The organism is Dermacoccus sp. NHGro5 (assembly GCF_017565385.1).
Taxonomy (GTDB): domain Bacteria; phylum Actinomycetota; class Actinomycetes; order Actinomycetales; family Dermatophilaceae; genus Dermacoccus; species Dermacoccus nishinomiyaensis.
Genome location: NZ_JAGEKQ010000013.1, coordinates 1 through 56,756, shown reverse-complemented (window position 1 = coordinate 56,756; position 56,756 = coordinate 1). Strand labels below are relative to the sequence as shown.

Annotated in this window: 56 protein-coding genes (1 of these 56 running past the window's edge); 19 read left to right on the top strand and 37 right to left on the bottom strand. The window is 68.3% G+C overall.

What is annotated here, in order from left to right; genetic code table 11:
* From J4Z35_RS06825 to wecC, 8 genes are all read left to right on the top strand, one after another.
* Positions 1-1,161: the 3' portion of a glycosyltransferase family 4 protein gene (locus tag J4Z35_RS06825; RefSeq protein WP_131941417.1), read on the top strand. The gene continues 84 nt to the left of window position 1, outside the view; the window shows 1,161 of its 1,245 coding nt (coding positions 85-1,245); its start codon lies beyond the left edge, outside the window; its stop codon occupies positions 1,159-1,161.
* A gap of 910 nt (positions 1,162-2,071) precedes the next feature.
* A complete protein-coding gene (locus J4Z35_RS06815) occupies positions 2,072-3,097 on the top strand; it encodes a polysaccharide biosynthesis protein (protein ID WP_131941422.1) in 1,026 nt (341 codons plus the stop codon).
* Positions 3,094-4,206, top strand: coding sequence for an NAD-dependent epimerase/dehydratase family protein (locus J4Z35_RS06810; protein WP_131941425.1), 1,113 nt, complete (start codon positions 3,094-3,096; stop codon positions 4,204-4,206). The genes J4Z35_RS06815 and J4Z35_RS06810 overlap by 4 nt, the downstream gene beginning before the upstream one ends.
* A 3-nt stretch (positions 4,207-4,209) precedes the next feature.
* Positions 4,210-5,355 carry a UDP-N-acetylglucosamine 2-epimerase (non-hydrolyzing) gene (gene wecB / locus J4Z35_RS06805; RefSeq protein WP_131941428.1) on the top strand — a complete coding sequence of 382 codons (1,146 nt, stop codon included), beginning with the start codon at positions 4,210-4,212 and terminating at the stop codon, positions 5,353-5,355.
* Complete coding sequence (locus J4Z35_RS06800; RefSeq protein ID WP_131941430.1) at positions 5,352-5,906, top strand: acyltransferase; 555 nt, start codon at positions 5,352-5,354, stop codon at positions 5,904-5,906. The genes wecB (J4Z35_RS06805) and J4Z35_RS06800 overlap by 4 nt, the downstream gene beginning before the upstream one ends.
* 68 nt (positions 5,907-5,974) lie before the next feature.
* The gene (locus J4Z35_RS14460) at positions 5,975-8,842 is read left to right on the top strand and encodes a hypothetical protein (protein ID WP_160126231.1); all 2,868 of its coding nucleotides are present in this window, start codon (positions 5,975-5,977) and stop codon (positions 8,840-8,842) included.
* Positions 8,843-9,011: 169 nt separating this feature from the next.
* Entirely contained in the window at positions 9,012-9,890 is an 879-nt protein-coding gene (locus J4Z35_RS06795) for a glycosyltransferase (protein WP_243754922.1), read from the top strand.
* On the top strand, positions 9,887-11,119 hold the full coding sequence (gene wecC, locus J4Z35_RS06790) for a UDP-N-acetyl-D-mannosamine dehydrogenase (RefSeq protein ID WP_200829296.1): 1,233 nt from the start codon (positions 9,887-9,889) through the stop codon (positions 11,117-11,119). The genes J4Z35_RS06795 and wecC overlap by 4 nt, the downstream gene beginning before the upstream one ends.
* Positions 11,120-11,127: 8 nt before the next feature.
* Here the strand turns inward: wecC and wecB (J4Z35_RS06785) are convergent, their stop codons facing one another.
* Positions 11,128-12,273: a UDP-N-acetylglucosamine 2-epimerase (non-hydrolyzing) gene (wecB, locus tag J4Z35_RS06785; RefSeq protein WP_131941439.1), complete on the bottom strand. Its 1,146-nt coding sequence runs from the start codon at positions 12,271-12,273 to the stop codon at positions 11,128-11,130.
* 183 nt (positions 12,274-12,456) lie between these two features.
* Between wecB (J4Z35_RS06785) and J4Z35_RS06780 the strand changes: the two genes are divergently transcribed.
* Genes J4Z35_RS06780 through J4Z35_RS14715 form a run of 3 tightly spaced genes read left to right on the top strand, consistent with a single transcriptional unit; the run spans position 12,457 to position 13,369 of the window.
* Positions 12,457-12,708 (top strand): hypothetical protein, encoded by a 252-nt coding sequence (locus J4Z35_RS06780; RefSeq protein ID WP_131941442.1) that lies wholly within the window; start codon positions 12,457-12,459, stop codon positions 12,706-12,708.
* Entirely contained in the window at positions 12,705-13,247 is a 543-nt protein-coding gene (locus J4Z35_RS06775) for a DUF4276 family protein (RefSeq protein WP_131941444.1), read from the top strand. The genes J4Z35_RS06780 and J4Z35_RS06775 overlap by 4 nt, the downstream gene beginning before the upstream one ends.
* Positions 13,244-13,369: a hypothetical protein gene (locus tag J4Z35_RS14715; protein WP_255569620.1), complete on the top strand. Its 126-nt coding sequence runs from the start codon at positions 13,244-13,246 to the stop codon at positions 13,367-13,369. The genes J4Z35_RS06775 and J4Z35_RS14715 overlap by 4 nt, the downstream gene beginning before the upstream one ends.
* 64 nt (positions 13,370-13,433) lie before the next feature.
* On the opposite strand, the gene J4Z35_RS06770 is transcribed toward J4Z35_RS14715, so the two are convergent.
* From J4Z35_RS06770 to J4Z35_RS06735, 8 genes are all read right to left on the bottom strand, one after another.
* Positions 13,434-14,111 carry a low molecular weight phosphatase family protein gene (locus J4Z35_RS06770; RefSeq protein ID WP_235006198.1) on the bottom strand — a complete coding sequence of 226 codons (678 nt, stop codon included), beginning with the start codon at positions 14,109-14,111 and terminating at the stop codon, positions 13,434-13,436.
* 70 nt (positions 14,112-14,181) lie between these two features.
* A complete protein-coding gene (locus tag J4Z35_RS06765) occupies positions 14,182-14,988 on the bottom strand; it encodes an HAD-IIA family hydrolase (protein ID WP_131941450.1) in 807 nt (268 codons plus the stop codon).
* 30 nt (positions 14,989-15,018) lie between these two features.
* Complete coding sequence (locus J4Z35_RS14455) at positions 15,019-15,840, bottom strand: hypothetical protein (protein WP_160126233.1); 822 nt, start codon at positions 15,838-15,840, stop codon at positions 15,019-15,021.
* 1 nt (position 15,841) lies between these two features.
* Positions 15,842-16,651 (bottom strand): exodeoxyribonuclease III, encoded by an 810-nt coding sequence (locus tag J4Z35_RS06755; RefSeq protein WP_131941455.1) that lies wholly within the window; start codon positions 16,649-16,651, stop codon positions 15,842-15,844.
* A gap of 113 nt (positions 16,652-16,764) precedes the next feature.
* Positions 16,765-18,108 carry a UDP-glucose/GDP-mannose dehydrogenase family protein gene (locus tag J4Z35_RS06750; RefSeq protein WP_131941458.1) on the bottom strand — a complete coding sequence of 448 codons (1,344 nt, stop codon included), beginning with the start codon at positions 18,106-18,108 and terminating at the stop codon, positions 16,765-16,767.
* A gap of 10 nt (positions 18,109-18,118) precedes the next feature.
* Positions 18,119-18,322 carry a hypothetical protein gene (locus J4Z35_RS06745; RefSeq protein WP_131941461.1) on the bottom strand — a complete coding sequence of 68 codons (204 nt, stop codon included), beginning with the start codon at positions 18,320-18,322 and terminating at the stop codon, positions 18,119-18,121.
* 10 nt (positions 18,323-18,332) lie between these two features.
* A complete protein-coding gene (locus J4Z35_RS06740) occupies positions 18,333-18,596 on the bottom strand; it encodes a DUF3017 domain-containing protein (RefSeq protein WP_062257943.1) in 264 nt (87 codons plus the stop codon).
* Complete coding sequence (locus J4Z35_RS06735) at positions 18,593-19,450, bottom strand: bifunctional methylenetetrahydrofolate dehydrogenase/methenyltetrahydrofolate cyclohydrolase (RefSeq protein WP_115297304.1); 858 nt, start codon at positions 19,448-19,450, stop codon at positions 18,593-18,595. The genes J4Z35_RS06740 and J4Z35_RS06735 overlap by 4 nt, the downstream gene beginning before the upstream one ends.
* A gap of 257 nt (positions 19,451-19,707) precedes the next feature.
* Here J4Z35_RS06735 and J4Z35_RS06730 point away from each other — a divergent pair, with 257 nt between their 5' ends.
* Positions 19,708-20,244: an SGNH/GDSL hydrolase family protein gene (locus J4Z35_RS06730; RefSeq protein WP_160126234.1), complete on the top strand. Its 537-nt coding sequence runs from the start codon at positions 19,708-19,710 to the stop codon at positions 20,242-20,244.
* On the opposite strand, the gene J4Z35_RS06725 is transcribed toward J4Z35_RS06730, so the two are convergent.
* From J4Z35_RS06725 to purN, 3 genes are all read right to left on the bottom strand, one after another.
* Positions 20,222-21,193, bottom strand: coding sequence for a DMT family transporter (locus J4Z35_RS06725; RefSeq protein ID WP_131941467.1), 972 nt, complete (start codon positions 21,191-21,193; stop codon positions 20,222-20,224). The two genes, J4Z35_RS06730 and J4Z35_RS06725, sit on opposite strands and share 23 nt — an antisense overlap.
* Before the next feature lie 104 nt (positions 21,194-21,297).
* A complete protein-coding gene (gene purH, locus J4Z35_RS06720; protein ID WP_131941471.1) occupies positions 21,298-22,908 on the bottom strand; it encodes a bifunctional phosphoribosylaminoimidazolecarboxamide formyltransferase/IMP cyclohydrolase in 1,611 nt (536 codons plus the stop codon).
* A complete protein-coding gene (gene purN / locus J4Z35_RS06715; protein ID WP_131941473.1) occupies positions 22,901-23,581 on the bottom strand; it encodes a phosphoribosylglycinamide formyltransferase in 681 nt (226 codons plus the stop codon). Before purN ends, purH begins: the two co-directional genes overlap by 8 nt.
* Before the next feature lie 276 nt (positions 23,582-23,857).
* Here purN and J4Z35_RS06710 point away from each other — a divergent pair, with 276 nt between their 5' ends.
* Positions 23,858-24,181, top strand: a complete 324-nt coding sequence (locus J4Z35_RS06710; protein ID WP_131942063.1) for a type II toxin-antitoxin system PemK/MazF family toxin — start codon at positions 23,858-23,860, stop codon at positions 24,179-24,181.
* A 33-nt stretch (positions 24,182-24,214) separates the two neighbouring features.
* Here the strand turns inward: J4Z35_RS06710 and J4Z35_RS06705 are convergent, their stop codons facing one another.
* The 8 genes from J4Z35_RS06705 to pcrA all read right to left on the bottom strand — a co-directional run bounded on the left by J4Z35_RS06705 (position 24,215) and on the right by pcrA (position 33,316).
* Positions 24,215-24,601 (bottom strand): hypothetical protein, encoded by a 387-nt coding sequence (locus J4Z35_RS06705; RefSeq protein ID WP_074040318.1) that lies wholly within the window; start codon positions 24,599-24,601, stop codon positions 24,215-24,217.
* A 60-nt stretch (positions 24,602-24,661) separates the two neighbouring features.
* The gene (locus tag J4Z35_RS06700; RefSeq protein WP_160126235.1) at positions 24,662-25,738 is read right to left on the bottom strand and encodes a DUF6350 family protein; all 1,077 of its coding nucleotides are present in this window, start codon (positions 25,736-25,738) and stop codon (positions 24,662-24,664) included.
* Positions 25,739-26,222: 484 nt separating this feature from the next.
* Positions 26,223-26,909, bottom strand: a complete 687-nt coding sequence (locus J4Z35_RS06695) for a DUF4352 domain-containing protein (protein ID WP_131941477.1) — start codon at positions 26,907-26,909, stop codon at positions 26,223-26,225.
* Positions 26,910-26,967: 58 nt separating this feature from the next.
* Positions 26,968-27,660 carry a DUF4352 domain-containing protein gene (locus tag J4Z35_RS06690; RefSeq protein WP_131941479.1) on the bottom strand — a complete coding sequence of 231 codons (693 nt, stop codon included), beginning with the start codon at positions 27,658-27,660 and terminating at the stop codon, positions 26,968-26,970.
* Positions 27,661-27,878: 218 nt separating this feature from the next.
* On the bottom strand, positions 27,879-28,778 hold the full coding sequence (gene sucD / locus J4Z35_RS06685; RefSeq protein ID WP_131941481.1) for a succinate--CoA ligase subunit alpha: 900 nt from the start codon (positions 28,776-28,778) through the stop codon (positions 27,879-27,881).
* A 16-nt stretch (positions 28,779-28,794) separates the two neighbouring features.
* Positions 28,795-29,979 carry an ADP-forming succinate--CoA ligase subunit beta gene (gene sucC, locus J4Z35_RS06680; RefSeq protein ID WP_006945596.1) on the bottom strand — a complete coding sequence of 395 codons (1,185 nt, stop codon included), beginning with the start codon at positions 29,977-29,979 and terminating at the stop codon, positions 28,795-28,797.
* Between the two features lie 93 nt (positions 29,980-30,072).
* Positions 30,073-30,540, bottom strand: a complete 468-nt coding sequence (locus J4Z35_RS06675; RefSeq protein WP_006945578.1) for a cobalamin B12-binding domain-containing protein — start codon at positions 30,538-30,540, stop codon at positions 30,073-30,075.
* Positions 30,541-30,622: 82 nt separating this feature from the next.
* Positions 30,623-33,316, bottom strand: a complete 2,694-nt coding sequence (gene pcrA / locus J4Z35_RS06670) for a DNA helicase PcrA (protein WP_006945592.1) — start codon at positions 33,314-33,316, stop codon at positions 30,623-30,625.
* A 133-nt stretch (positions 33,317-33,449) separates the two neighbouring features.
* Between pcrA and J4Z35_RS06665 the strand changes: the two genes are divergently transcribed.
* Positions 33,450-34,127, top strand: a complete 678-nt coding sequence (locus tag J4Z35_RS06665) for a DedA family protein (RefSeq protein WP_006945586.1) — start codon at positions 33,450-33,452, stop codon at positions 34,125-34,127.
* 50 nt (positions 34,128-34,177) lie between these two features.
* Positions 34,178-34,525 carry a hypothetical protein gene (locus J4Z35_RS06660; protein WP_006945590.1) on the top strand — a complete coding sequence of 116 codons (348 nt, stop codon included), beginning with the start codon at positions 34,178-34,180 and terminating at the stop codon, positions 34,523-34,525.
* Positions 34,526-34,650: 125 nt separating this feature from the next.
* Here the strand turns inward: J4Z35_RS06660 and J4Z35_RS06655 are convergent, their stop codons facing one another.
* Complete coding sequence (locus tag J4Z35_RS06655; RefSeq protein ID WP_006945591.1) at positions 34,651-35,364, bottom strand: NUDIX domain-containing protein; 714 nt, start codon at positions 35,362-35,364, stop codon at positions 34,651-34,653.
* Complete coding sequence (locus J4Z35_RS06650) at positions 35,361-36,479, bottom strand: glycosyltransferase family 4 protein (RefSeq protein WP_208065456.1); 1,119 nt, start codon at positions 36,477-36,479, stop codon at positions 35,361-35,363. The genes J4Z35_RS06655 and J4Z35_RS06650 overlap by 4 nt, the downstream gene beginning before the upstream one ends.
* A gap of 24 nt (positions 36,480-36,503) precedes the next feature.
* On the opposite strand from J4Z35_RS06650, the gene J4Z35_RS06645 reads away from it, so the two are divergent.
* Complete coding sequence (locus J4Z35_RS06645) at positions 36,504-37,373, top strand: PIG-L family deacetylase (RefSeq protein ID WP_136788768.1); 870 nt, start codon at positions 36,504-36,506, stop codon at positions 37,371-37,373.
* Between the two features lie 95 nt (positions 37,374-37,468).
* On the top strand, positions 37,469-38,515 hold the full coding sequence (locus tag J4Z35_RS06640) for a lysylphosphatidylglycerol synthase transmembrane domain-containing protein (RefSeq protein WP_235181938.1): 1,047 nt from the start codon (positions 37,469-37,471) through the stop codon (positions 38,513-38,515).
* Between the two features lie 128 nt (positions 38,516-38,643).
* Here J4Z35_RS06640 and J4Z35_RS06635 read toward each other — a convergent pair whose 3' ends face one another.
* From J4Z35_RS06635 to J4Z35_RS06580, 12 genes are all read right to left on the bottom strand, one after another.
* On the bottom strand, positions 38,644-39,564 hold the full coding sequence (locus tag J4Z35_RS06635; protein WP_083603870.1) for a cobalamin biosynthesis protein CobB: 921 nt from the start codon (positions 39,562-39,564) through the stop codon (positions 38,644-38,646).
* Positions 39,561-40,880, bottom strand: a complete 1,320-nt coding sequence (locus J4Z35_RS06630; RefSeq protein ID WP_074040302.1) for a Mur ligase family protein — start codon at positions 40,878-40,880, stop codon at positions 39,561-39,563. Before J4Z35_RS06630 ends, J4Z35_RS06635 begins: the two co-directional genes overlap by 4 nt.
* 9 nt (positions 40,881-40,889) lie before the next feature.
* On the bottom strand, positions 40,890-41,114 hold the full coding sequence (locus J4Z35_RS06625; protein ID WP_208065455.1) for a hypothetical protein: 225 nt from the start codon (positions 41,112-41,114) through the stop codon (positions 40,890-40,892).
* Positions 41,115-41,399: 285 nt separating this feature from the next.
* Complete coding sequence (locus J4Z35_RS06620) at positions 41,400-41,897, bottom strand: hypothetical protein (protein ID WP_208065454.1); 498 nt, start codon at positions 41,895-41,897, stop codon at positions 41,400-41,402.
* Between the two features lie 27 nt (positions 41,898-41,924).
* Positions 41,925-42,794, bottom strand: a complete 870-nt coding sequence (locus J4Z35_RS06615; RefSeq protein WP_144694855.1) for a phosphatase PAP2 family protein — start codon at positions 42,792-42,794, stop codon at positions 41,925-41,927.
* 147 nt (positions 42,795-42,941) lie between these two features.
* The gene (guaA, locus tag J4Z35_RS06610) at positions 42,942-44,528 is read right to left on the bottom strand and encodes a glutamine-hydrolyzing GMP synthase (protein WP_144694857.1); all 1,587 of its coding nucleotides are present in this window, start codon (positions 44,526-44,528) and stop codon (positions 42,942-42,944) included.
* Between the two features lie 57 nt (positions 44,529-44,585).
* Entirely contained in the window at positions 44,586-44,954 is a 369-nt protein-coding gene (locus J4Z35_RS06605; RefSeq protein ID WP_006944851.1) for a DUF3817 domain-containing protein, read from the bottom strand.
* On the bottom strand, positions 44,951-45,877 hold the full coding sequence (locus tag J4Z35_RS06600) for an SURF1 family protein (protein ID WP_144694859.1): 927 nt from the start codon (positions 45,875-45,877) through the stop codon (positions 44,951-44,953). The genes J4Z35_RS06605 and J4Z35_RS06600 overlap by 4 nt, the downstream gene beginning before the upstream one ends.
* A 63-nt stretch (positions 45,878-45,940) precedes the next feature.
* Complete coding sequence (locus J4Z35_RS06595) at positions 45,941-47,707, bottom strand: GMC family oxidoreductase (protein ID WP_144694861.1); 1,767 nt, start codon at positions 47,705-47,707, stop codon at positions 45,941-45,943.
* Entirely contained in the window at positions 47,704-49,284 is a 1,581-nt protein-coding gene (locus J4Z35_RS06590) for a succinic semialdehyde dehydrogenase (protein WP_144694863.1), read from the bottom strand. The genes J4Z35_RS06595 and J4Z35_RS06590 overlap by 4 nt, the downstream gene beginning before the upstream one ends.
* Before the next feature lie 157 nt (positions 49,285-49,441).
* A complete protein-coding gene (locus J4Z35_RS06585) occupies positions 49,442-50,563 on the bottom strand; it encodes a GuaB3 family IMP dehydrogenase-related protein (RefSeq protein WP_062257903.1) in 1,122 nt (373 codons plus the stop codon).
* 9 nt (positions 50,564-50,572) lie between these two features.
* On the bottom strand, positions 50,573-51,562 hold the full coding sequence (locus J4Z35_RS06580; RefSeq protein WP_074046152.1) for a bile acid:sodium symporter family protein: 990 nt from the start codon (positions 51,560-51,562) through the stop codon (positions 50,573-50,575).
* A gap of 72 nt (positions 51,563-51,634) precedes the next feature.
* Here J4Z35_RS06580 and J4Z35_RS06575 point away from each other — a divergent pair, with 72 nt between their 5' ends.
* Entirely contained in the window at positions 51,635-51,973 is a 339-nt protein-coding gene (locus tag J4Z35_RS06575) for a hypothetical protein (RefSeq protein ID WP_074040291.1), read from the top strand.
* 325 nt (positions 51,974-52,298) lie between these two features.
* On the opposite strand, the gene guaB is transcribed toward J4Z35_RS06575, so the two are convergent.
* From guaB to shbA, 3 genes are all read right to left on the bottom strand, one after another.
* On the bottom strand, positions 52,299-53,825 hold the full coding sequence (gene guaB, locus J4Z35_RS06570; protein WP_062257899.1) for an IMP dehydrogenase: 1,527 nt from the start codon (positions 53,823-53,825) through the stop codon (positions 52,299-52,301).
* Positions 53,826-53,964: 139 nt separating this feature from the next.
* On the bottom strand, positions 53,965-55,263 hold the full coding sequence (locus tag J4Z35_RS06565; RefSeq protein ID WP_074040289.1) for a hypothetical protein: 1,299 nt from the start codon (positions 55,261-55,263) through the stop codon (positions 53,965-53,967).
* A complete protein-coding gene (shbA, locus tag J4Z35_RS06560) occupies positions 55,260-55,844 on the bottom strand; it encodes an RNA polymerase sigma factor ShbA (protein ID WP_038569117.1) in 585 nt (194 codons plus the stop codon). Before shbA ends, J4Z35_RS06565 begins: the two co-directional genes overlap by 4 nt.
* Before the next feature lie 321 nt (positions 55,845-56,165).
* Between shbA and J4Z35_RS06555 the strand changes: the two genes are divergently transcribed.
* The gene (locus J4Z35_RS06555; protein WP_006944081.1) at positions 56,166-56,384 is read left to right on the top strand and encodes an RNA-binding S4 domain-containing protein; all 219 of its coding nucleotides are present in this window, start codon (positions 56,166-56,168) and stop codon (positions 56,382-56,384) included.
* Positions 56,385-56,756 lie beyond the last annotated feature (372 nt).

The following is a 56,756-nucleotide window of genomic DNA, read 5'->3' as shown; positions in this document are numbered from 1 at the left end:
GATCGTGGGCACGACGTTCACGTCGTCACGGGGTACCCCATCTACCCCGCCGGGAAGGTGTTCGACGGGTACCGCATCCGCCCGTACCAGCGTGAATGCATGGACGGCGTCACCGTCCATCGTTTCCCTGCCTATCCCAGCCACGACGATCGTGCTGCCCATCGCATGGCGAACTATCTCTCGTTCGCCACGACAGGGTCGATCGGTGCGTTGGCGGTCCTGCGCGATGTCGACGTCGTCTTCGTCTATTCGACACCGGCGACGGTCGGCGCCGCCGGTGTGCTGCTACGGCTCGTGGAACGGAAGCCCTACCTCGTCCAGATCCAGGATCTGTGGCCCGACACCGTCACCTCGTCGGGATTCGTGAACGACGCCGAGCGGGTCGGGACGATGGAAAAGGTCCTGCACCGAGCCTGCAACACGGTCTACCGCTTCGCTTCCCGGGTCGCCGTCACATCGCCCGGGATGGCCGACCTTCTCGTCGAGCGTGGTGTGCCGCGCGGCAAGATCCACTTCGTGCCCAACTGGGCCGAGGAACGAAGTTTTCACCCTGTCCCGGTAGACGCCAGTCTGCGGGATGAGCTCGGCCTGCCTTCGAGCGGTTTCGTCGCCATGTACGCGGGAAATCTCGGTGAACAGCAGTCACTCGAAACCGTGATCGGGGCGGCCGCACTGCTGCGCAATCACTCCGACATCACCTTCGCGTTCGTCGGCGCCGGCGTGGCGGAGGGGCGCCTCCGCCGCCTCGTCCAGGACGAGGGCCTCACCAATGTCGTCTTCTCGGGTGCTCAGCCGTTCTCGCGGATGGCGCAAGTACTCGCACTGGGAGACGTCCAGCTGGTCACGCTCAAGGACGTGCCGCTGTACCGTGCGACCCTGCCGAGCAAGCTGCAGGCCAATCTCGCCTGCGGTCGTCCGACGATCGCCGCGGTTGCCGGCGATGGCGGAGCTCTCATCGAAGCCGCCGGCGGCATCGCGGTCACGCCCGAAAGCCCCGATGAACTCGCGGACGCTGTGGGCGCCATGGCCTCCAGCTCTACTGAGGAGCGCTCGGCGCTCGGCCGCCTCGCGCGTGACTACTACCTGGCCAACTACAGCGAGCAGGTCATCGGTGATCGGCTGAGCGAACTGCTCCTCTCCGTCGCGGAGGGGGCACGATGAGCCGGGTGGCCGTCGTCGGTGCGAGCGGCTTCGTCGGATCGGCTGTTGTCGAGGCCTTGACGCGGCGGGGCCATGAGGTCGTGCCGGTGCGTGCACCGCGCCTCACAGCCGCCTCTGATGCCGAGGAGCAACGGGCCGCCGACGAGCTAGCCCCGTCATTCGCTGGAGTCGACGCCGTCGTGAACGCTGCTGGAATCGCGGAGGCGACGGGGGATGACGCCGCCATGGCTACGGCGAACGGTGTGTTGCCTGCGGCAGTCGCGCGGGCGTCGCGACGCCATGCCGCGAGGTTCGTCCACGTGAGCAGTGCGGCAGTTCAGGGGAACGCCGACCTGCTCGATTCGTCAGAGGCAACGCACCCGTTCTCGCCGTACTCCCGCAGCAAGGCCGACGGTGAGCGGCGAGTGCTCACCGCCCGCCGCGAGGGGCTCGAGGCGGTCGTGTACCGCCCGCCGGGCGTTCACCACCCCTCTCGCCGCGTGACCGGGCGACTCGTCTCGCTCGCGGCCTCACCCGCTTCAAGTGTCGCGGGGGCCGGGAATCGCCCCACGGCGCAGGCTCTACTCGAGAACGTCGCCGATGCCATCGCGTTTCTCGCGACGTGTGAGACGTTGCCCCCGGCCATCGTCCACCACCCCTCGGAAGGCCTGACCACTTCGGGTCTTCTCGAAGCTCTCGGCGGGCGACCACCCCGTCGCCTGCCGACCCCGCTCGCGCGGGGCCTGGTCTCGGCAGGCAAGCGCGCTAATCGGGTGCGGCCGGGACTGGCCGGTCAGGCTAGGCGCCTCGAGATGCTCTGGTTCGGGCAGGCACAAGCACCCTCGTGGCTCACCGCAGCGGGCTGGAGACCTGTCGCCCCCCTCGATCATTGGATGACCCTCGGACGTGCCGTCCGCGAAGGAGAACACGCATGACTGACCTCACCGGCAAGACCATCGCCATCACTGGCGGCACCGGGTCGTTCGGTTCGACGATGGTGCGCCACCTCCTCACGCAGGATGTCGCGCAGGTGCACGTCCTGTCTCGCGACGAGGCGAAGCAGGATGAGATGCGCAAGCGCTTCAACGATGCGCGGCTCAAGCTGTTCCTCGGCGACGTGCGTGACGCACACTCTGTCGAGGACGCTTTCGTCGGCGCCGACTACGTCTTCCACGCGGCAGCCCTCAAGCAGGTGCCGAGCTGCGAGTTCTTCCCCGACCAGGCGGTGCGCACCAACATCGACGGCAGCAACAACGTGCTGCGCGCAGCCAGCCGCGCCGGGGTTCGTTCCGTCGTGTGCCTGTCGACCGACAAGGCGGTCTACCCCGTCAACGCGATGGGCATGACGAAGGCCCTCATGGAGAAGAGCGCGCAGGCGTTCGCTCGCAACAACCCCGGCTCCCCCAGTGTCGTGTCGACGACGCGCTACGGCAACGTCATGTACAGCCGCGGCTCGGTGATCCCCCTGTTCGTCAAGCAGATCATGGACGGCAAGCCGCTCACCCTCACCGAGCCAAGCATGACCCGCTTCCTCATGTCACTCGACGACTCGGTCTCGCTCGTGCTCCACGCGTTTGAGAACGCCGAGCGCGGCGACCTGTTCGTCCGCAAGGCCCCCGGATGCACCGTAGAGACGCTCGCGCGGGCGACGGCCAAGGTGCTCGGCGTCGACGACCCGCAGATCAAGGTCATCGGTGCGCGCCACGGTGAGAAGATGCACGAGACGCTCCTGTCGAGCGAGGAGATGGTGAAGGCCACCGACCAGGGTGACTACTACCGTGTGCCACTCGACGCTCGCTCCCTCGAGTACGAACTGTTTACGTCCGAGGGCGAGGCCGAACTCAAGGACGCGACGGACTACACCTCCGCCAACACCGAGCAGCTCGACGTCGACGGCGCCGTCGACCTGCTCATGACCCTGCCCGAGATCCAACAGATAGTTGAGGCCCGCGCATGAAGATCGTCATCACCGGAGCGCACGGCTTTCTCGGCTGGCACACGCGCGCACGACTGCACACGCTGACCGACCATGACGTCGTCGCCATCGGCCGCGAGAACTGGGACGAACTTCAGGCGCACGTCGCGGACGCCGACGCCGTCATGCATCTGGCCGGCATCAACCGTGCGGAGACGGACGCTGCCGTCGAGCAAGGCAACGTCGACCTCGCACAGGACGTCGCCGACGCCGTGCGCGCAGCCGACAAGCCTGTGCGCATCGTCTACTCGAGTTCCACGCAGGTCGGCAACGGCTCTCCCTACGGCCGCGGCAAGGAGCGCGCGGGCGAGATCCTCGCCGACGCCGCTACCGCGAGCGGCGCCGCCTACGTCGAGGTACGCCTGCCCAACATCTTCGGTGAGCACGCTCGCCCGTACTACAACACGTTCGTCGCGACGTTCATCGACAAGCTGGTCGAGGGCGAGACCCCGACGGTCAACGACAACCCCGTCGAGCTGCTGCATGTGCAGGATGCCGCGGCCTCGCTCATCGAGGCCCTGTCTTCGCGCGACCGCCTCATCCGTCCGCATGGCCACGACACGCGTGTGCCCGAGGTGCTGTCGTTGCTCGAGCAGTTCCACGACGTCTACGGCCGCGGCGAGATCCCGAAGCTGCCGACGCGTTTCCACACGAACCTGTTCAACACCTACCGGGCCGCGACGTTCCCGAACAAGTACCCGTTCTCACTCATGGTCAACGCCGACCAGCGCGGTGAACTGATCGAGACGGTGCGCGCTCATGGCAGCGGCGGCCAGTCGTTCGTGTCGTACACGAAGCCGGGCAAGACACGCGGCGAGCACTACCACCTGAGCAAGATCGAGCGTTTCGTCGTCATCAGCGGCAAGGCGCGCATCTCGCTGCGTAGGGTGCTGACCGACGAGGTCGTCGACTTCGACGTCGACGGCACGAAGCCGGCCGTCATCGACATGCCGACGCTGTGGGTGCACAACATCACGAACACCGGGGATGAGGACGTCATCACGATGTTCTGGGCCGACCAGCTGTTCAACCCGGCTGCTCCCGACACGTACTGGGAACCGGTGCGACGCGCCGAGAGCAAGGAGGCCTGAACGATGAAGGTCATGACCATCGTCGGCACGCGCCCGGAGATCATCCGGCTCGCGCGCGTGATGAACCGGCTGGACAACACGCCGGGCGTCGAGCACGTCATCGTGCACACAGGACAGAACTACGACTACGAGCTGAACGGGGTCTTCTTCGACGACCTCGGCGTGCGCAAGCCCGATCACTTCCTCGCCGTCCATACCTCGAGCCTCGGTGCCGTGCTCGGTGGCACGCTCATCAAGAGCGAGGAGGTGATGCGCGCCGAGCAGCCCGACGCCGTCCTCGTGCTCGGTGACACGAACTCGTGCATCGCCGCCGTCATGGCCAAGCGCCTGCGCATCCCGACGTACCACATGGAGGCTGGCAACCGTTGCTTCGACGAGAACGTGCCGGAAGAGACGAACCGACGCCTCGTCGATCACGTCGCCGACTTCAATCTTGTCTACACCGAGCACGCCCGCCGCAACCTTCTCGCCGAAGGCCTGCACCCGCGCCGCATCATCAAGACGGGCTCGCCCATCCGTGAGGTCGTCGAGGCGTACACCGAGCAGATCAAGACCTCCGACATTCTCGCTCTGCGCGGGCTCGAGGAGGGTAAGTACTTCCTCGTCAGCGCGCACCGCGAGGAGAACGTCGACAATCCCGAGCGACTGCGCGCCCTGCTCGACGGACTGATCGCCGTCCACGACGCCTTCGACATGCCGGTGTTCGTCTCGACGCACCCGCGCACGCGCAAGCGTCTCGAAGCGTTGCCGGGGTGGACGGAGCCGGAGGGCATCACGTTCAGCGAGCCGCTGGGCTTCCACGACTACAACAAGCTGCAGCTCTCCGCCGCGTGCGTGTTGTCGGATTCGGGCACGATCGCCGAGGAGAGTTCCCTCATGGGTTTCCCCGCCGTCACGCTGCGCGACTCGATCGAACGCCCCGAAGCGCTTGACACGGGCGCCATCATCATGACCGGCCTGCACGCCGACGACATGGTGACGGCCGTGCGCATCGCCATGGAATCAGGCTACGAGCGCGACGGCGTCAGCAACATCACCCCGGAGGACTACCTCATCGACAACTGCAGCCAACGAGCGGTGAACTTCATCCTCTCCACCGCACACCGCCACCACCAGTGGGCGGGAATCCGACCAGGAGGATCGCGATGACCGACAAAGATTTGAACTCCTTCCTCACGCGCCTGCGGGTGGCACGCCTCCTCGCCGCGTCGACCAACGACATTCCTGTATGGCGCACAATGCGCCGCAAAGGCCTGGAAAGGCTGCTCGAAGCACCGGGGCTTCGCATGTCGAGCAACGTGCGACTCGACCGCTCTCACCCGGAGCTTGGTGGACGACTAGTCCTCGGGCGAGACGTAGAGATTGGGCCGCGTTGCATCCTCGACATCTCGGGAGGCATCACAATTGAGGACGGAGTCACCGTCTCCGAGGATTCTCTGCTTCTCAGCCACGACCACAACTTCCAGGATGCCGACACCCATTGGCGCGACCAGGGCAAGGTCGCCCGTCCACTCGTCATCGGACGCGGCGCATGGATCGGTGCTCGAAGCACTGTGCTCGGTGCGACGCAAACAATCGGCGAAGGCGCGGTCGTGGGCGCCTGTTCGCTCGTGACGAAGCCGATCGAGCGAATGGCGCTCGCTATGGGTGCCCCGGCGAGAGTTCGACGTCACCGCACGAGTGCACGAGAGCAGCAGTGACCCTGAGCGCGCGATCATCTGCCGTCCGTGCTGGGCTCGCCTACGCAGTTGCCGTAGGTGGCCTGTTCTTGGCCGAGCTGCTTCTGAGCCGATCTCAGAATGAGACGACGTTTGGTGAGTACCAGATCGTCAGGCAACTCGTGCCTCTGGTCGTTGCCCTCGCCCTCATGGGAATTGACCAGGCCCTTATGCGGCGAACAATCGAGACCGGCGACGACGGGTTGTTCCGTCCTTACGTGCGCCGGTCGTTCGCCGCTGCAGCCGCCATCGGCGCCGTCGGCGCCGCCGTGGTCGCGACGGTCTACCACGTCTCGGCCATTACGATCGTCGCCGCTGCACTGGCGCCTCTCTTCGTCGTATCGACCGAGCTGGCAGCTGCTGTGCTGCGCGCCCACGGGTCGTATGTAGCCGCTGCGATGCTGCAACAGGGATACCGCCTTCTCACGGCGTTCTCCCTCGTCGTTGTCGTGCTCATGGGTTCAGTGTCCACGTCCGTCGCCAACGGAGCGCTTCTGGCCTCTTCGGTGACCTGTGGCATCGTCGCGCTACCGGTGCTCGCGCGCACGGCCAACACCGGGGCGCGCCGCGACCGGGAGCTTCATCGCGTCGGTGTCGGCTTCGGTGTCTCGATGCTCACCTTCGCTGCTCTGGACTGGGCCGATCAGGCGCTCCTGTCACACAGGTTTTACACCCTGGCGGCAGGCGGTGCCTATGCGGCGAACAAGCTCGTGACCGTGTACCCGGCCATCACCTTGGCCTCGGTGCTCGGGTTCGTCGCGCTGCCCGAGCTCGTCCGCCGAGCGTCCTCTATGACGAGGGCTCGCTTCCTCCGCATGCTCGCGGCGGCCGGCGTCGTCTCGATCGTCCTGGCCGTCATACTTGGATCGCTCCTCCACTGGTCGGGCACGATGTTCGTGCGAACCCAGCCGAACCCCCTGGCTGTTTACCTCCTGGCGCTGACCGGCGCCCTCCGCCTCGCGTATGTCGTCCCTAGTGCCGTGCTGGGCTCCACAGGAACGAGCCGAACGATCTTGCGGTCGGCGTTCCTTGGCCTTCTGGCCATCCCACTCCTGGCCGTCCTGCTCTTGGTCTTGCCGATAGATGACCCGGTTCTGCTCGGTTCGGTTGCCATTCTCAGCGCCACAGCCTTCCGCTTTGCCGTCGCGACCTGGTTCGCGGCACAGTCGATCGGCCAGGCCGCCGTCGCTGGGGGCGCAACGAGGCCGTCGAGCGTCTTCCCGCCTCACGAGACGCCTGTCGCCCATATCGTCGCGCCATACTCCGCGCCTATCAGACGCCGCCCCACGCCCACGACTTCTTGCCCGTCCCGTGCGTCCACACCAAGACGGCGTCGTCACGGGGCAACCGGGACAACGCCTGACCCGGCCGTCATCCGAACGATCTTTGCGTCGGTCTTGACTGTCGTCGGGACAACTGTCCTCGTTCTCACAACGCCGCGTGAGGCGAGCAGCACACCCGATTCCACAGCGTGGATCTTGTGCGTCCTAACCATCCCCTGGGTGTTCCTCGCGCTGCGTTCCCTTGCCGGACGCTGGCCCGAGAGCTTCTGGCTCAGCCCGTCGGGAATGGCAATGGTGTACCTGTGGGTCTCCGTGCTCGTCGTCCCCGTGTTGTGGCGCGTGGGACTGGCAACGCCATGGGACGACTTCAACGCCCAGCCCGACGACGTCATCTGGATCGCTATCGGTCTCCTTGCTGTCATGACCGCGGTCAGCGCTGCAGCAATGGCTGGCCGCAAGCCAGCACGGATCACTTTCCGAGCCCCTTCACCCTCGGCGCTGACCGTGCCGCTCCTTATTGCGTTCGCCGCTGGACTCGTGGCCATGGCGGTCCTATACCTGGCCGTCGGAGGCTTTGGCGCTCTCCTGTCCTCGTTGGGGACGCGCCGGGACGCGCTGGCCGGCCTCGGCCTCCTCAACGGTGTAGCCGCAGTGCCGGGCGCCGCTGCCCTCTTTGCGATGATGTGCGAGCGGGTCACGCCCTTTCAAAAGCTCTTGGCGCTGGGGTGTGCCCTCGAATTCATCCTCTACCTCTTTGTCAGCGGGTCCCGCTTCCCGCTCATCGCGTTCCTGCTGGCGTTGCTCGTCGCACGAGCTCACCACCGCCCGATCTCACTGGCGTCTTTCGGTCTGCTCGGGGCCCTGGCTGTCCCATTTAGCGTGTGGTACGCAGTGGCCGTCCGGCAGACGAGCAAGGGCGCGACAGGCAGCTCCGTCTTCGGAGGCGAGGGCCTACGCGACGTCTTGAAGTCCGTCATTGACCCCTTCGTCTTCGGTGGGCTCGACGTGTTACGCACCCTCGGGGCGGTCATCGCGCATGGAGAACCGTTATTCGCGAACGGGATCTTGCAGTTCTTGGGTGGCCCGTTCACTCTCGTGCCCCGGTTTATTTGGCCCGGAAAACCGGATGGTCTCTCCATCGCGTTCTCTCAGGAGTACTTCCCCGACCGCTGGGCCGACGGTACAGGTGTCCCGCCTTCCCTTCTCGCTGAAGGGCCATATCTGTTCGGAAAGCTCGGAGCCATCCCCTACTTGGCCGCCGCCGCATTCGTTCTCGCGTGGGCAGGCAAGCGCGTGTGGCAATCCTCCTCGGCATTCACGCGACTCGCCGGAATCATGCTCACTACCGACACCATCGTGCTCGTCAAATCCGGAAGTGACTCGTTCCTACGAATGCTCACGCTTCACGCCCTCGCCTGCGCGTTCTTCGCCCTCCTTGCGCGCATCGCCGGATTCATCGGCACCACGAAACCCATGGAGAACCACGATGAAGACCCTGTTAATCGATCTGTTGCCTTACGAGCACTCGACAAGGACGCGAAAGCTCGGAGAGCGTCTGGCGGCCGCCGGCGCCATCTGCGAGGCGATCACACTGTCTCAGGTCGGACGCGTGGGCATCGCCGGGAGTCAAAATGACGCGGTCGTCGACGGAGTCGCGGTGCGCAAAATCGCGACCCCCACGCCCGCACAGGGCGCCTCGACGCGAACCGCGATCATTAACCTTGTCAGGACGTATCCCAAGGCTATAGCCACGCTCGCCTGGCGGGCCATCCGCACGCCAGCCGACGCCATCGTCGTTGGCCACATGTCCCTCTTTTGGATTGGTCTCGCCCACCACAAACGCCATGGTTCCAAGGTCCTCCTCAACGGGCGCGAGCGCCCGGGAGGGATCAACACCAAGGGCTCGTTGGGCACGGCGTTCTCTCGCGTTGAACCGGCCGTGCTGAGGCGGTTGTCTGGGATCAGGGATCTCGCAGTCGTGGCAGTGTGCGACGGTCACGCCGACGACTTCCGCGCACTCGGGCTTGAGACGTTGGTGGCGCGCAACGCGCCCGCGGCCGCCTTTCGGAGTGACTTTGTGCCGACCCCGGACGAGGACGTTGTGCGCGTCGCGTGCGTGGGCAGCCTCTACGAGGGCCGCGGAATCGAGCTGCTCATCAAGGCGACCGATGCAGCTCAGGCGGCCGGCGCTCAGGTGGTTCTTGAAGTAACGGGCCGTGGAGGCGCCGAGTACGTGACCGCACTGAAAAATCTCGCAGCTTCGTGCCGCCATTCCGATGCCATCGTCTTCCACGGGCCTTGCGCTCCGGAGGAGGTTCCTGCGGCGTATCACCGCGTTCACGTGGGCACCGCGCTGTACGAGGCCGTCGATGCGGCCAACGACTCCCTGTCGAACAAGATTTTCGAGTCGGTCGTGAGTGGCCGACCGGTCCTCGCCGGGAACCTTTCTGAGAACCGCCGGTTCGTTCGTGAACACCGTCTCGGGTGGGTGACCGACGTGACTTCGGAGGGCTTGACCAATGCACTGCTCGACATCTATGCGCGCCGCGCCCAGTTGCCGGGGCTTGCTGTGGCGGTTCACGAAACATCCCGCGCTTTCTCGTGGGAAACGGAATCCGCGCCCGTCGTGGCGTGGGTCCTGGGTTCTTCTCACCTCACCGACGACGAAATGGAAACGAAGTGAAGATCAGTGTTATCGGCCTTGGCTACATCGGGTTGCCCACAAGTGCCGCCTTGGCCTCTCGGGGCGCTCGCGTGCTCGGCGTCGACCTCAATACCCACTTCGTCGACGAGATCAACGCCGGCCGTGTGCCGATCGTAGAGCCGGACCTCGACTCTGCCGTCGAGAAGGCCGTGGCAGACGGCATGCTCACTGCTTCCACCCAGGTGGAAAGGGCCGACGCATTTCTCATCGCTGTGCCCACCCCTTTCAAGGGCGACCACGAGCCTGACCTGTCGTATATCGAGTCGGCGGTGTCCTCCATTGCACCTGTGCTCCAGCCTGGAAACATCGTGATCCTGGAGTCCACGAGCCCCGCCGGCACGACTCGCAAGATTTCCGAGTGGCTGGCCCAGGCGCGCCCGGACCTCACGTTCCCCCACGACCACGAGTCGCCGGACGTTTTCGTCGCGCACTGCCCCGAGCGAGTCCTGCCCGGTCGCATCATGATCGAGATGGTCAGCAATGACCGCGTCGTCGGTGGTATTTCACCTCGTTGCGCCCAGAAGGCCGCCGAGATCTACCGAATCTTCTGCGAGGGCGAGATCCTCTTGACAGACGCGACCTCCGCGGAGATGGCCAAGCTCACCGAGAACGCATTCCGCGACGTGAACATTGCCTTTGCAAACGAGTTGGCAGAGATCTGCCGCCACATCGAGGTCGACGTGTGGGAGGTCATCCGCCTCGCGAACCGCCACCCTCGCGTGAGCATCCTCAACCCCGGCCCCGGAGTGGGCGGTCACTGCATCGCGGTCGACCCGTGGTTCATCGTGCATGCTGCGCCCGACCAGGCGAACCTCATTCGCACGGCCCGAGAGACCAACGACGCCCGCCCCGACACCGTTGTCGCCGATGTTGCGCGCATCGCGCCGCCCGGTGCGACCATCGCCTGCCTCGGGCTCGCATTCAAGGCCAACATAGACGACCTACGCGAAAGCCCGGCTGTCACCGTGGTCTCGCGGCTGAGCAAGGCAGACCCGACGTGGCAGCTTCTTGCCGTGGAGCCCCACGTCGAGCACCTGCCTGCGGCCCTCGAGACGTTGGAAAACGTCCGACTCGAGAGCCTCGATGTTGCCCTAGCATCAGCAGACGCCGTTGTGCTGCTTGTCGATCACGACCGGTTCAAGGCCATCAGCAACAACGAGATCCGCCAGATCCCCCATGTCGACACACGGGGAATCTGGCGAGAGTAATCAGGTAATCAGGGAGTGAACTCGGCCACCCTCCGACCCACCCCGAGAAGCTCCGCCATGGCGGCCACGCAGCGTTCCGCTGCGTGGCCGTCGCCGTAGGGGTTCACGGCCGTAGCCATCGAATCGTAGGCCGCGGTGTTGTCAAGGAGAAGCTGGACCTCGGTATGGATCCGTGCACGGTCCGTGCCCACCAAACGCACAGTCCCGGCCTCCACAGCCTCGGGGCGTTCCGTCGTGTCACGCATGACGAGAACGGGCTTGCCCAGAGACGGAGCTTCCTCCTGCACCCCGCCGGAATCGGTGAGCACGATGTCGGCTGCCGCGAGCACGTGCGCGAACTCGTGGTAGCTCAGCGGCTCGGTGAGAACCACGTTCTTGGCCGCCGAGAGGATGGGTTCGATCGCCGTTCGCACGACTGGATTCTTGTGCATAGGGAGAAGCACTAGCAGGTCTGGGTTCCCGGTTGCCAGGTCCGCGACGGCAGACATTGCGGCAGTCATCCGGTTCCCCCATGACTCGCGGCGATGCGCGGTCACGAGCAAGATCCGTCGCCCGCTGTTCAACGCGTCCGCCACCTGCGGATCGGTGAAGTCTGTGTCGATGCCGGTCGTGGTCTTGAGCGCGTCGATGACCGTGTTACCCGTCACCACGATGTCCTCTGCAGCGATACCCTCACGCTGGAGGTTGGCGCGAGAAGTAGATGTCGGAGCCAAGTGCAGCGCCGCGAGTGGAGCGACCAGCCGACGATTCGCTTCTTCGGGGAATGGAGAACTCATGTTTCCGGTACGCAACCCGGCTTCCAGGTGTACCACGGGAGCACGATGATAAAACGCCGCGAGGGCCCCCGCGAGCGCACTTGTCGTGTCGCCTTGCACAACCACGGCGTCCGGATTCTCCTCGGCGATGCACTTGGCGACCGCCTCGAGGGTACGTGAGGTGATTTGTTCGAGACTCGCGCCGTGAGCCATGAGGTTCATGTCCACGTTTGGCCTGATCCCGAAGAGACTGTTGACCTGGTCCAGCATTTCGCGATGTTGCCCAGTTACCGCGACAATCGGATCAAACCGCTGATCCTCGCGAAGGGCCAGAACCAATGGGGCCATCTTGATCGCTTCGGGTCTTGTGCCATAGACGGTCATGATCTTGTGAGTCACGTATTTCTCCTCCGTGTGGGGCCCGCCACGTCGTACTTTGTGAAAAGCGTACCTGCGCAGCCCAGAACGCCCTCACCCGGGACAGATTTGGGCCTCAGCACACCGAGGGCGCCTGCCGAACCGTCCCGCCACGATCGTCCTCGACGAGCCCGAACTAGGGTTGCACCGTTCGCCATTCACCTCTTGAGCGAACTTCTGCGGGTCGCAGCACGCGACAGCCACCGCGTCATCCTCGCAACCCAGTCCACGGATCTGCTCGGTGAGTTCGACCTCGAGGAGATCGCAGTCGTTGAACGCCGCGACGGGTCGACCCACGTCTCCAGACCCGACCGCGGGCAACTCGACGACTCCCTCCACACCCACTCCGTAGCCGAGATGTGGGAGATGAACCTCCTCGGCGGCCGCCCGACGGCCGACGACGTCAGCGCGTCATGAAATACATCGCGCTGGTGGTGGAAGGGCAGACGGAGGAAGCCTTCGTCACGCAGATCCTCAATCCATATCTCTCGCGGCCCGACATGTTCGCGATCCCCGCGATCGCCAAGACCAAATCGACGCCGACGGGCAGCCACAAGGGCGGCGCGCCCTGGCACAAGTATGTGCCCCTGGCCTGCGCACTAGCCGCCCAGCCCGATAAGGCTGCGGTGGGCATCCTCATGGACTTCTACGGGGTTCCCCGTGACACACCCGGCTTCGACGCCAAACGCTCCGGCGCGGAATACCGCGAGGCTTTCCTGGGCCGCATGCGCGAAAATCTGAACTCCTACCGCGTTCAGCCGCACGTCATCATGCCCGAGTTCGAGACGCTGGTCTTCGCCGCCATCGACGCGGGCACGCGGTCCAGCCTGACCGATGCCGATCTCGGCGCGCTACGAGACGTCATCCGCAATTTTGGTGGGAGCATCGAAGCCATCAACGGAAGCAGGGAAACGAGCCCATCGCACCGTCTCGCCGCGGCGTCCCGACCTACGTGAAGACGGCGATCGGCATCAGCTTGCTCGAGCAGGCGCCGTTCGACGACATCCTGGAGCGCTGCCCGACCTTCGCCCAATGGCTGTCAGAAATCGTAACCGCAGCACACAACCACGCGACCTGAGTGCTTGGGCACCTAAACGATGGAGCATGTGCGTGAACGAGGCATCCCCATGACTCGTGATGCGTCACACCGACGGGCTAGGCACCCTGGAGATCGTCGCCAACGGCCCGTCGAGCTGCGCCTGCATCTGGCGAAACACTGCGTCACCACGCATGTACGGGTCGACGACGTCCGCCGCGTCGTCCTGACGTGCCGGCACCTGAGCACGCCGAGCACCCGCTGCGGCGACGAGCTGCGCGACGACGTTGTCGCCCGTCGCGCGGGCCACGTCAGCGGAGGCGAGCCCGTCGCACAGATCCGCGAAGTCGAGGACGGCGAACACCCGGCGCAACGCGAACGGCGCCACCTGCACGACGAGACGACGATGCTCGCGCGTCGCCGTCAGCACGAGTTCGGCTCCGGCCACCATCTCCTCGGTGAGCTGACGCGCCGCATAGTTCGACGTGTCGACACCCCGCGCCTCCAGCAGCCGCGCACTGCCTGGCTCGATCGGCTGCCCGACGAGCGCACCCGTGCCCGCACTGCTGACGCGCACCCCGAGCGGCGCCAATTCGTGCGCCAACACACGCTCCATGTACGGAGAGCGACAGATGTTGCCGGTGCACACAGTCAGGATGCTCGGCTCACGCGGCGCCTGCTGCGCCCCCGGTGCCGGCTGCGCGCGGCGCGCGGGCCGCAGCGTCGCGCCGGCGGCGTTGGCGTCCTCGTCACCCCACCATGAATCGGGCTGCGTGGCCGGCACGGTTCCAGACCGTTGGGACGCACTGCTCGGGGCCGGCGGCGTGTCGCGTTCGTCAGCCCAGGGGTCGAAGTCACTCATGCTCGTGCGGCGCCAGCTCGTGGACGAGCGGCACGACGTCGGCGATCGAGTCGCAGATGCGCGTCGGCACGAAGGGGTAGCGGTCGACCTGGTCGGGCTTCGTCGAGCCAGTCAGCACGAGGATGCTGCGCAACCCCGCCTCGAGGCCACTGCGCACGTCCGTGTCGAGGCGGTCACCGATCATCACCGTCGACTCCGAGTGCGCGTCGATGCGGTTGAGGGCGCTGCGCATCATGAGCGGATTCGGCTTGCCGACGTAGTACGGCTTGACGCCCGTCGCCGCCGTGATGAGCGCAGCGATCGACCCCGTCGCCGGCAACGGCCCCTCCGTGCTCGGGCCTGTGACGTCCGGGTTCGTCGCGATGAACCGCGCGCCACCCTCGATGAGACGGATCGCACGCGTGATCGCCGTGAACGAATACGTGCGCGTCTCCCCCAGCACGACGTAGTCGGGGTCGCGCTCCGTCATCGTGTAGCCGATGTTGTAGAGCGCCGTCGTCAGCCCTGCCTCACCGACGACGTACGCCGAACCGCCCTCTCGCTGATCGTGGAGGAACTGCGCTGTCGCGAGCGCCGACGTCCAGATGGCCTCTTCGGGGATGTCGATGCCGCTGCCCTGCAGGCGGGCGCGGAGGTCACGCGGGGTGTAGATCGAGTTGTTCGTCAGGACGAGGAAGCGTCGGCCGGTCTCCTGCAGTGCCTGGAGGAACTCCGCCGCCCCCGGAATGGCGCGCTCCTCATGCACGAGAACGCCATCCATGTCCGTCAGCCAGCACTCCACTGCGTGGTGGTTACTCATCCGCTCATCCTCACTGTCGTGCCGAATCGTTCAACCCATGATGCGACGAACGGCCGCCGCCACCGTCGCAAGCGCCGGATCGGCCTGCGCCGCCATCCTCGCAAAGAGCTCCGGGCCCTGACGGAACGGGTCGAGAATCTCCGCCTTGGCATCCGAACGAGCGCTGTGACGCTCGACGCTGCCCGCCGGCGACTTGGCGACGAACTCCCGCAGCCCGTCGACGCCTCGGGTTCCAGGCACAGGGGCGGCGCAGACGTCGGCGAAGTCGAGCAACGCGAAGACGCACGACGCCGCCGTCGGCGCCTCTTCGACGAGGACGCGCCGATGCTCGCGCGACGCCGTCAGCACGAGGTCTGCCTCGCGCACGAGCGCTGGCGTCACCTGACGCGGACGGTAGCGCGCGCCGTCGAGGCCGCGCTCGCGCAGGAGTGCCTGCGATCCCGACGACATCCTGTCGATGAGCAACGCGCCCGTCCCGGCGCCCTCGACGCGCACCGGCAGACCCGCCAGGTCGGCGGCCAGCACACGCTCGAAATACGGTGAGCGACAGACGTTTCCCGTGCACACGACGAGGATGGTGAAGGTCTCGCGATCATCCCCGGTGGCCAGGCTGTCGACCTCAGGGCCCGCCTGCTGAGGGCGAACCGGCGCCGGCCCGGCATCGAGGCTGAGCGAAACGTCCGGGCGGGCTCGCGCTGCCGCACGCGCGCGCTTCGCGGCCTGCACCTGCGCGAGCCGTCGCTGATCGGCGCGCGTGCGGAACGTGCCCCACTGCCCGGGCGTCACGGGCTCGACGGCCTCGTCAGCCTGGGCCGGTTCGCCCGACGACGCGGCGTCGCGCGGTTCGCTCACGTCACTCCCCCGTCGTCTCGAGCGCGACGAGGTCGTAGTCGACGACGACCGCCGCGTGGTCGCTCCACCGCTGATCGTAGGCTGCGGCGCGCCCGATCCACGGTTCGCGTGCGACGGCGGCGAGCGCCGGGCTCGCGAACTGGTAGTCGATGCGCCATCCGGAGTCGTTGTCGAACGCCTTTCCGCGCCACGACCACCACGAGTACGGGCCCGGCACGTCGCCGTGATTGGCGCGCACGACGTCGACCCAGCCGTTCTGGGTGAGCCGCGTCAGGTACGCCTGCTCGTCCTCGAGAAACCCGGCCTTGCCACGGTTTCCCTTCCAGTTCTTGAGGTCGTTCGCCGTGTGCGCGACGTTGAAATCGCCCATGACGAGCGCCGGACGGTCGACGAGCTGCGCCATCCGCGACTCGAGCGCGTCGAGGAAGGCGTATTTCGCATTCTGCTTGTCGGTGCCCGCCTCGCCGGTGTGCACGTAGACGCTCGCGATCGTGACGCTGCGCCCGTCGACGACGACGTCAGCCTCCACCCAGCGGCCGATCTCGTCGAAGCCGTCGATGACGCTGCTCGACGACGCGAGCGCATGCTTCGTCAGGATGGCGACGCCCTCACGGCCCGCAGCGGCCGACTCGGCGTGCGCGAGCTCGAACTCGGCGAGAGCCGAACCGTCGAGTGCGGTCGCGAACTGCTTCGCCGACGCGCGCACCTCCTGCATCGCGACGACGTCCGGCTCCTGCTGCGCCAACCACTCCAGACCCCCGCGACGCTGCGCCGCCCTGATGCCGTTGACGTTCGCCGTGATCACTCGCATGGGCTCATCGTTTCAAGGCCGGATGATCGTGTCGAACCCACCGACCGCAACCGCGCCCAGCCCGAAACCCTGCGTCCAAGTGCACCCGGGTGCATCTGGACGCAGGGAAGAGGTCAGCTCGCGGGGGTGATCGTCGGGCGGCCGAGGGCGTGGACGGTGAAACCCGCCTCAGCCCACCGCTGACGATCCAACGCATTCCGCCCATCGATGAGCACACGACCCGCGACCTGCTCAGCAACATCGGCCGGGTCGAGATCGCGGTACACCTGCCACTCCGTCAACAACACGACCACCCGCGCCCCCACCAACGCCTCATCAACCGTGTCGACATAACCCGGCCCCGGACGCTGCGCCCGCGCCACAGCCAGTGCCTCCGGATCATGCACCCGCACATCCACACCCAAGGCCACCAAACGCTCAGCCACGTCCAACGCCGGACTATCCCGAATATCATCCGAATTCGGCTTGAACGCCGCCCCCAACACCGCCACCGGCGCCCCCACGACGTCCTCACCCAACACGTCACGCACGAGCTCCACCACCCGCGAACGACGACGCACGTTCGTCGCATCCACCGTCCGCAAGAACTCCACCGACTCCGCCAGGCCAAGCTCCTCACCACGCGCCATGAACGCACGAATGTCCTTCGGCAAGCACCCCCCACCGAACCCGACACCCGCACCCAAGAACTTGCGCCCGATGCGCTCGTCATGCCCGATCGCATCCGCGAGCGCGACGACATCACCGCCGCTCGCCTCACACACCTCAGCCATCGCATTGATGAACGAGATCTTCGTCGCGAGGAACGCATTCGCGCTCACCTTGACCAACTCAGCCGTCGCGAAATTCGTCACCAACCGCGGCGTACCCGCCGCCAACGCCCGCGCATACACCTCATCCAGACGCGCAACATCCGCATCCGCGAACTCCCCCTCCACGCCATACACGAACCGATCCGGCGTCAACGTGTCCTTCACCGCGAAACCCTCACGCAAGAACTCCGGATTCCAGATCAGACGCGCATCCACCCCCTCACACACGCCGGCCTGCAGCACCTCAAGCACGCGCGGCACCGTCCCCACCGGCACCGTCGACTTGCCCACCGCCACCGACCCCGCCTTCATGTGCGGCGCCAACGACGCGAACGCACCGAACACATAATCCGTGTTCGCCGCATACTCCCCCGGCTTCTGCGGCGTCCCCACACACACGAAATGCACATCAGCATCCGCCACATCAGCGATGTCCGTCGACCACCGCAACCGACCCGACGCCTGCGCACTCGCCAACAACTCCGGCAACCCCGGCTCGAAGATCGGACTACGCCCCGCCGCCAACGCCTCGATCTTCGACACATCCGTGTCGACACCCACCACGTCATGACCCAACTCAGCCATGCACGCCGCATGCACCGCACCCAAATAGCCCGTGCCGATCACTGAGATCTTCAAACCCATGCCGCAGATTCTAGGGTGCCGCCCCTGCTGCGACGCTCATTTGCCGCGCGCGGCCCCCACGCAGGTCGCCGTTGCGCCCGTTGTCGCCAAGGACGAGGACGAACGGCGGCGCGTCGAGCTGCGCGGCGAGCACGCTCAGCTGCACGGCCAGGCTTGCGCTCGCCCCACGGACGGGGATGATGACGCTCACCTCGACGTCCGAGGGGCGTGTCATCGACTGCGACCTAACCGAGCTTGACGCCCGTGAAGGCGACGAAGGTGACGATCGCACCGAGCGCGTACAACGCGACGTCCGTGCCCCGCGAACGCACCTTGAGATCGGGCACGACACGCTCGGGGAAGACGGCGCGCATGATCGCCCCCAGCAGCGGACCCACGGCCATGAGGATGCCGCCGACGCGCACATGCCCGCCGAAGACGACGGCGAGGCCCAACGCGACCGGCAGCACGACGACGAGCCACGGGACGCCGACCTTGAAGTGACTCACCGACCCCGAGCCTCGGCCTCACGCTCGGCGGCCTCCACGACGTTCGTCAGCAGCAGCGCACGCGTCATCGGGCCGACGCCGCCGGGGTTCGGCGACATGAATCCGGCGACCTCAGCGACGTCCGGTGCGATGTCACCGGCCACCTTGCCGTCGACGCGGCTGACTCCGACGTCGAGCACTGCGGCACCCTGCTTGACCATGTCCTTCGTGATGAGCCCCGGCACACCGGCGGCGGCGACGATGACGTCTGCGTTCTTCGTGTGAGCCGCGAGGTCCTTGGTGCCGGTGTGGCACAGGATGGCCGTCGCGTTCTCGCTGCGACGTGTGAGGATGAGACCGAGCGGGCGCCCCACCGTCAGCCCACGCCCGACGACGACGACCTCTGCACCGTTCAACGGCACGTCGTAGCGGCGCAGCAGTTCGATGACACCCATCGGCGTGCACGGCAGCGGCGCCTCCTCGCCGAGCACGAGCTTGCCGAGGTTGACCGGGTGCAGGCCGTCGACGTCCTTCTCCGGCTTGACGCGTGAGAGTAGCGCGACCTCGTCGAGGCCCGTCGGCTGCTGGATGAGGAAGCCCGTGCAGTTCTCGTCGTCGTTGAGTTCGTCGATGACGGCCTCGACCTCGGCCTGTGTCGCGGTGGCCGGCAGATCCTTGCGGATCGAGGTGATGCCGATCTCCGCGCAATCCTTGTGCTTGGCATTGACGTACCACTGCGAGCCCGGGTCATCGCCGACGAGCACCGTGCCGAGGCCCGGCGTGATGCCGCGCGCCTTCAACGCATCGATGCGCCCGCGCAGCTCGTCCTTGATCGTCGCGAGGGTGGCTTTTCCGTCGAGCGTCGTCGCAGTCATGGCCCCAATCCTGCCAGACGCCCCGGGCGCGCGGTCGGCGCTCACACCGGGGTGTGACGGGACGCTCGTGATCGACCTGGGCTCACGCGTACGGTCGTCGCATGACACGAGCGTGCCGAGCGGCGAGTGGCGTGGCGCGTTCCCGCGCTCGTGGCACTCGTCGTCGGGGTGCTCGTCGTGGCGTTGTTCCTCGTCGTCGACCGCCGTTCGTCAGCCCCGGTCGCCGACGCGCCCTCACCAGCCTGAGCGGACGCCCCGTGGTGGCCTTCGTCGGCGACAGCTACTCCGCCGGCTCGGAGGCGAGCTCACCGGACAAGCGATGGACCACCGTCCTGAGCGCTGAGCGCGGGTGGAACGAGATCAACGTCGCCGTGCCTGGCATGGGCTACGACGTGGGGCGTCCGACGCAGCACTACCTTTCCCAGGTCGCACGAGCCGCAGCGTCGAAGCCGGGCACGGTCATCATCTCCGGCGGATGGAACGACGTCGCCCGCGGCGTGCCGACGGCGACCATCGTCGAGGGCCTGCGCGAGACGCTCGCGGCGGTGAAGAAGCACGTCCCCGAGGCGCGCGTCGTCATCATCGCACCGATCGGACCGGCGAGTTCTCCCCCACCCGACCTCGTACGGCTGCGCGATGCCGCCGCACCCGTGGTGCGCAGCTCAGGTGCGACGTGGCTGGATCTCGACTTCCCGCTCACCGGTCACCCTGAGTGGATCAGCCCTGACGGCCTGCACCCCAACGACGCGGGCTACAAGCGCCTCGCCGAGCTCACGAACGCGCGTCTGAAGTAGCCCGTCGGCCACCGGAGCGTGCCGCCACCGCTGCCGCCGCAGCGGTGACGACCATGCCGACGACGGTGCGCACATCGACACCTTCGCGCGCCACCGGGTCGAGCAGGTCGATGACGAGCGCCGCGACGAGCTGCCCCATGATGCCCATGAGCCCGAGCACGAGCACGCTGATGTGCTCCGTCGCCCACGCCGACAACCCGATGAACGCGATGCCCAGCGGCGCACCGAGCCACGCCCACCAGGGAGCGTCGTGCGGCCACTGCCACTGCGTGAAGCCGAGGAGCACGCGCGCACCGGCGAACACCACGAGAGCGATCACGCCGACGAGGAAGTTCTGCAGCGTCGTCGCGTACGAACTACCTGCCCGCGCACTGACGCGCCCGTTGAGACCCTGCTGGAACTGCGTCATGACGCCCGCGATGATGACGGCGAGGGCCGGCAGGATCGCGATGCCACCCGGGACGTGCTGGCCGCTCACCGTGATGCCGACCCCGACGACGGCGAACGCTCCGGCGAGCGCGCGAGCGGGGGTGATCGGCGTGCGCCCCTTGGGGCCGGCACCGACGTGGTCGGCGAGCAGCCCGCCGAGTGCCCGGCCACCGACGCTCGCGACGATGAAGACCGCTACCCCGAGGATGGCGACCGTGCTCGTCTGCACCGCCACGAACGCACCGCCGAGAACGCCGCCGAGGCACTCCCACCAGCGCAGACGCCCCGCCCGAATCGCGTCGACGAGCCGACCCGCGCCGCGGCGCAGGCTCGGCACGACGAGCGTCAGCACGAGCAGCGCGAGCCCCGAACCGAAGCTCCACACCGCCGCGACGAGCGGCTCGGACAACGGCTCACCGAGCGTCCCGTTGAAGCGCGCCTGCAACGACAGGCACGCCCCACCGAAGAACGCGGCAGTGAGGGCAAGCGCCTCGGAGGAGGCTCTGGCGTCACGCTTCATCGCAGGGCACCGCGACGATGGCAGGTTTGGCCGAAGATGTGGCCGACGTTCAGGCCATCTTGAGCCAAACCCGCCATCTGGGGGTTGTCGATCAGAGGTGTCATTCAGTGCGCGAAGTGACGCGTACCGGTGAAGTACAGGGTGACGCCGGCCTTGTTCGCGGCGTCGATGACCTCGGCGTCACGAATGGACCCACCCGGCGCGACAACGGCCTGGACGCCCGCGTCGAGCAGGATCTGCAGGCCGTCGGCGAACGGGAAGAACGCGTCCGACGACGCCACCGAACCACGGGCCCGCTCGGCGCCCGCACGCGTCACGGCGAGGTTGCACGAGTCGACGCGGTTGACCTGGCCCATGCCGATACCGACCGACGCACCGTCCTTGGCGAGCAGAATCGCGTTCGACTTCACGGCGCGCACCGCACGCCACGCGAACTCGAGGTCACGCATCGTGGCCTCGTCCGCGGCCTCGCCGGCGACGAGCTGCCAGCGCTCAGGGTCGTCACCCGTGGTGCGACCGTCCTTGTCCTCGCCCTCTGCGTCGATCATGTCGCGCTCCTGCACGAGCAGACCACCGCTGATCGGGCGCATGTCGAAACCACCCGCAGTGGGCGCGGGCACGGTGACGAGGCGCAGGTTCTTCTTCGCGGTGAGTACCTCGAGCGCGTCGTCGTCAAACGCCGGCGCGACGACGACCTCGGTGAAGATGTCCTTCACCGTGTCCGCCATGGCCTTCGTCACCGGGCGGTTGGTCGCGATGATGCCGCCGAACGCGCTCGTCGAGTCGCACTCGTGGGCGCGCTGGTGCACGGCGGCGATGTCCTCGTCGGGAGCGCCGACGGCGATGCCGCACGGGTTGGCGTGCTTGATGATGGCGACCGTCGGCACGTCACCGTGGTCGTACGCGGCGCGGTAGGCGGCGTCGGCGTCGACGTAGTTGTTGTACGACATCTCCTTGCCGTGCAGCTGCTCGCCCTGGGCGAGGCCGCTCGCGTCGGCCGACGTGTAGAGGGCCGCCGCCTGGTGCGGGTTCTCGCCGTAGCGCAGGCTCGCAGCCTTCGTGAACGTCGCGCCCATCCAGTCGGGGAACTGATCGCCCGTCGCCTCGTCGTCCGAACCGGCGAGGTTCTCCCCCATCCACGTCGCGACGGCGACGTCGTACGACGCGGTGTGGACGAACGCCTCACGCGCGAGCTCGGTGCGCTGCTGCAGCGTGAAGCCGCCACCGTTGACGGCGGTGATGACGTCGTCGTAGCGCGACGGGTCGGTGACGATCGCGACGGTGGGGTGGTTCTTCGCGGCCGCGCGCACCATCGTCGGGCCGCCGATGTCGATCTGTTCGACGCACTCGTCGATGCTCGCACCGGACGCGACGGTCTCGGCGAACGGGTACAGGTTGACGACGACGAGGTCGAACGGTGCGACGCCGAGCTCACGCAGCTGCGCCAGGTGGTCGTCCTTGCGCGAGTCGGCGAGGATGCCCGCGTGCACCTTGGGGTGCAGCGTCTTGACGCGACCCTCGAGGCACTCGGGGAAACCGGTCAGCTCCTCGACGGGCGTCACCGGGATGCCGAGACCGGCGATGAGCTTGCTCGAACCACCGGTCGAGACGATCTCGATGCCGGCGTCGGCCAGGGCGCGTGCCAACTCCTCCAGACCCGTCTTGTCGTACACCGAGACGAGGGCCCGCTTGATGGGGCGCAAACCGTCACTCATTGATCAAAACCGTCCTGCCGTTGATGGACCAACCACGTGCGAACCTGCGGACGACGTCCACAAGCATGTCGCGCTCCTCGACCTTGATGCGTTCGTGGAGCGAGTCTTCGTCGTCATCGGCTCGCACCTCGACGGCGCGCTGCGCGATGATCGGGCCCGTGTCGACGCCGGCGTCGACGACGTGACACGTCGTACCCGTGATCTTGACGCCGTGGGCGAGGGCATCCCGCACACCGTGCGCGCCGGGGAAGCTCGGCAGCAGCGCCGGATGCGTGTTGATGACGGTGTGGCGCGCGAGCGTCGTCGCACCCAAGATCTTCATGAAGCCGGCCGAGACGACGAGGTGCGGCGGCGCATCGGGGTCGCCCGAGTCGTCGTCGAAGCTGCGCTCGATGGCGTCGGCGAGCGCCTTGTCCCAGGCGTCGCGGTCGGCGAAATGGGCGGTGTCGACGACGAATGTCGGGATGCCTGCGAGCATCGCGCGCTCGAGACCGGCGCACTCGCGGTCGGCACCGACGGCGACGATCGTGAACGGCGAGCGCTGACCGCGAGCGACCGCGTCGGCCTCTGCGTCGATGAGCGCCTGCAGCAGCGAACCGCTGCCGGAGACGAGGACGACGACCTCGAGCGGTCGGGTGTCGGGGCGCAGCTGCGGCGTGGCACTCACGTGCATAACCCTACCGACCGTGCTTGACGAAGCAGCGACTGCGAACCCGGTAATCCTGAGGGGTGGAAAGCTGCACGCGCCCGCTCGTGAGGCACGGCTGCGACCTGCTGTGATGGGCGCAGCATTTCATGCTTCATATCGGCTCGACTCGGCCTATGCCGAGTACGCATCGCACGAGACAGGAGACGACCTCGAGCATGTTCGGAGCAATCGGGCGCGCCGCGATCAGCGCGAACGGCGTCGCTCGAACGACGAACACGCGGCAGGCTCACAGCGGTGACGATGCACCGGGGCCCGATCTACAGGTGCGACCTCGGCCACGGGGAGAAACCCTGGCCCGTCGCCTCGAACAACGCCCGTGACACCCATCTGCGCAGTGCTCTCGTCGTGCGCGTCACGACCTCGACGAAGCCGCCGCTGCCGAGCATCGTCCCGATCGAGCTCAGCGGCGCGAGTCGCGCGGGCCAAGAACTCCTCGGCAGCGTCCTCTGCGACGACATCGAGGTGCTCGACGACGACCACCACGTGCGCCCCGGGAGCGGGTTACCACCGCACATCATGCAGCGCGTCGATGCTGCCCTCACGGTGGCTCTGGCCCTCACGTGACCAGGCGATGATGCCGAGGACGCCACGCGGGGCTCAGTTGAAGAAGAACTTCTCGACCTCGTTGGGGTTCTGGCTGTAGGAGCTCTCGCAGGATTCGCGCGCCTGGTTGGTGTTGGCGCCCCACAGGCACTCCTGATAGCTCTTCGTGCGTTCGTAGTGCACGAGCGGCGCGGCCGTCATGGCGAGCAGGAGAGCCGTGAGCACGAGGCCGACGAGGTTCGGCCCGAACGCACCCGCGACGCCGGCGCGGCGCACGTCGCGCAGGTAGCGGATGCCGTAGAACAGCGACAACGCCAGCGGGATGGCGGCCAGGCCCGACGCGGGCAGCGGCAGCCACGACAGCAGGAACCCGAGCAGCAGATACCGCAGCGACAGGACGTTGTTGCGCAGACCGGGCGGCAGCTGGGGCATCTCACTCACAGCACTCCCAACGATCGAGGACGACGATTTGATCCCGCCGCGCGGGCCACGTACGTCGCGTCACGTCTGGTGGCTTGAACGCCAGTGACGCGCCGCCGCCGTCGCGAGCGCGGGCAGCACGAGCAGTAGCGGCGCGACGAGCCACGCCTGCCACGACGGGCCGGCGTACTCGAGCAGCCCCCGCGACACCGACGCCGTCGAGAACCACCACAGCAGCCACAACGTCACCGTCGTGACGGCGGCGGCGCTCGCCGCGACCGTCAGCTTCGCACGCAGACTCGCGAACCGGGTGAGTGCCCGGCCCGAGGCCCAGCCGATGAAGACGCCGACGCCGATGGGCACGGCGAGCGCCGCCCAGGCCCACGGACCGACGTGGTCGGGCAGCGCCCCGAGGACGGGGACCATCGGCAGGGTGCCGGGCGTCATCCCGGAGTGGCCGATGCTGACGGCACCCGCCTCGAACGGCGCGCCCGTCGTCCACCCCGCCATGTGGGCGAGAAGATTGGGCAGGGCCATCACCTGCGCCAGTACGAGCAGGCAGCCGCCAACGACGCCGGGCGCGAGCGCTTGGTGAACCGCCCACACACGCGGCGCGTGCCAGGCGATGAGCACGACGAGCAGCAGCAGCGACAGCGCGGCGAACAGGCCGGCGCCGCGCAGGCCCGCAGACAGCGAACGGCGCAACAGCAGCGGGGTGGCCTCGACGACGACCTCGTCGAACGCCGCGAGTTCGGGCGAGTGCTTGCGTTCGTGCCAGGCCGTCCACGCCACGCCGAGCGCGGCCACGAGCGCCGGGCCCACGATGAGCGACCACCAGTGGATGTGGCTGTGGCCGAGCCCCGCGACGATGCCGAGCACCTGTGCCGCGACCACGTATCCCCCGACGTACGCGAGCATGATGGCGCGCAGGTCCGCGGCGCGCAGCCGTTCGTCGGGGAACGCCGCGCGCGCGCCGAAGCAAGCGGCGAGCACGCAACCGAGCGTCAGCAGCAGCGGGCTGAAGACGACCGTGATGCCGTCGACGACGACGTGCCCGCGATGTGCGAGCGCCCACAGGTCGATGGCGACGCCGAGTGTGTCGTTCCACGACGACGTCGACTGTGCATCGAGCGTCCATGCGGCGAAGACCGGGACCATGAGGACGACGAGTGACGCGAGCGCCGCGACGATGCCGTACCCGAAGGCGAGCGGGACGTGCGGGCGCCCGGCCGGTCGCGATTCGTTCGTCGAGCGACCATTCGCCCCGGTGCGCGCCGCATCTCGTTGAGACGGTCCTGTCGAACCTCGTGACGCCGAGTCACGAGACGCTGCGCTCTGTCGCGGCGGGCGGGAGCCGCCACCCACGCCGTCACGGGCACCCGCGCGCGCGGGTGAACTGCCGCCCGCACGCTGCGGGCGCTGCGGTCGAGGGCGTTTGTTCGCCGGAGACGAGGCGGACGAAGAACTGCGGGGGCGACGATCACTCATGGCCCGGCCATCCTCTCAGGCCGCGCTGGGCCGATGCTCGAGGCTCGCCGCAGGAACGACTGATCCCGCCACTTACAGCAGGTGGCGGGATCAGCGGCGCACGGGTCGAAGCCATGTGGCGCCGAGAGCGCTCAGACCTGACGGAACGCTAACGTCACTTGGCCTGGATGCGGATGGCCTGCTCGTCGCCGTAACCGCACTTGACGTCGATCGTCTTGATCTTCTTGCCGTTCGGCACCTTGTAGACGACGTCACCCGTCGTCGTGTCGCCCTTGTAGAGGGTGCCGTAGTCGAGACGCTGCCCGTACGAGGCGAAGTCCTCGCGCGCGGACGTGTTGTCGTCGAGCTTCACCTTGAGACACGTCGTGCCGGCGTTGAGGTTCTTGTCGCCGAGGTTCGTCATCGTGATGTTGACGGCGACGAAGTGGTTGCCGTTGCCCGGCTTGTCGAAGTCGTTCTCGGGGGTGATCGGGTCGGCGATCTTGTTGACCTTGGCCGACATCTCCTTCGTCTTGACCTCTTCACCGACCTTGCCGGTCTTGGGGCCCGACGCGTCTCCCGAGTCGCCCGTACCGGTGTCGGAGGACGGGGACTCGCTCGTCGTCGGTGCAGCCGCGCTCGAGCTCTGATCGGGCGTGGAGGCCGGCGACGTGGCGCTCGGGGCCGCCGAGGTGGCCTCGCCCGCAGCCGACGACGCGGCCGAGGCCACGGACGGCGCCGCGCTGTTCGCGGCCGACGTGGCCTGGGACGCGCCGCCCTCGACCTGGGTGCAGGCGCTCATGCCGAGCGTCATCGTGCCGGCCAGCAGGGCCAGGCCCATCGTGCGTGCGGTGGTCTTCATCTGGGTGTTCCTTTCGGTGCGTCCGAGCCGCGGCGGGCCCGGGCTGAGGGTGAAGTGGTCAGTGGGCGAGGTCGACGCGGATGGTGCGCTGATCCCCGGCGAAGTCGAGGGAGCATCGCACGTCGACGGACTTGAGCTTCTGGTTCTTCGGCAGCTCGAACGTCACGTCCCCGCTCGCGGCGTCACCCTTGTGCAGGGTGGACGAATCCATCGGCGAACCGTAATCGGCGAACAGTGACGCCGACGCCGACCCGTTCGTCGTCGTCTTGGCGTCGATGCACATCGACGGGCTGAAGTTGATCGGTGCGCCGCCGACGTTCGTCACCGTGATCGACACGGCCGCCCACTTCTTGCCGGCCCCCGGCTTGAAGACCGCAGAATCGCCGACCGGCACCGGGTCCACGACCTTGGTCACCTTCACCGACAACTTCGAGGTCTTCGCCTCTGCACCGACCTTCGTGGTGACGAGCCCCTGCTGGCCGGAGCCGAGCGGATCGGATGCCGGCGCGGACGACGCGGCCGCCTCGCTCGACGCGGCACCAGCGGACGTGGCGGGCGCCGACGACGACTCGGGCGCGACAGCAGACGTCGCCGCGCTCGGAGTCTGCGCGGCCGCGTTCGACGACACGGCGGCACTCGGCGGCGCAGACGCGCTCGCCGCCGGCGACGAACCGTCGACGCTCGTGCACGCACCCACCGACAACGTCACGCCCACAGCTCCGACGAGACCGAACCCTTGCTTCAAGTCCATGACGATCCCTCCCAGGTCGACGGACTCTCGCCCGCGTCATCATTCATAACTTAACCGTCACTGGGACGCCGCTGCATGATCATTGGTTCCATCCGTGCGCCGACTTCTCGCGGCCATGTCGTCGGCACCTCGGCGACACGACGAACGCCCCCGCACCAGCGCGAGCCGATGCGGGGGCGTTCGTCGAGATCACCGAAGCGACGTTCGGTGAATCCGCCTCACTTGCTGAGGTTGTTCATGATCTCCGTCATGAGAGCGGCCGTCTCGGACGGCGTCTTGCCGACCTTGACGCCGGCGGCCTCGAGGGCCTCCTTCTTCGCGGCAGCCGTGCCCGCGGAGCCGGAGACGATGGCGCCGGCGTGGCCCATCGTCTTGCCCTCGGGAGCGGTGAAGCCCGCGACGTAGCCGACGACCGGCTTCGTCACGTTCTCCTTGATGTACGCCGCAGCGCGCTCCTCGGCGTCGCCGCCGATCTCACCGATCATGACGATCGCGTCGGTGTCGGGGTCGTTCTGGAACGCCTCGAGCGCATCGATGTGCGTCGTGCCGATGACCGGGTCGCCGCCGATGCCGATGGCCGTGGAGAAACCGAAGTCACGCAGTTCGTACATCATCTGGTACGTCAGCGTGCCCGACTTCGAGACGAGGCCGATGCGGCCCTTGCCGGCGATGTTCGCCGGGATGATGCCGGCGTTCGACTCACCGGGGCTGATGATGCCCGGGCAGTTCGGGCCGAGCAGGCGCGTCTTCGAGCCCTTGCTCAGGTTGTAGAACTCGGCCGAGTCCTTCACCGGGATGCCCTCGGTGATGACGACGGCGAGCGGCATCTCGGCCTCGATGGCCTCGACCGCGGCGCTCTTGGCGAAGGCCGGCGGCACGAAGATCACGGAGACGTTGGCGCCCGTCTCGGCCATGGCGTCCTTGACGGAGCCGAAGACCGGAACCTGCTTGGTCTCGCCGTTGACGTCGAAGTCAACCGTCTGGCCGGCCTTCTTCGGGTTGACGCCACCGACGACGTTCGTGCCCGAGGCGAGCATGCGCGCCGTGTGCTTCATGCCCTCGGAGCCGGTCATGCCCTGAACGATGACCTTGGAGTCAGCGTTGAGAAAAATCGACATGGAAGTCAGATCCCTTTCAGTTGGCCGCGGCCAGCTCGGCAGCCTTGCGGGCTGCGCCGTCCATGGTGTCCACGACCGTCACGAGCGGGTGGTTGAAGTCGGAGAGGATCGCACGGCCCTCTTCGACGTTGTTGCCGTCGAGGCGCACGACGAGCGGCTTCGTCGCCGCGTCGCCGAGCTTCTTCAGGGCGCCGACGATGCCGTTGGCGACGGCGTCGCACGCCGTGATGCCACCGAAGACGTTGACGAAGACGCTCTTGACCTGCTCGTCGTTCAGGATGACGTCGAGACCGTTGGCCATGACCTCCGCCGAGGCGCCGCCACCGATGTCGAGGAAGTTGGCGGGCTTGGCCTTGCCGCCGGTGAAGTCCTCACCGGCGTAGGCGACGACGTCGAGCGTGCTCATGACGAGGCCGGCACCGTTGCCGATGATGCCGACGTTGCCGTCGAGCTTCACGTAGTTGAGGTCGAGCGCCTTGGCCTTGGCCTCCAGCGGGTCGGCCGCGGCCTTGTCCTCGAGAGCCTCGTGGTCGGGGTGACGGAAGCCGGCGTTCTCGTCGAGCGTCACCTTGCCGTCGAGCGCAATGATGTCGCCATCCTCGGTCTTGACGAGCGGGTTCACCTCGACCAGCGTCGCGTCCTCGTCGCGGTAGGTCTCCCACAGCTTGACGAGAACGGGCGCGACCTTCGCGGCCGTCTCGTCGTCGAACCCGGCGGCCTTGACGATCTCGTCAGCCTTCGCGCCGTCGATGCCGACGTTCGGGTCGACCTCGATGCGCGCGAGTGCCTCGGGACGCTCGACGGCGAGCTGCTCGATCTCGACGCCGCCCTCCTTCGAGCACATCGCGAGGTAGCTGCGGTTCGCTCGGTCGAGCAGGATCGAGAAGTAGTACTCCTCGGCGATCTTGGCGCCCTGGGCGATCATCACGGTGCCCACGGTGTGGCCCTTGATGTCCATGCCCAGGATGTCCTTGGCGTACTGCTCGGCCTCGTCAGCCGACTTGGCTACCTTGACGCCGCCGGCCTTGCCGCGACCACCGGTCTTGACCTGGGCCTTGACGACGGTGACACCGCCCGACTTCGCACCGATCTGCTCGGCGGCTGCCTTGGCTTCTTCCGGGGTGGTGGCCGTCTGGCCGGCCAGCACCGGAACGCCGTGCGCCTCGAACATGTCGCGCGCCTGGTACTCGAAGAGATCCACGCGAATCCATCCTCATCGTTGAAAGGAGTGTTCCTCTTGTGACTTTAACGCGCTTTGCCGTGCGGGGGTAACCAGGGGTTCGCGCCGGTGCTCTCAGGCGTGTGCGGACGCCGCGTCCCCGACGTTCTCGCGCACCCACGCGACGACCTCGTGCGTCGGCGCACCGGGCGTGAAGATGCGCGCGACACCCATGTCGAGCAGCGGCTTGATGTCGCCCTCGGGGATGATTCCGCCACCGAAGACGACGACGTCGTCGATGCCCTGCTCGCGCAGCAACGTCATCAGGCGCTCGAACTGCGTCATGTGCGAACCGGACAGGATCGACAGGCCGATCGCGTCGGCGTCCTCCTGCACCGCAGCCGTGACGATCTGCTCCGGCGTCTGGTGCAGGCCCGTGTAGATGACCTCCATGCCGGCGTCGCGCAACGCCCGCGCGATGACCTTCGCACCACGGTCGTGGCCGTCGAGGCCCGGCTTCGCGACGACGACGCGGAGTCGATCGGAGCCGTTCGTGGCGGCATTCGTAGGGGTGGCGTTCGTGGCAGGCGCGTGCTGGACCATGACTCAATCCTCTCGGGCGGTTACTCGCACTGTAACGCCCGCCACACCCTCCGCTCAGTTGATGATCCTCAACTCATGCGTGTCACAGCTTCGTGACGGGCGCGTAGCGCAGGAGCAGGCGCTTGGGTGGGCCGTCGCCGAAGTCGATGTGAGCCATCGCTCGGTCGCCCTGACCCTCGACGCGCACGACGGTGCCGAGGCCGAAGCTGTCGTGCGTCACCTTGTCGCCGGCGTCGAGGTTCGGGATCTCGCGCATGCCGCGGCCGACGGCGGAGTTCTTCGTGGTCGAGAACGAACCGGCCCCGGAGCTGCGACCGCTCGACGACATCCGCGCCACCGGCGCGGAGCCGCGCCCGATGACGGGGCCGTCATCGTCGTGCCTGCTGCCACCCGAGCCGTAGGGCGAACCGCCCCCGCTGCCGAACGCGGCGTACCCGCGCGGCTGGGACGACGCGAACGCCGTGGCCTCGCGCTCCCAGTGGACGAACTCCTCCGGGATCTCGCCGAGGAAGCGCGACGGCGGGTTGTACTGCGGCGCACCCCACGCGCTGCGCACGGCAGCGCGTGACAGGTGCAGGCGCTCGCGCGCCCGGGTGATGCCGACGTAGGCGAGGCGCCGCTCCTCCTCGAGCTCCTTCGTGTCGCCGAGAGCGCGCATGTGTGGGAACGTGCCGTCCTCCATGCCGGTGAGGAATACGACCGGAAACTCGAGGCCCTTCGCGGTGTGCAACGTCATGAGGGTGACGACGCCCTGATCTTCGGCGTCCTTCGGTATCTCGTCCGCGTCGGCCACGAGGGAGACCTGCTCGAGGAAGTCCTCGAGCGTCGCGCCCGGGTAGTTGTCGTCGAACTCGTTGGCGACGGCGACGAGCTCGGCGAGGTTCTCGATGCGCGTCTCGTCCTGAGGATCCTTGCTCGTGCGCAGCTCCTTCAGATACCCCGTGCGCTCGAGGATCGCCTCGATGAGGGGGCCGACGCCGCTACCGGACTCGCGCGTCTGCCGCAGGCTCTCGAGGATCTCGGTGAAGCCCTTGACGGCGCTCACCGACCGCGTCGCGATGCCCGGTGCCTCGTCGGCCCGCGCGAGCGCCTCGATGAACGTGATGCGCTCCCGCTCCGCGAGCGCGCCGAGGCATGCCTCGGCGCGGTCACCGATGCCGCGCTTCGGCGTGTTGAGGATGCGGCGCAGGTTGACGGTGTCGGCCGGGTTCGAGATGACGCGCAGGTACGCGAGCGCGTCCTTGATCTCCTTGCGCTCGTAGAACCGCGTGCCACCGACGACCTTGTACGGCAGGCCGACGCGGACGAACACCTCTTCGAGCGCGCGCGATTGCGCGTTCGTCCGGTAGAACACCGCGACGTCCTTGGGCTTGACGCCGTGATCGTCGCCGAGCTTGTCGATCGTGCGCGCGACGAACGCGGCCTCGTCATGCTCGGAATCGGCGACGTACCCGACGATCTTCTCGCCGTCGCCCTGATCGGACCACAGGTTCTTCTTGCGACGCTCCGGGTTGCGCTCGATGACGGAGTTCGCCGCGCCGAGGATGTTCTGCGTCGAACGGTAGTTCTGCTCGAGCAGGATCGTCGTCGCGTTCGGGTAGTCCTCCTCGAACTCGACGATGTTGCGGATCGTCGCCCCACGGAAGGCGTAGATCGACTGATCGGCGTCACCGACGACGCACAGGTCGGCCATGGGTACCGCGCTCGTGGCGCGCGAATCGCCCTCGGCGTCCTGGCTCGCCATGCCGCCCGAGGCGTGCTCCCCGCCGGCGAGCTCGCGCACGAGGACGTACTGCGCGTGGTTCGTGTCCTGGTATTCGTCGACGAGGATGTGCCGGAAGCGGCGCCGGTAGTGCTCGGCCACCTGCGGGAACGCCTGCAGGATGGTGACGGTCGTCATGATGATGTCGTCGAAGTCAAGCGCGTTCGCCTGCCGCAGGCGCTGCTGGTAGAGACGGTAGGCCTCGGCGACCTTGCGCTCCTGATCCGTCTCGGCGCGCTTCGCGGCCTCCTCGGCGTCGATCAGCTCGTTCTTCAGGTTGCTCACCTGGAAACTGAACGACTTCGGCGGGTAGCGCTTCGGATCGAGGTCGAGATCGCGCGTCACCATCGCCATGAGGCGCTGACTGTCGGCCGCGTCGTAGATCGAGAACGTCGAGCGCAACCCCACATGCTTGGCTTCACGGCGCAGGATGCGCACGCACGCGGAGTGGAACGTGCTCACCCACATCGCGTTCGCCGCACCCCCGACGAGCTGCTCCACGCGCTCACGCATCTCGGCGGCCGCCTTGTTCGTGAAGGTGATCGCGAGGATCTGGCCGGGCTGCGCGCCACGCGCCGCCATCAGGTAGGCGATGCGATGCGTCAGCACGCGCGTCTTGCCCGAACCGGCGCCCGCGACGATGAGCAACGGCGTCCCGAAGTGCTCGACGGCCTGCGCCTGCTGCGGGTTCATGCCCTCGAGCAGGCTCGCAGGATCGGCCTCGAAACGTCGCGTGCCGCGCCCCGAATCGGGGCTACCCCAGTGCGATCCGCGACCCAGCATCGGCGCGTCGTCGCCCCATGTGCCGGCGTCGGCGGGGGCCTCGTCGGGCGGCGGTTCCTGCAGGGCCCACAACGGGATGCCGGACGCGTCGACCGCCCCCGGATCGACCGCGGCGGCCCCGGGAGCCTCCGTGCTCGGGGTACGCGACGGCGACGCGCCGGTACCGCTCCTGGAGGAGGGACGGGAGGCGTCGGCAGCGGTCAGCGGAAGGTCGTCGAAGAGGCCACTCATGATGAGGCCAGTCTAGGAGTGAGAAGCGACAACCGCTCAGTCGACGAGCGCGGCGGCCGCGCGGCCGAGGACGGCTGCGGGCATCGGGCTCGAGGCGGCAGGGGCGGGCGGCATCGTCGCCTACCCTTGGGGCGTGGATGTTCAGGCGATTCTCGATGCGATTCCGGCCCCGGCCGTCTACGTTCTGACCGGTCTCATCATCCTGCTCGAGAGCGTCGGCATCCCCCTGCCCGGCGAGATCATGCTCGTCACCGCGTCGCTGTTCGCCTCAGGGCCGCACCCGCACGTCAGCATCCACCTCGTCGCACTGGCCGCCATCCTCGGCGCCGTCATCGGCGACTCGATCGGCTACTACGTCGGTCGACACTTCGGTGAGCGCCTGTTCGCGTGGCTCGGCACACGCTTCCCCCATCACGTCAACGACGAGACGATCGGGTACGCCAAGCACGCCTTCCACACCCACGGCATCTGGGCGGTGTTCTTCGGACGCTTCGTCGCGCTGCTGCGCATCTTCGCCGGCCCGCTCGCCGGCTCGCTGCACATGAAGTATGCGCGCTTCCTGGCCGCCAACGTGCTCGGCGCCATCTGCTGGGCCGGCGGCACCGCCTACGGCGTCCACTTCCTCGGCAAGATCGCCGAGAAGTGGATGAAGAACTTCTCCTACATCGGGCTCGGCGCCGCCGTCGTCCTCGGCATCGTGTTGACGACGGTCGCCCGCAAGCGCATCAGCGCCAACGTCGCCGAGTACGCCGAACGCAAGCGCGCCGCCGGTGAAGAGATCAACCCCGCCGATCCGCGCGCGGTGAGCTGACGGACGCTCACCCGAGCATGGCTGGAGCGACGAACGCCTACCCTTGTGGCATGTCCACGCTCAACGAAATCCTCCTGCTCGTCCACCTGCTCGGCATGGCCGCCATCGTCGGTGGCTTCCTCGCTGTCCTCAAGGCGCCGCGCGCCATCCCCGCGATGGTGTGGGGCGCGCGCCTGCAGCTGCTCAGCGGGCTCGCGATGGTCGGCGTCGCCGAGTCGCAGCACTGGTCGCTCGACCACACGTGGGTCGCGGTGAAGCTCGTCATCGCCCTCATCGTCGCAGGTCTGCTCGAAGTCTCCTCGTCGAAGGAGAAGAAGGGCGACAGCGCCGCGCCGCTCGTCCAGGCCGCCGCTGCGCTCGCCGTCATCAACGTCATCGTCGCGATCTTCTGGCACTGACCGACCACCCCGCATGACGAGCGGGTGCGACGACGCATGAGGCGTCGACGCACCCGCTTCGTCGTCGGTGGCCACGCCCCGTCGACGCATCCGGTCGCCGGGCTCGGCTCGTGGGTGGCTCGGCGTCAACCTGAGGAGCCGAGCACCTGCCGCACCGATTCGAGCGCCCAGGGAGCCATGCCGCCGCTCGGGTAGCCGTCGGAGGTGGGGTCGACCACGTCGGCCGCCGCGAACCACGCCGCGTGCTGCGTCGAGCCCCCGACGTCGTGGACGGTGGGTTCGCTGGGCTCGTCGCAGCGGGCCGAGTAGATGAGGCGGACGGCGTGGAAGTCCTCGACCATCCCCTCCCTGCCATCGCCGACGCGGTGCGAGGACGAGACGTCCCACAACCGCGCGTCGCTGATGCGCTGCCCGGCCTCCTCCCAAACCTCGCGCGCGGCGGCCGCCTCGGGCGCCTCGCCGGCCTCGACCCCGCCCCCGGGCAGGATCCACAGCCCCGGACGCCCCGTCTCGCGCGACAGCTGCGTCAGCAGCACGCCCCTCTCGCTCGTCACGACCGCGTACGCAGCCAGGCGTTGGCGCACCAGATCGACCGGGCCGGCGGCGCGCGCGACACCCGCGAGGCGATGATGAGCCGCATGCATGCGCGCGACCTCGAACGTCAGCTCGACGCCGTCATGCACGAGTGTCGCCGTGCGTAGGGCGACCGGTTTGAACCCCGCGTCGCGCACCTGACGCCGCGGCGCGATGCCCTGCGCCAACCGGGCACGCAGCACCTCGCGACCGTCCTCCAGACCCCGCACGAAGATCGGGATGTCGGGGACGCCGTCGCCCTTCATCGCGCCGCTCGCAGTGCCGCGGCCCGTGCGTACTCGGCCTCGGCGAGACAGACGACCTGATCCCACGTCTGCGCCGGGCGATGCGTGCGGTTGTACTCGGCCATCGTCCGGCGCAGGTCGGTGTCGAGCGCGAGGCGGATGATGGCCTGCGCGAGGTCGTCGTCATCGCCCGCGAGCAGCCCGTTGACGCCCGAGGTGACGAACTCCGAGACGCCGCTCGTCGACGGCGCGACGACGGGCAGCCCTGATGAGCGCGCCTCGAGCGCCGCGATGCCGAACGACTCGAGCCGCGCCGGCGCGACGTACAGGTCTGAGGCGCGGTAGCGGTCGTGCAGTTGCGCGCGCGTCATGCGTCCTGGCAAGGAGACCCACTCGTGGGCGTCGGCGAGGTCGACGGCGCGCACGAGCTTCGGGCGCAGGTCGCCCTCCCCCGCGATCTCGAGCCGGACGTTCGGTGCCTCGCGGTGCACCGCCTTCATCACCGAGAAGAACTCGAGCGGACGCTTGCGCGTGGCCAGCCGCATCGCCGAGATGACACGCACCTCGTCGCCCGTGCGCGGCTCGCCGGGCGTCCACGCGTCGGCGTCGATGCCGTTCGGCAGCACGACGACCTCGTGGCCGCGGCCGGCCATGTCGCGGATCGGGCGCGCCGCGACCTGCGAGACCGCCGACAACGCAGCGCCGCCCTTGGCCCAGCGGCGTACGAAACCGAGCGGCTTGAGCAGCGGACCGGCCCACGCCATGACGGAGTGCCACGTCACCGCCGTCGGCAGGCCCAGATCGAGGGCGAGGCGGACGGCGTCGAAGGAGAACACGCTGATGACGCCGATGTGCGCGTGGACGACGTCGAAACCGCCTTTCGACAGCGCCAGGCGAAGCTGCGAGACGGCCATCGGATTGAGCGCGACATCGTGCGGCAACCCGAGCGAAAACCGATGCACCGGGATGCCGTCGACGATCTCGAGGCCGCTGTGCTGCTCACGGTGAGCCGGGGTGACGGTGTACGCGACGACCTCGTGCCCCTGCGCCACCAGGCGCTGCGCGAGGTCGTGCACCTGCACCTCGATGCCGCCCAGACGCGGCAGATAGCAGTCGGACACGAGGGCGATCTTCACGGCACGAGTCTTTCATGCGAGAGGATGAAGACGATGATCACCACCCCAGACGGCCAGCCGCGACGCACCCTCGTCGCATTCCATGCCCACCCCGACGACGAGGCGCTGCTCACCTCCGGCACCATGGCGAAGGCCGCGGCGCAGGGGCATCACGTCGTCCTCGTCGTGGCGACGGACGGCGCGCTCGGCCTCGCCGGGTCGGAATACGGCACGGCTGACGAGCTCGCGGCGCGACGTTGGGACGAAGTATCGGCTAGTGCCCGCGGGCTCGGCGTCGCCCGGCTCGAGACGCTCGGCTACGCCGATTCGGGCATGGGCCCGCAGGTGTTTCCCGACCCGCCGGGCAAGCGGCGCTTCGTCACGGTGCCCGTCGAGGAAGCAGCCGAGGCGCTCGCCGTCATCCTGCGCGAGGAGGACGCCGACGTCCTGCTCACCTACGACGCGGCCGGCGGCTACGGACACCGCGACCACGTGCGCGTCCATGAGGTCGGCGCGCGCGCGGCTGAGCTGGCGGGCACGCCGCGCGTACTCGAGGCGACGGTGCCCCGCGACCTGCTCGTGCGCGCGCTGCACCTCGTGGCGCGTTTCTACCGTTTCCCCGACGACTTCGACATGGCCGGCTTCGAACGCGCCTACTCGGCCCGCAAGGACATCACTCATCGCGTCAACGTCCTCCGTCAAGCGGGCGCGAAGCGAGCGTCGATGGCGGCGCACGCGTCACAGGCGAGTGCTGACGGTGACGCCGACCGCACCCTCGCCGCGTTCCTGGGCATACCGCGGCCGCTGTACGACATCGTCTTCGGACGCGAATGGTTCCGCGACCCCGCCCACGTCGGCCCTGTCAGCCACGACATCTTCGCGGGGCTGACCGAGCACGAGGACCGCGCTGAGTGAGTTCGCCCTCGTCCTCCCGTCAGCCCCGGAGCACCTCGCCTGACGCCTCGTCCGGCCATGGATCCCGTTCCGAGGATTCACCTCTGTCGCCCGCGATGCCGCGTCCCAACGCGTGGCAGAGCGCGCAGGCCGTCATCGGCATCGGCCTGGCCGCGGCGATCCTGTACTGGGGCGTGCCGTGGTTCGGCGAGACGACATGGCCCGAGATCGGGCGGCATCTGCAACTGCTCGGGTGGGCGAGCAGCCTCGAACTGTTCGCGCTCGTCGCGTTCGGGCTGTGGCTCTACACCTTCGCGCTGACCGGCTCCATACCCGGGCTGGGGCACGTCAAGGCGCTCATCGTCAACGTCGCAGGGTCCGCGGCCGGCAACCTCCTCCCCGGCGGTGGCGCGGCCGGCGTCGCCGCGACCTACCTGATGCTGCGCTCCTGGGGGTTTCAGGCCGCAGCGATCTCGACGTCGGTCATCGTCACCGGCGTGTGGAACCTCGTCGCACGCCTCGCGATGCCGCTGCTCGGCGTCGCACTGCTCAGCTCGACGGACGCACTGCCGAAGGGAGTGCGTCGCGGCGCGCTGACCGGCGGAATCGTCGGGCTCGTCATCATCGCCGCGTTCGTCGGCGTGCTGCTCTCCCCCGGTCTGACGCAGCGGTTCGGCGCGTGGCTCGATCGCCGCGTCGGTGGACGTGTGCGACGTCGCCGGCCCGGTTTCGAGATCGAGGCCACGCTCGTCGATCAACGACGCCGTCTGGCGGGCGTGACCGCGCACGGGTGGGCGCCGATGACGGTGGGCGTCGTCGGGTACCTCGCCGTCTACTTCGTGCTGTTCTGGCGGACGATGGAGGCGGTCGGCGTCGACATGCCCCTGAGCAAGTTGTTCGCGGCATACGCCGTCGGGCGCCTGCTGACGACCGTCGGCGTGACGCCGGGCGGCCTCGGCGTGACGGAGGCCGGCACCCTCGCCGTCCTCGTCGCATGGGGCGCGGACAAACCCGCCGCAGCTGCCGGCGTCCTCGTCTTCGCCTTGTTCACACACCTGCTCGAGGTGCCTCTTGGCGCACTGGGCTGGCTGGCGTGGTGGCTCATGCCGAAGCAACCCGTCCTCGACGCCGCGACGTCGCCCAGGTCGTCATCGCCGACCTGATATGACCAAGAATCGCGAATGTGGACAGGATTCGCGGTTGCGTCAGGGCCCCACCCCACCTGCGATTCTCGACCTCATTCGCGAATCTCGTCGGCCTTCACGGCTGAGGTACACCCGACGTGGCGGGGTCAGTTCTTCTTCGTCAGACGTGCGACCTGGCGGGCGCGGGCTTCGTCGGCGAGGTGGTCGTCGATCTCGCCCGGCTCGAACGGACGGCCCGTGGCGCGCTCGGCGGCGACGGCGATGAGGAAGTCCGCGAGCTTCGGGTTCGACGGCAGGATCGGGCCGTGCAGATACGACCCGATGACGTTGCGCGTGCGCGCGCCCTCCTTGCCGTCCTCGCCGTTGTTGCCAAAACCGGAACGCACGTCACCGAACGCACGCTGGCCGTCGCCGAGAACCGTCGAACCCGAGTGATTCTCGTACCCGACGACGTCGCCGAACTCGGTCGACAGCACGACGGGCCCGATCATGCGCTTCGCGTTGCCCTGCGTCGTGACGTCGAGGATGCCGAGACCGGGCAGCGTTTCGCCCTCGACGGTGCGGAACGCCTTGCCGAACAACTGGTACATGCCGCAGATCATGAGCATCGGGACGCCGACCTCAGCCATGCCGACGAGGCGCGGGCCGATGCGTTCGAGGTCGGCCTCGACGCGAGCCTGCCCCGAATCCTGGCCGCCACCGCCGACGACGAGGTGGATGTCGTCGGGCAGTTCGTCGCCGGGGTTGTGGCTCACGACGTTCGGTTCGTAACCGTGCCAGCGCAGGCGTGCCTCGAGGCAGCGCGTGTTGCCGAGGTCGCCGTAGATCGACATCTCCCGCGGGTACAGGTGCACGAGCGTGACGCGGCCCTTGCTCGGGCCACTCGGATCGCCCAGTGTCGTCGGGACGACATCCATCGCCGCCGGGTCCTCGTTGACCCGCGCCTGCACCTCACCCGATGTCGACGAGTCGACTCGCCCAGCATCCGTGGGCACCCCGCCCATCGCCGCGGGGTCGTCGTCGATCCGAGGGGCAGCCGTCGGCTGGGGGTTCGTCTGCTCGCTCATTCGGCGGCGTCCTCTCCGAAGTCGGGCAGGTCGTAGCGCTCGGCGAGCGTGCGACGCAGCGTCATCATGGCGGTGTACGTGCAGAAGATGCGCTTCGGTTCGTCGGCGTGCTCGGCGAGGAACCGATCAAGAGCGGCGTGCAGGTCGGGTTCGACCGCACGCACCGCGACGCCGTCATAGGCGAGCCGCAAGGCCATGTCATAGGCGCGCACCCCACTCGTCAGTTCGACGCCGCGCTCGCGCAGCGACGCGAAGTTGACGTCGTAGAGCCATGAGACGTCGCGTCCGTCGGCGTAGTTGTCGTTGATCGCGACCATGCTCGCGACCGGCCGGCCCCCGTACGTCGACAGCGCGACGGTGAATCCGGCCGGGTTCTTGACGAGCACGAGCTCGAGTTCGGTGCCGTCGGCGTCGATCACCTCTCCGCGCCCGAACGGCGGCTGCACGGCTTCGAGTGCCGTCACCGCCGTCTCACCGCTGAACGCGTCGCCGAGCAGGCGGCGCGCCATCGACGTCGCCGCGGTCGCGTTGATCATCGCGGCCAGACCGTGCTGACGCATCTGCATGGGCCCGACGTTGCCGCTGCCATCGGCACGGTCGGCGAACGTCACGAGGAAGCGACGTTCGTCGAGCGGCTTGAGCAGACCGTCACCCGGGCCGACGAGCGGCGCGACGAAGTCGTCGTCGCTGCGCACGTCCTGCTCCATGAGCTCGCCGAGGCGGTCGGCGATCGTCTCGTCGACACCGAAGTACGACACCTCGACGCCATCGGCCAGGCGCCCCGCGATGCGCGCGACGAACGAGTCGTCGCGGTTGAGGACGACGCCCTGCGTGGTCTGTTCCGCCAGCTGTGCGAGCAGTTTCGCCGTGTAGTCGATCTCGGCGAATCGGTCGAGCTGGTCGCGTGCGACGTTGAGCAGCAGCGCATGCGTGGGCTTGACGACCTTCGCGAAGTGCAGCGAGTGCGCCTCGTCCAGCTCGAGCACCGCGATGTCGGCGTCGAGACCACCCTTGAGGGAGATCTCTCCGAGCACCGACGAGATGACGCCACGCGTGAAGTTCGAGCCCGTCGGGTTCGTGAACACGCGCAGACCGTGCGCGCGCAGCAGCGCGACGAGCATCTTCGTCGTCGTCGTCTTGCCGTTCGTGCCGGTGACGACGACGATGCCCTGCGGCAGGTCCGCGAGCGCCTGGGAGAGGAAACGCGGATCGATCTTCTCGACGACGAGACCGGGCAGGGCGCTTCCGCCCCCACGCAGCCTCGTCGCGATTCGCGCGGACTTGCCCGCGAGCACGGCAGCAGCAGTTCTCAACACCCGGCCAGCCTAGTGCGTGGTCCGCGCGACCTCCCGGACGGCACGCGCGGCGGAGGCGACGATCATCGTGACGCCCAGCGGGACGGCGACGAGTTCGAGCACAGCCGCGCCCACCCACCACGCACCGAAAGCGTTGACGTCCGTGCCCCACCCGAGGAACGTGACGACGACCCACGCGGCGCCCGCAGCCGCCGCGAGCACGTCGTGGGGCGCCGGGCGGGGCCAGGCACCCAACGTGCCACCCGAGGCCGGCCGGCTTACGGTGGCGCCATCGGGGTGCGCTGGGGTGCGGCGCTCCCCGCGCGTCCGGGGGCCGACGCAGGCGGCTGCCTCAGCATCGATACTTTCGTCAGGGATCGCCAGGTCCCCCAAGAACGGGTGCGGCCCACCCCCACCGCCTCGAGGCGTCAGCAGCAGATGCGCAACGCCCAGCCAGGCCGCGACGACTGCGATCGCGGCGACGACGTCGCCCAGCGCGTGCCAGTACGCCGCAATGACGCCGAGACACCCCAGCGTTCCTCAGGCTCCGGCGCCGACGAGCGCCGCACGCCGCCATCGCGGGGGCGCGAGGAGGACGACGGCGGCAGCGCTCGTCAGCGCGAGCGTGGCGTGCCCACTGGGCAGCGTCGCGACCTCAGGCGTGAGCACCCGGGCGAGCAGCAACTTGGCCGCCTGCGTGCTCAGATTGGCGCCGGCGATGACGAGCAGAGCGGAGGCGGCGCGCGGGGGCGTCACGGCCCATGCGCCGCCGCGGCGCAGCAGCGAAACCGGGAGCGCCACGACCGCCACGACAGCGACCACGAGCGCCCCGCGCGGTACCCACCCGACGCAGGCCGCGATCGTCTCGAACGTGCGGCCCGTACCACTCAACGCGTGCATGCCGTCCCGGGCCCTGCTGACCCCGCCCGGGAGATCACGCGCCATCGCCACGATTCCGACCACGACGGCTGCGAGCAGCATCATGAACGCGGCCGGCACGAAGCGCCGACCCCACGACCGCACCGCGTCGCGCGGCACACGGGCCACCATGGTCTGCTCGAGACCTCAGCCGACGGCGTCGTCGGCGGCGGCGCTGATCCACGCCAGCGTGAGCGCCGCCGTCACGGCGATGCTCACCAGGGAGACGAACGCCAGGACGAGCGAGACGTCGTGATCGAGCGGACGCACCCCGAGCGCGACGAAGATGAGGCCGACGCCGATGCTGCCCGCCAGGCTGAGCACGGGTCGCACCGCGTACGACGTGTCGCGCGGATGACGGCCGTGCTGGACGCGCTGCACGACGCCCAGCGCGATCGCGGCGAGGAACGTGGTCAGCAGAAAGGCCGCGATGACGTCGGCGGGCCGGTGCCAGTGTCCGACGAGCGTGCCCGCGCCGACGAACGTCACCCCGAAGCCGGCGAACGGCAGCAGCCATCGCCTGGCGCCCACGGGCGCGACGATGAGGGCAGCCGTGGCGATGCTCATCGCCACCGTCGAGTGCCCACTTGGCAACGAGTTCGACCACCAGTGCGGTTGCGTGGGCCAATAGGCCTTGAACAGCTGCGTCGTCACGTTCGCCACAGAGACGACGCAGACGGCCGCCGCCGCGAGAGCGAAACGGCGTCGCACGAGTGCGATCGCGACGAACGCGAGCAGGAACGCGCCCGTGCTCGCGATCGTGATGTACGTCAGGGGGTCGACGATGTGCGCCCAGGCTCGCGCGCTGGAACCGGTGCTCAGGCGCGCGCGTTCGTCCCACATCTGGCCGCGTGCCGTTCGCGTGAACACCCACAGCACCAGAAGGAACCCGGTGAGCGACACGAGCGCCATGGTCGTCACCGAGCAGACGAGACGACGCACGGACTCCGAGATGTCGCCGGCCGGCTCGGCGTCGTCGCCAGCCCGTGTCGCGCCCACGAGGTCATCGGCGCTCATCGCGCACCACCGCCGGGGCGTGCCGACCCGCCGGGCCGATCGTCCTGACCGCGTCGAGGACCACCGGGATGCGACGACGGCGCAGCCGTGCGGGCTGCGCCGTCGTCGTGCGTGAGCTCAGGAGGCATCATGCCGTCACCTTCGAACTCACTCCCACTCGATGGTGCCCGGCGGCTTGCTCGTCACGTCGAGCACGACGCGGTTGACGTCGGCGACCTCGTTCGTGATGCGGTTCGAGATCTTGGCGAGCACGTCGTAGGCCAGGCGCGTCCAGTCGGCCGTCATCGCGTCCTCGCTCGATACGGGGCGCAGGACGATGGGGTGGCCGTACGTACGGCCGTCGCCCTGCACGCCGACGGAGCGCACGTCGGCGAGCAACACGACGGGGCACTGCCAGATGTCGCGGTCGAGACCGGCGGCCGTCAGTTCTTCGCGGGCGATGAGGTCGGCAGCGCGCAGGATCTCGAGGCGCTCGGCCGTCACCTCGCCGATGATGCGGATGCCGAGGCCGGGGCCCGGGAACGGCTGGCGCCACACGATCGCCTCGGGCACACCGAGCTCGAGACCGACCTGACGCACCTCGTCCTTGAACAGCGAACGCAGCGGCTCGACGAGCGTGAACTGCAGGTCGTCGGGCAGGCCGCCCACGTTGTGGTGGCTCTTGATGTTGGCCGCGCCCGTGCCACCGCCGGATTCGACGACATCGGGGTACAGCGTGCCCTGGACGAGGAACTCGACGGGGTGCTCGCTGCTCGACTCAGCGCCGACGATGTCGCGCGCGGCCTGCTCGAAGACGCGGATGAACTCGCGACCGATGATCTTGCGCTTCGTCTCCGGGTCGCTCTGACCCGCGAGCGCGTCGAGGAACTGCTGCGACGCATCGACGACGACGAGGTCGACGCCGGTGGCGGCGACGAAGTCCTCCTTGACCTGCTCGGCCTCACCGGCGCGCAGCAGGCCGTGGTCGACGAAGACGCACGTCAGTCGGTCGCCGATCGCCTTCTGCACCATCGCCGCGGCGACCGAGGAGTCGACACCACCGGAGAGGCCACAGATCGCGCGGCCCTCACCGATCTGCTCCCGCACCTGCTCGACGAGCTCCTCGGCCATGTTGGCGGCCGTCCACGTCGCCTCGAGGCCGGCGCCCTTGAGCAGGAAGTTACGAAGCACCTCCTGGCCATGGGCGGAGTGCAACACCTCGGGGTGCCACTGGACGCCGAACAGCTTGCGCGCCGGATCCTCGAACGCCGCGACGGGCGCGCCGGGTGTGCGGGCACACACCGTCATGCCCGCGGGAGCCTCGGTCACGCCGTCACCGTGCGACATCCACACGTTCTGCTCGGCGGGCTGCCCCGCGAACAGGACGGACTCGGTGTGCGTGATCGTCGCCGTCGTGTTGCCGTACTCACGACCACCCGTGTGGCCGACGGTGCCGCCCAGAGCGTCAGCCATCGCCTGGAAGCCGTAGCAGATGCCGAACACGGGCACGCCGGCCTCGAGCAGCGCGACGTCGAGCGACGGCGCCCCCTCGGCGTACACCGACGACGGCCCGCCCGAGAGCACGATGGCCGCGGGCTCCTTGGCCAGCATCTCGGCGGCACTCATCGTGTGCGGCACGACCTCGGAGTAGAGGGCGCACTCACGCACGCGTCGCGCGATCAGCTGCGCGTACTGCGCGCCGAAGTCGACGACGAGAACGGGATGATCCTGCAGATTTTCGGTCACGTCACTCATCCTATCGGCCGGGGCGACAACCCCGGAATCACGCGGTTATCGGACGCTGACAGCCGCTCAGCGGGTGGGGAGTGCCTCGAGATCGCGCTCGACCTCACCGCTGATGCGGCGCTCCACCCAGAAGGACAGGAACGGGACGCAGCCGGCCAGGATGACGAGCACCATCTTGCCGATCCCCCAGCGCATGGCGAAACCCAGATTCGCCGTCGCGGCGACATAGACGAGGAAGAGCAGACCATGCGGTTGCGGCCACCAGTCGAGGGCGTGGTTGTCGAAACCGTAGTGCAGCACCATCTCGAGCACGAGAACGAGCAGGCCGATACCGACGATGAACGCGGCGACCTTGAAGAACTTGAGGGCAGAGCGAGCCTTGAGTGCGTCGATGCGCACCACGGGGCGGCCGGGGGTGGGAGCAGGCTTGGTCACGGCGTTTCCTTTCGTGTCGCCGGGCGCATCGCGCCCTGTTCGGCGAGGGTTTCGGGAGCCGACGACGCCCGGGCGGCACCGTCGTCGGGCTGGTCGAGATCGTCAGCGGCGTCGCCCTCGCTGCGTGCGGCGCGCACGTCGGGCGCATCTGTTGACTGCGGCCCGTCGGAGATCGCGGCTTCGGCGGCCGCCCGGTCGTCGAGGTATTCCTCATGCAGGATTCGCAGCCACATGAAGACGGCGAAGATCGCGAAGATCCACCACTGCCACGCATAGGCCGCGTTGCGCAGATCGACCTTCGTGGCTTTCGGCACCGGCGGCGGAATGTGCTGCACGACAGCGGTTCCCGACTGCGGCGCCGCGGCCGGCGCCTGCTTCGTCGAGAAGACGAAGCCGTTGTAGACCTTGCCGCCCCACTCGTTGAGCAGCCGGCCCATGTCGATCGTGCCGATCTGCCCCTCGGGAAGTTCACCGAGCGTAGAGACCGATTCCCCGGGCGCGAGCGCGCCCTCGATCGTGACCGTGCCTGACGTCGGCGCGGGCAGCTTCGTCGTCTGCGTGACGAACCCGCGCACCACCGGGATGCGCGCGCCCGTCGTGTCGACGACGAGCGGTGTCATGAGCCAGTAGCCGTTCTTGCCGTCGAGTACGCGGCCGGCGACCAGTTCGGTCTTCGCGGCGTCATAGTGGCCGGTCGCACGAATCGGCTGCAAGGAGCGCCCGTTGTCGAACGTCGTCTGCGGTTTCAGGACGTCGTCGAGTGGTTCCACAGCGCGCCCGTTGCTCTCCTCGAGGACCTGCTGGTTGGCCCTGTTGTGGGCCGTCTGCCACTGCCAGTTGCCCAACCAGACGAAGGCTGCCGTCAGAACGAGCATGACGACGAACAACCGCAGGAGGCGGGGTTTCATCGCGGTTCGCAGCACCGACTCAGCCTACGGGGTCGAACTGAACGTTGCCTCAGACGGGTCGCTCTGCATTGTGGAGCGTCATGGCGTCACCTCGACGGCGCCCCTTTCACCACCGGCAAGCCCACCGATGCGCGGCATCCCGACGTCGACGACCTGCCCGGGCACACGACCCGGCGCCACGTCGAGCCTGACGTACTCCTCACCCGGCGCCGGGCGCTCGTCCCGCTCCCCCTTGGCCGGCCACGCACTCATCGCACGTTCGGCCTGGGCGGTGATCGTCAGCGAAGGATTGACGCCAAGGTTCGCGGAGACAGCCGAACCGTCGACGATCGACAGAGTCGGGTAGCCGTGGACGCGGTGATACGCGTCGATGACGCCCGTGCCCGGCCCGTCGCTGATCGGTGCGCCGCCGAGGAAGTGCGCCGTCATCGGCACCTCGAACAGCTCGTTCCACGTGCCGCCCGGCACCGCGGTGCCCTTGACGGCCTTCTGCAGCTCGCTCGCCATCGCGTGAATCGCCTTGTGCCCGCCAGCAATCCACGACGGATTGGGTTCGCCGTGGCCCTGCGCGGACGTCAGCTTCCATCCGCGGCGCGTGCGCTGCGGTGAGACGTCGATCGAGTTGTCGAGCGTCTGCATGACGAGGGCGATGACGGTGCGCTCACTCCATCTTCGCGGCACGACGGTCTTGAGCAGCGTGCCCGGGCGCTTGATGAACTCGCGCGCGAAGGCACGCGTGCGGCTCGGCACGTCGCCGGGGATGAGCAGGGTGGAGAAGAAGCCCATCGCGTTCGAGCCCTTGCCGTAACGGCAGTTCTCGACGTGCGTCGTGGCGTCGACGTGGAAGCTCGAGGTGATGGCGACGCCCTTCGTCAGGTCCGCGCCGCGCGGTACGTCGACGAGGGCCGCACCACCGAGTTCTTCGGAGTTGGTACGCGTCAGCTTGCCCAGCCGCGGCGACAGGTGCCGCAGGCGCCCTTCGGCCCGCAGCGTGTGCAGCAACGACTGCGTCCCCCACGTCCCGGCGGCGAGGACGACGTGGCGGGCCGTCATCGTCCGGCGATCCCGACGCAGCCACGCGCCGGTGCGCTCACTCGTCACGCGCCAGCCGCCTTCGCCGTGCTCACCGATCGGTTCGAGATCGACGACGGTGCGCATCGCCTCGATGCGTGCGCCGGCCCGTTCGGCGAGGGGTAGGTAGTTCTTGAGCAGCGTGTTCTTCGCGCCGACGCGGCAGCCGACCATGCAGTTGCCGCACTCGGTGCAGCCGGTGCGCGCCGGGCCCTCGCCCCCGAAGTAAGGATCGTCGACGCGCTCGCCGGCGCGTCCGAAGTACACGCCGACCGGCGTCTTGCGGAACGTGTTCTCGACACCGAGGCTGCGGGCTGCGTCGCGCATGACGTTCTCGACGACGCCCTCACACGGGTTGGCCTCGACGACGCCGAGCATCTTCTTCGCCACGGTGTAGTGCGGCGCGAGTTCTTCCTGCCAGTCGGTGATGTGCGCCCACTGCGGGTCGTCAAAGAACGTCTTCGGCGGCACGTAGAGCGTGTTCGCGTAGTTGAGGCTGCCGCCGCCCACGCCCGCGCCCGCGAGGATGACGGCGTGCGGCAGCTTGTGGATGCGCTGCACGCCGAAGCACTTGAGCTTGGGCGCCCAGACGTAGTTGCGCACGTCCCAGCTCGTCTTGGCGAACTCGTCGTCACGCCGCCGCGGGCCGGCTTCGAGCACGACGACGTCATAGCCCTTCTCAGCCAACCGCAGCGCCGCAACCGAGCCGCCGAAACCGGAGCCGATGACGGCGACGTCGACGTCCATCACCTGATCGCGCGAGGTGGTGTTCATGACAGGCCCGCCTTCTTCATGACGCGCAGACCCGTGCTCAGGGCGCGGGCGAACTGTCGCTGCGACACGCCCTTCGGCACGCCGAAGCCCTGCAAGCGCTGCACGCTGACGTTCTGGATGTCGGTGTACTTCGTGATGCCCTCCGCGCCGTGACGCCGCCCGAGGCCGGAGGCCTTCATGCCGCCCATCGGCGCGCCGTTGCTCGCGTAAGCGGCCGCGTAGCCCTCGTTGACGTTGACGGTTCCGGTGCGGATGCGGGCGGCAATGGCGCGCCCGCGCGCGACGTCCTTCGTCCAGACGGAGGCGTTGAGGCCGAAGTCGGTGTCATTGGCGAGGGCGACGGCCTCGTCATCGCTGCTCACGCGGTACACGCTGACGACGGGCCCGAATGTCTCCTCGTCGCGGCACAGCATGCCGTCCGCGACGCCGTCGAGGACGGTCGGTTCGTAGCAGTACGGGCCGATGTCGGAGCGCGCCTTGCCTCCGATCAGCACCGTCGCGCCCTTCGCGACGGCGTCGTCGACGTGCTGTGTGACGCGTTCGAGCTGGTGGGCCGAGATGAGGCTGCCCATGTCGTAGCCCCAGTCGAGCGCCACGCCGATCTTCATCGCTGCGACGCGTTCGAGGAAGCGTCGCAGGAACTCGTCGGCGATCTTCTCGTGCACGACGAGACGCTCGATCGAGATGCACAGCTGGCCCGCGCTCGCGAAGACGGCGCGCTGCGCGCACTCGGCGGCGCGCGTCAGGTCGGCGTCATCGGCGATGTACATGGCGTTCTTGCCACCGAGTTCGAGTGACGCGCTCTTGAGCCGCTCCCCCGCGTCGCGCGCGACGATGCGGCCCGTCTTCGTCGAACCGGTGAACATCACCGAGTCCGCGTGCTCGAGCACCGCCCCGCCGACGTTCGGCCCGTCGCCGAGGACGACCTGGAGCAGCCCCTCGGGCAGGCCCGCCTCGTCGCACAGTTCGACGGCGCGCAGGCACGTGAAGCTCGACTTCTCGTCCGGGCGCAGGACGACGGCGTTGCCCGCCGCGAGCGCCGGCAGCGCATCCGTGATCGACATCGACAGCGGGTAGTTCCACGGCGCGACGATGCCGACGACGCCCTTCGGCAGATAGTGCGTGCGCGCCTGCGTCAGCACCGGAAGCGCGCCGAGGGCCTTGCGCTCGGCGAGATAGCTCGGCGCCTTCTTGGCGTAGTGACGGCACACGCCCGCGGTGTCGAGCACCTCCTCGAACGCCTGGATGCGCGCCTTGCCCGACTCGATCTGGATGAGGTCGAGCAACTCGTCCTGGCGATCGAGCACGAGGTCGTGCAGCCTCGTGAGGAACTCGACGCGTTCGCGGACGTCGCGCTGTGCCCATTCCTGCTGCGCTGCGCGCGCCCGTTCGTAGGCGGTGACGACGTCGTCGGGCGTCGACGTGGGCAGCGCGCCGATCGTCTCCCCCGTCAGCGGCGTCATGCGTTCCTGCGCCGGGCCGCTCGCGACGACGCGGGCGCTCATGCGTCGGACGGTCGCCTCGTCGAGAGCAAGCGGACGCTGCGGGCGCGGCTGGGTGTGCAGTGAAGGCGTCATCCCCCCACTGTAGATGTGACCTCCGACACCGTGGTTACTTTCGCGTACACCGTGCACATGGCGGGCGCCGTCGTGCGCTCTGCCGACGCGATGCGTCCCTCGACGCAGCACGCCCCCGCTCTTCGAAAGAGCGAGGGCGTGCTGAGTGGGGTGCGGGTCAGCTGCGCTGGTAGGGCGCGACGACGAGTTCTACGCGCTGGAACTCCTTGAGGTCGGAGTAACCGGTCGTCGCCATCGCGCGCTTGAGGGCGCCCATGATGTTGGTCGTGCCGTCAGCGCTCTGGCCGGGGCCGTCGAGGATCTGCTCGAGAGAACCGACGGTGCCGACCTCGACGCGCTCACCGCGCGGCAGCTGGCTGTGGTGCGCTTCGGGGCCCCAGTGGAACCCGCGGCCCGGCGCCTCCTCGGCACGCGCGAGGGCTGCGCCGAGCATGACGGCGTCAGCGCCGCACGCGACGGCCTTGACGATGTCGCCGGATGTGCCGACGCCGCCGTCCGCGATGACGTGGACGTAACGTCCGCCCGACTCGTCGAGGTAGTCGCGGCGCGCCGCAGCGACGTCGGAGATCGCCGTCGCCATGGGCGCGTGGATGCCGAGCGTGCGGCGCGTCGTGTGCGCGGCGCCGCCGCCGAAGCCGACGAGGACGCCGGCCGCGCCGGTGCGCATGAGGTGCAGCGCAGCGGTGTAGGTGCCCGCGCCGCCGACGATGACGGGGACGTCGAGCTCGTAGATGAAGCGCTTGAGGTTGAGCGGTTCGGACGCGCCGGAGACGTGCTCGGCCGAGACGGTCGTGCCGCGGATGACGAACAGGTCGACGCCCGCCGCGACGACGGTGCGCCAGTGCTCCTGCGTGCGCTGCGGTGTCAGGGCGCCGGCGACGGTGACGCCCGCGTCACGGATCTCCTTGAGGCGTGCGGTGATGAGTTCGGGCTTGATGGGCTCGGCGTAGATCTCGCGCATGCGGGCGGTGGCCTCGTCAGGGCTGCACGTCGCGATCTGCGCGAGCTGCTTCTCGGGCTCCTCGTAGCGCGTCCACAGGCCCTCGAGGTCGAGCACCGGCAGGCCGCCGAGCTTGCCGAACGCGATGGCCGTCGCGGGCGACATGAGCGAGTCCATCGGCGCGGCCATGACGGGCAGCTCGAAGTGGTAGGCGTCGATCTGCCACGACGTCGACACCTCCCGCGGGTCGCGCGTGCGGCGCGACGGGACGATCGCGATGTCGTCGAGTGAATACGCGCGGCGACCGCGCTTGCCCTTGCCGATCTCGATCTCAGTCACGCGTCGATCCTATTCCCTCACGCCGTCTTCCGGCGCCCGCCCGAGGGCGGGTTTGTCGGGCCACTGGCGCGCGACCTGCGCGCAGACGATGAGTTGCAGCTGGTGGAACATCATGAGGGGCAGCACGAGCAGTCCGACGCCGGAGGGGAACAGCACCGTCGCCATCGGCAAGCCGGACGCCATCGACTTCTTCGATCCGCAGAACACGATGGCGACCTGGTCGGCGCGCGAGAAGCCGAGGCGGCGCGCCGTCACGTACGAGCCGACCATGACGACGGCGAGTAGCACAGCGCAGATGAGAAGCAGCGCCACGACCTGCCACACGGTGACGTGACTCCACATGTGTTCGCGCATGCCCGCGCTGAATGCGGAGTAGACGACGAGCATGATGCCGCCGCGGTCGAGGTACGTCAGGCCCTGCTTGTGTTCGGCGAGGAAGCCGCCGAGGCGCTTGTGGCAGAACTGGCCGAGGATGAACGGCAGCAGCAGTTGGACGATGAGTTTCTCCGCCGAGTCGAAGCTGAACGCGGCCTGCCCGCCCATGACACCGATGACGAGCAAAGGTGTGAGCACGACGCCGAGCATGTTGGAGAACGAGGCGGCGCAGATCGACGCGGCGACGTTGCCGCGCGCGAGTGAGGTGAACGTGACGGACGACTGCACGGTCGACGGCAGCAGCGTCAGGTACAGCAGTCCGAGGCTGAGGGTGTGGGGCAGGAACGTGTCAGCGATGGGCCGGATGACGAGGCCCAGCAGTGGGAACGCGACGAACGTGAACGCGAGGACGAGCAGGTGGAGGCGCCAGTGGCGGAAGCCCTCTTTCGTCTCCTCGGTCGAGAGGCGCGCGCCGTAGAGGAAGAACAGCAGCCCGATGGCGATGTTCGTCGCCCATTCGACGGGCGCGACGGCACCGCCGCGTGCCGGCAGCAGGCACGCCAGGGCGACCATTCCGAGCAGGGCGAGGACGTATCCGTCGAGGTACTTGGTGATGAAGCGCACGGGTCATGAGTATCACCGGTCCTCGATGATGAAAACCTGCAGTGTCTTCCTCGGCGTGGCTACGCTCTTCGCATGGATGCCGCGAAGAAGCTCGACAAGGCCCGTATCGATCGCAGCCTCGTGGACGTCCATCGCAACCCTCGCTCTTCTGAAACCGTTTGGGGCTACGTGAGCGCCGTCGGCAAGAAGTGGGCTCTCATCGCGAACGCGCGCGACGGCGGGTACCCCGACGGGTTCACCGCTATTCGTCTGAAGGACGTGATCGCGGTGCGCAGACGCGCAGGCTTCGAGGACGCGTTCGCCAAGACGCGGACCGACTGGCCTGAGACGCCGCTCCATCTCGATCTCGAGGCAGTTCTGCCCGCGCGTCCTGATGTGGGCCTCGTCGCGACCAAGATGCTTCGTGACTGATCCGAGGTGCGGAACCGGTGACTCCATCCAACGCGCACCAGCGAGGCCAGCTGAACTGATCGTTGCCCGCAATCGCGTCATCCATGAGGCGTTTTCGGGCGACGTCCGTGGCCACCCGTACCAGCCGCTCCCTCCCACGACCGCACCACGACCGACACGGGCGCGAGCGAGGCCCCCAAGTCCGCAAGCGGTGGCCGAACCCCCCCACGACCGCAGCACCCGACGACGCAGACGCACGAAGGCGACCCCCATCGCGCGCTTGCGAGTGACCGGGGCCGCCTTCGTGGCGCATGACGTTGCCGCTCCCGGATCCGGACGGCACACGTCAGCGAATGGAGTAATTCGGCGCTTCGACGATGCCTTGGACGTCGTGGGGGTGGCTTTCTTTGAGCCCGGCGGAGGTGATGCGCACGAATTGGCCGCGCTTCTGCAGTTCGGGGATCGTCGAGCCGCCGACGTAGAACATCGACTGGTGCAGGCCGCCGACGAGTTGGCGGACGGCGTTGCTGACGGGGCCCTTGTAGGAGACGCGGCCTTCGATGCCTTCGGGGACGAGTTGGTCGTCGCTGATGACGTCGGCCTGGAAGTAGCGGTCCTTGGAATAGGACTTCTTGCCGCGTGAGCTCATCGCTCCGAGTGAGCCCATGCCGCGGTAGGCCTTGAACTGCTTGCCGTTGATGAGGACGACTTCGCCGGGTGATTCTTCGGTGCCGGCGAGCAGTGAGCCGACCATGACGGTGGAGGCGCCTGCGACGAGGGCCTTCGCGATGTCGCCGGAGTACTGCAGGCCGCCGTCGGCGATGACGGGCACGCCGGCGGGCTGGCAGGCCTGCGCGGCTTCGTAGACGGCGCTGACCTGCGGGACGCCGACGCCGGCGACGATGCGCGTCGTGCAGATGGAGCCGGGGCCGACACCGACCTTGACGGCGTCGACGCCGGCATCGACGAGTGCCTGCGCGCCTGCGCGGGTCGCGACGTTGCCGCCGACGATCTGCACGTGCTTCGTCATGGGGTCGGCCTTCAGCTTGCGGATCATGTCGAGCAACAGCTTGGCGTGACCGTGCGCGGTGTCGACGACGAGCACGTCGACGCCCGCTTCGATGAGCGTCGTCGCGCGCTGCCAGGCCTCACCGAAGTACCCGACGGCGGCGCCGACGAGCAGGCGGCCTTCGGCGTCCTTCGAGGCGTTCGGAAACTGCTCGGACTTCACGAAGTCCTTCACGGTGATGAGCGCGACGAGACGCCCGTCGTCGTCGACGAGCGGCAGGCGCTCACGCTTGTGCTGACGCAGGATCGCCGTCGCGTCGTCGTTCGAGATGTCGACGGGCGCGGTGACGAGCGGCTGCGGCGTCATCACGTCGCGCACCTTCGTCGTCGCCCACTCCGCGACGGGCGTGAAGCGCAGGTCGCGGTTGGTGATCATGCCGACGAGCTTGTCGTCCTCGACGACGACCGGCAGCCCGGAGACGCGGTACTGGCCGCAGATCGCGTCGAGCTCTTCGAGCGTCTTGTCGGGGCCGATCGTCACGGGGTTCGTGATGCGCCCCGTCTGCGTGCGCTTGACCAGGTCGACCTGGTAGGCCTGATCCTCGATCGACAGGTTGCGGTGCAGCACACCCATGCCACCCTCGCGCGCCATGGCAATCGCCATGCGCGCTTCGGTGACGGTGTCCATCGCCGCCGAAACGAGCGGAATGTTGAGGGTGATCTCGCGCGTCAGCTGCGCCGTCGTGTCGACCTCGGACGGGATGACGTCGGTCTCGCCGGGCAGCAGCAGAACGTCGTCGTAGGTGAGGCCCAGCGTCGCGAACTTCGGGGGAACGTCAGTGACATTGTCAGAACCGAAAGCCATTCACCAAGTCTAGGACACTCCGGCCCCTGCCCTCACCGCGCGTGACGACGGCACAGGTGGCTGCACGACGAGCCCGCCGCAGCTCCGGTCAGTGCGAGCCGGCAACCGGGCTCCACGACGAACCGCGCCGCAGCTACCGTCAGTCGGATTCGGCCGACGGGCTTCCCGTCGCGGTGGCGCCGGCGCTCGTCTGCGCGGTGCCCGGGTCCGAAACCGTGTCGGAGGGCGTCGGCGTGTTCGACGCCGACGGCGTGGTAGGCGGCGTGGCCGGACTCGTCGGCGTCGCAGTGCCGGACGAAGGCGTCGTCGGGCTGGTCGGCGACGTGGGCTGCGAGTGCGACGGCGCCGGACGCGAACTGCTCGGCTTGGATGTGCTCGAGCTGCTCTGCTTGGACGTGCTCGAGGACGAACCGGGCAAGGTCGATCCGGACGAGCCCGTCGGACGCGACGTGCTGGGCCGTGAGCTGGACGCCGAACCCGTCGACGGGCGCTGCGTCGTCGACTGGGACGAGCGCTGGCCGCGCGTTCCCGGCGTCGTGCGCTGCGGCGCGTCGCCGCGCGTCGTGGTCGTCATCGCCACGCTCGAGGGAACCTGCTCGGGAATCATCGAACCGGCGACTGAACCCTCACCCGAACGCTCGGCGCCTGATTGCGGGCCGGTTTCGGGTCGGGCTGCCTCACGACCGGCACTCTGGCCCTGACTCGGTCCACCATGCGCACTCGATCGCGCCGGTGCACCCGGCGCGGCGGCCATCGGTCCGGGCAGTGTCGTCGGGGTGGGAACGGCCGTGGCCTGCACTCGGGGGACGTCTGGTTCGGCGACGGCGCGCGCATTGCTCCAGTCGAGGTGCAGCGGCGCGAGAACGGTCGACAGGCTTCCGCCGTTGACGGCAGCGGCGACGCTGGACAGCGCGACGACGGCGCCGGCGGAGACGGCCGTGAGACTGGCACGTCCACTCCAAGCACGCCGCGTACGGCGCTTCGAGGTAGGTCGTCCGGTCGCGAGGTAGCGGCCACCGCCGGCGAACTCGTTCTCGCGCGAAGCTGTGATGTTGGTGTCGATGACGGGGTGGGCCGACACATCCTTGTCGTGTACCTCGGGCCGGCGCGTCACCTCGGGACGCGACGGCCGCGTCACGGCCTCGCAGGTCGCGTCGATCTCACGTGTCCAGGCGGTGAACAGGTCGCTCAATGCCTGCTCGCCGGGGCTGCGCTCCAGGTCGTCGTCACCTTCGCGGGCCGGGGGCTCGACAACGGGCCGCAACCGGGCGGGGCGCAGGGCGGAGACGCAGCGCGCCTCCGAGGGGGGAACCGTCGTGCCGCGTGAGCACGGCGACTCGACGACGGAGCGGGCTCCGAGAGCGTCGAGCAGGGCGTCGTCCTCGGCGATGTCACGCAGGTTGGCCTCGACGTCGAAGCGGGTGGCGGGCGGTGTCATCGAAGCTCCTCCCCCGAGGTCTCGTGCAGGGTGCGCAGTCGCGCGAGCGCACGGTGCTGGGCGACACGGACGGCGCCCGGCGACATGCTGAGGCTCGCGCCCGTCTCCTCGGCGCTGAGGCCGACGGCGACGCGCAGCGTCAGGATCTCGCGCTGCTGCGGCGTCAACTTCTCCATGAGCACGGACAGCCGCCGCGCGGTGTCGAGGTTGAGCGCCGCGTCCTCGGGGGTGAGGCCGGGGTCAATCGTGTCGGGCACCTCGTCCGTCGGCACGGCGGAGCGGAAGGCGCCGCGCTGGACGTCGGCCACCTTGCGCGAGCAGATCGAATACACGAACGCTTCGAAGGGGACACCGCGCTCGACGTAGCGGGGCAGAGCCTTGAGCACAGCCACGCACACCTCCTGAGCCGCATCCGCTGCGAGTTCGCGGGAGCCACTGAAGGCCCCCAACCTTGCCGAGGCATAGCGAAGTGCACGTTGGTGCACGTCGTCGAGAAGTGTCTCCCGTGCCGCGTCGTCACCGGATCGCGCTGCTGAGACCAGCGCGGCGATGGACGAGGCTTCCCCGTTCACTTCCTCCATCGCTGTTGGGGTCGTGAGCGTTACATGGCGGCGCGCGGAACTCACCCGGGGCCATTCGGCCTCGGGTGAGGAGTATCCGGTCTCGCTCGTCATGCGGGCCTCTCCAAGGGGCTGCTGCGTGCTGTCGGACGGGGTTCTGCCTGCTCGTTTCTGGGCGTGCGGTCGCGCTTCAGTGTTCCGATCCGACGGTACTGCCTGTCGTGCTCGGACGGTGTGTGGGGCTGTAGATCGACGCTCCACGCTAACGAAGCTGGGGCCGCGGCGCCACCTCAGCGCCGCCCGCGATGGGACAATGGGGGCAGTCTCAGAAAGGAGTGCGTCATGAGCGCACACGCCGATGTTCAGATCCGTGACGAGTCGATCAAGCTCGGTCAGTTGCTCAAGCTCGCGAATCTCGTGGAGGACGGTGCGGAGGCGCGCGTGGTCATCACGGAGGGTCTCGTGACGGTGGATGGTGAGGTCGACACGCGTCGTAGCGCGCAGATCAAGGTCGGCAGCGTCGTGTGCCTCGAGGACGAGTGCGTGCGCGTCACGAACTGACGCCCGCTCCGCACCCCCGGCGCGAAGCCGGCTCCGGAACAACCTCGCACGTTCCCGCCACCACCCGACGACGCGAGCCCCCCCGGGCGAACAACGCCCCACGCTCCCACCATCGCACCACGGCGCGACGCCGGCGTCTGAACAACACCGCACGCTCTCGCCATCGCACCACGGCGCGACATGGACCCGTGACAGACGAATCCCGCCCCGTCCCACACTGAGCTTGCGAAGTGTGGGACGGGGCGGGATTCGTCTGTCACGCCCGAAGCATCGTCGCGCCGAGCGGGGGTCTGAGCGGGGCGCATGCGCCCCGCTCAGACCGCCGCCGGAAGACGAAGCGAGGGAAGGATCAGTGGCTGTGGCCGTGGCCGC

What these genes read in the sequence shown, in the direction of transcription:
- J4Z35_RS06815 (WP_131941422.1), top strand. Translation starts at nt 2,072, where the DNA reads ATGACTGACCTCACCGGCAAGACCATCGCCATCACTGGCGGCACCGGG.
- J4Z35_RS06810 (WP_131941425.1), top strand. Translation starts at nt 3,094, where the DNA reads ATGAAGATCGTCATCACCGGAGCGCACGGCTTTCTCGGCTGGCACACG.
- wecB (WP_131941428.1), top strand. Translation starts at nt 4,210, where the DNA reads ATGAAGGTCATGACCATCGTCGGCACGCGCCCGGAGATCATCCGGCTC.
- J4Z35_RS06800 (WP_131941430.1), top strand. Translation starts at nt 5,352, where the DNA reads ATGACCGACAAAGATTTGAACTCCTTCCTCACGCGCCTGCGGGTGGCA.
- J4Z35_RS06795 (WP_243754922.1), top strand. Translation starts at nt 9,012, where the DNA reads ATGTCCCTCTTTTGGATTGGTCTCGCCCACCACAAACGCCATGGTTCC.
- J4Z35_RS06775 (WP_131941444.1), top strand. Translation starts at nt 12,705, where the DNA reads ATGAAATACATCGCGCTGGTGGTGGAAGGGCAGACGGAGGAAGCCTTC.
- J4Z35_RS06765 (WP_131941450.1), bottom strand. Translation starts at nt 14,988, where the DNA reads ATGAGTAACCACCACGCAGTGGAGTGCTGGCTGACGGACATGGATGGC.
- J4Z35_RS06755 (WP_131941455.1), bottom strand. Translation starts at nt 16,651, where the DNA reads ATGCGAGTGATCACGGCGAACGTCAACGGCATCAGGGCGGCGCAGCGT.
- J4Z35_RS06750 (WP_131941458.1), bottom strand. Translation starts at nt 18,108, where the DNA reads ATGGGTTTGAAGATCTCAGTGATCGGCACGGGCTATTTGGGTGCGGTG.
- J4Z35_RS06745 (WP_131941461.1), bottom strand. Translation starts at nt 18,322, where the DNA reads ATGACACGCCCCTCGGACGTCGAGGTGAGCGTCATCATCCCCGTCCGT.
- J4Z35_RS06735 (WP_115297304.1), bottom strand. Translation starts at nt 19,450, where the DNA reads ATGACTGCGACGACGCTCGACGGAAAAGCCACCCTCGCGACGATCAAG.
- J4Z35_RS06725 (WP_131941467.1), bottom strand. Translation starts at nt 21,193, where the DNA reads ATGAAGCGTGACGCCAGAGCCTCCTCCGAGGCGCTTGCCCTCACTGCC.
- purH (WP_131941471.1), bottom strand. Translation starts at nt 22,908, where the DNA reads ATGAGTGACGGTTTGCGCCCCATCAAGCGGGCCCTCGTCTCGGTGTAC.
- purN (WP_131941473.1), bottom strand. Translation starts at nt 23,581, where the DNA reads ATGCACGTGAGTGCCACGCCGCAGCTGCGCCCCGACACCCGACCGCTC.
- J4Z35_RS06710 (WP_131942063.1), top strand. Translation starts at nt 23,858, where the DNA reads ATGCACCGGGGCCCGATCTACAGGTGCGACCTCGGCCACGGGGAGAAA.
- J4Z35_RS06700 (WP_160126235.1), bottom strand. Translation starts at nt 25,738, where the DNA reads ATGGTCCCGGTCTTCGCCGCATGGACGCTCGATGCACAGTCGACGTCG.
- J4Z35_RS06695 (WP_131941477.1), bottom strand. Translation starts at nt 26,909, where the DNA reads ATGAAGACCACCGCACGCACGATGGGCCTGGCCCTGCTGGCCGGCACG.
- J4Z35_RS06690 (WP_131941479.1), bottom strand. Translation starts at nt 27,660, where the DNA reads ATGGACTTGAAGCAAGGGTTCGGTCTCGTCGGAGCTGTGGGCGTGACG.
- sucD (WP_131941481.1), bottom strand. Translation starts at nt 28,778, where the DNA reads ATGTCGATTTTTCTCAACGCTGACTCCAAGGTCATCGTTCAGGGCATG.
- J4Z35_RS06675 (WP_006945578.1), bottom strand. Translation starts at nt 30,540, where the DNA reads ATGGTCCAGCACGCGCCTGCCACGAACGCCACCCCTACGAATGCCGCC.
- pcrA (WP_006945592.1), bottom strand. Translation starts at nt 33,316, where the DNA reads ATGAGTGGCCTCTTCGACGACCTTCCGCTGACCGCTGCCGACGCCTCC.
- J4Z35_RS06660 (WP_006945590.1), top strand. Translation starts at nt 34,178, where the DNA reads ATGTCCACGCTCAACGAAATCCTCCTGCTCGTCCACCTGCTCGGCATG.
- J4Z35_RS06655 (WP_006945591.1), bottom strand. Translation starts at nt 35,364, where the DNA reads ATGAAGGGCGACGGCGTCCCCGACATCCCGATCTTCGTGCGGGGTCTG.
- J4Z35_RS06645 (WP_136788768.1), top strand. Translation starts at nt 36,504, where the DNA reads ATGAAGACGATGATCACCACCCCAGACGGCCAGCCGCGACGCACCCTC.
- J4Z35_RS06640 (WP_235181938.1), top strand. Translation starts at nt 37,469, where the DNA reads ATGCCGCGTCCCAACGCGTGGCAGAGCGCGCAGGCCGTCATCGGCATC.
- J4Z35_RS06635 (WP_083603870.1), bottom strand. Translation starts at nt 39,564, where the DNA reads ATGAGCGAGCAGACGAACCCCCAGCCGACGGCTGCCCCTCGGATCGAC.
- J4Z35_RS06615 (WP_144694855.1), bottom strand. Translation starts at nt 42,794, where the DNA reads ATGAGCGCCGATGACCTCGTGGGCGCGACACGGGCTGGCGACGACGCC.
- guaA (WP_144694857.1), bottom strand. Translation starts at nt 44,528, where the DNA reads ATGAGTGACGTGACCGAAAATCTGCAGGATCATCCCGTTCTCGTCGTC.
- J4Z35_RS06595 (WP_144694861.1), bottom strand. Translation starts at nt 47,707, where the DNA reads ATGAACACCACCTCGCGCGATCAGGTGATGGACGTCGACGTCGCCGTC.
- J4Z35_RS06590 (WP_144694863.1), bottom strand. Translation starts at nt 49,284, where the DNA reads ATGACGCCTTCACTGCACACCCAGCCGCGCCCGCAGCGTCCGCTTGCT.
- J4Z35_RS06575 (WP_074040291.1), top strand. Translation starts at nt 51,635, where the DNA reads ATGGATGCCGCGAAGAAGCTCGACAAGGCCCGTATCGATCGCAGCCTC.
- guaB (WP_062257899.1), bottom strand. Translation starts at nt 53,825, where the DNA reads ATGGCTTTCGGTTCTGACAATGTCACTGACGTTCCCCCGAAGTTCGCG.
- J4Z35_RS06565 (WP_074040289.1), bottom strand. Translation starts at nt 55,263, where the DNA reads ATGACACCGCCCGCCACCCGCTTCGACGTCGAGGCCAACCTGCGTGAC.
- shbA (WP_038569117.1), bottom strand. Translation starts at nt 55,844, where the DNA reads ATGGAGGAAGTGAACGGGGAAGCCTCGTCCATCGCCGCGCTGGTCTCA.
- J4Z35_RS06555 (WP_006944081.1), top strand. Translation starts at nt 56,166, where the DNA reads ATGAGCGCACACGCCGATGTTCAGATCCGTGACGAGTCGATCAAGCTC.